The sequence below is a fragment of the Winogradskyella ludwigii genome (genome assembly GCF_013403985.1).
Taxonomy (GTDB): Bacteria; Bacteroidota; Bacteroidia; order Flavobacteriales; family Flavobacteriaceae; genus Winogradskyella; species Winogradskyella ludwigii.
Genome location: NZ_JABFDF010000005.1, coordinates 288357 through 334492 on the forward strand (window position 1 = coordinate 288357; position 46136 = coordinate 334492).

Below are 46136 nucleotides of genomic sequence, written 5' to 3' on the forward strand. Positions count from 1 at the left end.
GTGCAGCCTTTATATTACCTGTAATCCAAGATTACGAATTCCTAGAATTAACGCCAATTTCTATTGAGGTGAATTTAGTTAACGCCTTATCTAAGCAAAACATTCGTGTTAATGTCCCATCGCGTTTTACCATTGGGGTTTCTACAGAACCTGGTATCATGCAAAATGCGGCTGAGCGTTTATTAGGACTAGGACAAAATGAAATCCAAGAACTAGCTCAAGAAATCATTTTTGGTCAATTACGTTTAGTAGTGGCTTCAATGGATATTGAGGAAATTAATAACGATAGAGACAAATTCTTAACCAACATTTCACAATCTGTAGAAACAGAATTAAAGAAAGTAGGGTTAAAACTGATCAACGTAAACATTACGGATATCGTTGACGAGTCTGGCTATATCGAAGCTTTAGGTAAAGAAGCTGCAGCACATGCAATTAACGCAGCACGTAAATCGGTGGCAGAGAAAACCAGAGATGGTTCTATTGGTGAAGCAAACGCAGAACAAGATGAAAGAACACAAGTTGCAGAATTACATGCTAAAGCAAAAATTGGTGAAGCAAATGCTGCACAAAATGAACGTACTCAAATTGCTGCTGCAAATGCACTAGCCAAAATTGGTGAAGCCAATGCAAACCAAAATGAAAGAGTAAAAACAGCAAGTGCTATCGCATTAGCAAAAATTGGTGAAGCAGAATCTTTAAAAGACGAAAGAATTAAAACCTCTGAGGCAAACGCACGCGCTATTGATGGAGAAAACACAGCAAAAATATCAATTGCAGAATCAGATGCTTTAAGAAGAGAAAAAGAAGCAGAAGCTGAAAAAAGAGCTATTACCTCTGAAAAAGTACAAGCTGCAAAAGCTTTAGAAGAAGCGTATGCTGCAGAAAGAGAAGCAGAAGTTGCAAGAGCAGAACGTGTACGCTCAACACAATTAGCAGATATCGTAGTGCCAGCTGAAATTGATAAACAAAAAGCTGAAATAGACGCAGAAGCAGAAGCAGAACGTACTAGAAGACAAGCAAAAGGGGAAGCAGATGCCATCTTATTTAAAGCACAAGCCGAAGCTCAAGGACAGTTTGAAATCTTAACCAAACAAGCAGCTGGTATGGAGCAAATTGTAAAAGCTGCTGGAAACAACAGTAGAGATGCGGTATTATTATTAATTGCAGACAAATTACCAGAATTGGTAAGAATCCAATCAGAAGCCATTAAGAATATTAAGATTGATAAAGTAACCGTTTGGGATAATGGTTCAGGCGGAGAAGATGGAAAATCGTCTACTGCTGGCTTCTTATCGGGCATGTACAAATCTGTACCACCTTTACAAGAAATGTTTAATATGGCGGGTATGGATTTACCGGAGTATTTAAAAGGAAAAGACAAAAAAGAAATTGAAGCAGAAGATGCTAATATTGAAACTGAAGCAACTACAGTTGAAGATGAAAATATTATAGCTGAAGATCCTAAGGTTAAAAAGTCTTAAGACATTTTAAAAACAAGAAAAAGTCCATTTGTAAAAAAATGGACTTTTTTTATTTAAACATTATATATGAACACATTTAAATTTAAAAGAAAAAATTTAGTTTGGCAATACGTACTCGGAACTTTTGCTTTAATTGTTGGACTCATAACCACTATAACTGATATTAAAGGTTTAGTACCTCTATTTATAGGCATCTATTTATTAATACAAGAGGGTATGGAGTTAGATTACAAAAACAATAAATACAGACGTGTTAAATCTTTTTTGGGGATCACTGTTGGAAAATGGCAACCACTTCCAAAAATTGATTATGTCTCTGTCTTTAAAACTACAGAAACCACAACCGTTTGGGCAGCAAGCGCGAGTGCCAATGTATCCAATGCAGTGGTTAAAGTCAATCTATTTTACAACACCAATCAAAAAATAGAAATTTACGATTCTAGAGACGTAGAGGATGCCTTCTCAAAAGCCAAACAAATCGCTTCAGTTTTAAATATAGATATCCTAGACGCCACATCAAGAGACACCAAATGGCTATAATCCAATACCATTTGTCACCCCTACACAACACTGTCATCCCAACGTTACCCTGTCATTCCTGCGAAAGCAGGAATCCACAACCAATAACCAAAACCAACAATCATCCCCACACAACACTTGTCATTCCTGCGTAGGCAGGAACCAATTAAATTCAATACCATTTGTCATTCCTGCGAAGGCAGGAATCCACAAAAACCAAAATCCGCGTAAATCTTCAAGATCTGCGGGAACCACAAAAAACACAAAACCAACAATCATTCCCTACACAACGTTGTCATTCCTGCGAAGGCAGGAACAAACCCCAATTCAACACCAACTGTCATTCCTGCGAAGGCAGGAATCCACAAACCAACAACTTTCCGTAACTTTACCCCATTAAAAAACAATAACCATTGCCACTAAACCTCAAACAAATACCACGTGTTAAAACCATCTCAAAAGCAGATTTCATAACACACTATTTCAAACCACAAAAACCAGTGGTCATAGAAAAACACATCACAGATTGGCCTGCCTATTCCAAATGGAACCTAGACTACATCAAAGAAGTCGCAGGAGATAAAACAGTCCCACTCTACGACGACAGACCCGTACATTTCAAAGACGGCTTCAACCAACCGCACGCCAAAATGAAAATGAGCGATTACGTAGACCTACTAAAAACCCAACCCACCAAATACCGCATTTTCCTCTGGAACATCCTAAAAGAAGTCCCACAACTCCAAAACGATTTCACCTTTCCCGATTTCGGATTAAGACTCATGAAAAAACTACCCATGCTCTTCTTTGGCGGAAAAGACTCACATACCTTTATGCATTACGATATCGATTTGGCAAACATTTTCCACTTCCATTTCCAAGGCAAAAAACAATGCATCCTATTCAACCAAAAGCAAAACAAACACCTCTATAAAGTCCCCTACTCCCTAATTACCAGAGAAGATATAGACTTTAATAAACCTGACCTCACAAAATGGCCAGCCTTAAAAAAGGCCAAAGGGTGGACATGCGAACTTAACCACGGAGAAATCCTATACATGCCAGAAGGCTACTGGCACTACATGCGTTACATAACCCCAGGATTTTCTATGAGCTTACGCGCCATAGCCCGAAATCCCAAAAACATAGCAAAAGCCCTATACAACGTTTTTATAATGCGCAACATAGATAATCTCATGCGACGTATTAAAGGACAAAAATGGATCGACTGGAAAAACAATAAAGCCATAGCTAACACCCATCGTTTCAACTAACTTTCTAACAATTATAAAAATACTATTCGTATATTTGCCCCCATTTAAAAATGAAAAACATGAAGAATATTTTACTTGTAGTAGCATTATTAGCATTTAGTTTTGGTAATGCACAAGCCTTTGAAGGTAAAGGAGATCAAAAGTTTCAAGTCGGTGCCAATATCCAAGATTACGCAACCGGAGTTAATGTAAGTTTCGATCACGGTTTAGGAGAAAACATCTCAGTTGGTGTATCCTCTTCTTACGCTTTAGGTGGTGCTAGCGGTATCGAAGATCTAGACTTCGGAGATCGTTTCGATTTAAAAGCACGTTTTAACGCCAACTTAGGTAACGTTATTAATATCGATGAAAACTTCGATCTATATCCAGGTTTAAACCTTAGCCTTAAAAACTTTGGTGGTCACCTTGGAGCACGTTATTTCTTTACAGAAGGATTCGGAGTATACACAGAAGCCAATTTCCCGTTAGCCAAATACGAAAAAGACAGCATCGATATACACAACCAATTCACATTAAACCTAGGAGCTGTATTTAACCTATAGAACCTAATTACAACACATAATAAAAGCCTTTTCACCTGATAACATCAGCACTGAAAAGGCTTTTTTCATTTTATATAGCAACAGCAACCAAACACCACTTGTCATTCCTGCGAAAGCAGGAATCCACAAAAACCCAACAATCATCCATACATAAAGCAATCATCCTTAAACAACACCATCATCCATAAGCAACACTAGTCAACCCTGCATAACACTCTTCATTCCTGCACTACCTTTTGTCATTCCTGCGAAGGCAGGAATCCACAACCACAATAAAACCAACAATCATCCCCAAACAACGCTGTCACCCCTGCAAAAGCAAAAATCCAAAACCAATAACAAACCTAAATTCACTACCTTCTGTCATTCCTGCGAAGGCAGGAATCCACAAAACCCATAACCACCAACCAAAAAAAATCACCCAAGATACTCCCGCAACTTCTCATAAATCAAACCCGATTCCCAACCACGATACAACAAATAATCAGCCACCTTTTTCTTCTTCTTATAAACATTAGGCTCATTTACCTGAGCAATCCGTTTCTGCACCAATTCATCTAAAGTCTCATAATAATCATCCAAATCAATCTCCTTAAAAGCACTATCAATACTATACTTAGAAACACCCCTAAATTTCAACTCACGCAGCAAACGGTTTTTACCCCATTTTTTAATCCGGAATTTCCCACGAACAAAAGCCTGAGCAAAGCGTTCCTCATTCAAAAAATTATCAGCAATCAACTGCACTATAATCACATCTATAGCCTCAGGAATCATGCGCATATCGCGCAACTTTTGCCGCACCTCTTTATGGCAGCGCTCTTGGTAAGCACAATAATGTTCCAGTTTTTTTTGAGCCTCCGCTACCGTATAGCTTTTACTTAAATCCATAGATTTCAAAAGTACAATAGAATCCCAAAACAAAAGATAGCGCTGCAACATATAATGCAGTCAAAACCCTAAATAAATAACAATCACAAACCACTAAATGTTAAAACATCGAATTTATCACAATGTTAAATTACCGTTTAACCGATTTATCATACACTTAATAGATAAGTTGCAAAAACACAATCTCCTATTGTTAATAAATACATAACTTACAAGACATTAACCGAATCTAATATTAGAATACATTTGTCAGTCACTAACCCTCAACTATCCCTATGGTAAAAAACTACGCACTGTCCCTTATCGCCTTTTTATGTTTTGTTTTGTCTGGGTATGGACAAGAAATTTTTAATGTAGCCGGAGGTGGCACATTTCCAGCAGGATGGACTGACACTGACAACACAGGACTACCTATAGCCCAATCAGGATATTATCTTATAGAACCTGCTAGCACTGGTGATGTAATAGAAACTGCCTCTTATGATTTGAGCGCTAATACTAGTGCTACTTTTGAGGTTGATATAAGATCTTATGGTGCTGGATCACATCGAGCTGTTTTAGTTGAAGTTTCAACAGATGGAGGGACAACCTTTACACAATCGTATACAACACCTAATACAACAACAAGCTACATTACAAGAACAATAAACATTGCAACAGTTTCAGCAAATACGGTCTTAAGATTATCAGTAAATGCAACCTCTGGAAGAGGTATCCGTATGCAAGATTTAATATTAACAGGAATAGGTGCAAGTTCAACAGATACAGAACTAGACTTTGCGTCAGCAACTTATTCTGCAAATGAAGGAGGTAGTTCTATTAATTTATGCGTAGATATCACAAATCCAAGTGCAACACCAACGACGGCACAAGTGGTATTAACGTCGGGCACTGCACCACACTTGTCGTACACTACACAAAACATAACGTTTCCTGCAAGTAGCAGCGCGCAACAATGTGTTACTGTAGCTATTGCAAACAACACCAACTGCAGCGACAGCACCGATTATACCTTTGAAATTCAAAACGTAGCTGGTGGAGATAGTGCCGCAGTAGGTAGTGATGATGAAACGACCTTAAGTATTACTGATGATGATGGTGCCAATGGCGTATTATTTTCCCAAGGTTTTGAAACAAGCGGAGACACTTGGTTATATTCAAATACAAATGGAGCACCTTCTACCATTAATACGGGTACTCCAAGTGATAGAATAAAATCAGGTTCTCGTTCATTTCAACGTACTAATGGCAACGCTACAATTAATCTAGATAACGGTGGTAGTGGTATCGACATTTCAAGCATAACAAATGTATCTTTTAGTCTTTGGAATGCCTCAATATCTGGTTCAACTGGAAATGGAATTGATGGTGGTGACAATTTAAAAGTTTATCTTTCACAAACGTCAACTTTTAGCTCAACACCAGATATTACAATTGTTGGAAATAGTAATGCTAGATTTGGAATGAGTGGAACAGGTGTCGTTAGTACTACAGCTGGAACTCCAATTACTTACACTTATCCTAGTGGAGGTAATTTATCAGGAAATAATGCAAAATCTAATTTAATAGTAGATGTTCCAGACACATGGAATACTTTATTTGTTAAAGTTGTATCATTAAATGATGCTACTAATGAAATATGGGCTATTGACGATATTACTTTAAGCGGTGATTCGTGTTCTACTGTAATTTCAGATACAAATGTTGCATTTAATTCTACCTCATCTACACTAACAGAAGATGGCCTTTTTATAGATGTTTGTGTCGCTATCGCCAACGAATCAGCTACCAATGCCACAACCGTAGACATCACCTTAGATGGAGCCAGTACGGCAACCAACGGAACCGATTACGACGATGGAGCTGGTACTCCTGCGGCAATTAGCTTTCCACAAACACTTACATTCCCTGCAGGAAATACCGCAGATCAGTGTTTTACAATCTTTATTTCTAACGATGATATCGATATAGAGTCTGATGAGACCATTATTTTAAATCTTAGCAACCCAACTGGTGGTAATGCTGCAATTATAGGTGCCAATACCACACACACCGTAACGATAACAGACAACGACTTTTACGATTCTTGTATAAATGCATTAACCATACCTGTAAACAGCACCTGCGTCAATCAATCTTTTACTAATGTAGGAGCTACAGATAGTGGTGTTGCAGATCCTGGTTGTGGTGGCTACCAAGGCGGAGATGTTTGGTTTAAACTTACTGTACCTTCTAGTGGAGCCGTAACCCTTACAACTTCTGAAAATGGAGGTTTTACAGATTCAGGTATGGCATTATACACAGGGTCTTGCGGAAGTTTATCTTTAGTAAGTTGTGATGACGATTCTGGAGAAGATAACATGTCTCAAATTAGTGCATCTGGCCTCACACCTGGCGCTACAGTGTATGTCAGAGTCTGGGAATTCTTTAATAATTCATTTGGCACATTTAACCTCTGTGCATACTCAGCTAGTGAAATAGACGTAGAACGAAATACCTTTACTTCAATCACCAATGGAAATGCAGCTAACACCGGTAACAATACTATTTTTGCCGCTACAGAAGTGGGTACAGCCACACCACCTGTAAAGACTTATTACATTAGAAATGAAGGCTCTGCAGATTTGGATGTACCTAGTATAACCTCTTCTAACGCTACGGAATTTACTATTGTCACTAACCCAACACCTGTAACTTTAGCTCCTGGAGATTTAGTTGCTTTCGAAATAGAATTTAATCCATCCGCTATAGGGACCAGAAACGGTACTATTACTATCGTAAACGATGATGCAGATGAAAACCCTTATACATTCGGAGTGAGCGGAGAAGGTAATTGCGCTGCTGGTAGTATAACTATCAGTCCTTCATCTGGCCCTGTAGGCACAATAGTTACAATTACAGGAACAAACTTGGCAACGGCAACAGCAGCTTTTAATGGTGTATCTGCAACAGTAACTAATATCTCTGCAACAGAAATGCAAGTTACCGTTCCATCGGGTGCTACAAGTGGAACCTTAGAAATTTCAGATAGCTTAGGTTGTCCGGCTTCAACTCCTTTTAATGTTATTAATTCACAAATTTCAAGTTGTGAAGGGAATTCCGGTGTAGTACCAACCGATTTATTTATTAGTGAAATTACGGATGCTACCTTTGGTGGTCTTAGTTACGTAGAATTATATAATGGAACCGGATTAACAATCAATACTGACGATTACTCTATCGAGGTAATTGCTAACGGTGACAATACAGCAGCTGCAATTAACATTTTTGATTTAGAAAATTATGCTATACCTAATGGAAGTACTTATGTGATCGCCTTAGGTAGACAAAATCCACCAACCCCAACTAACGCGTGTACAAGTATAACTGGAGGTTCTGGTGAATTAACGACAACGACTAATGCTCAATTTTCTAGTGGAGGTATTAATAAAAAATCAAATGAACATGATCTAATTAGATTGGTAAAATCAGGAACAACAATAGATGAATTTGGTGTTTATCAAGATAGCGATTGGATGGACTCTACAATCATAACAGGTGATAGAGGTTTTAATTTCAGACGCTCCAACACAGCAACTCAACTTCCAGATCCCACGTTTACCTTAGCAGAACTTAGTAACTGGACCATTATTGACTGGGTTGGAGACGGCGTTTCATCTTGTAGTGGTAATGACTATAGTGACATTGGACTTTTTAGTTATTCAACTGGTTCGCCACCATCCGTAACCCTTCAACCTGCCGATGCAAACTTTGAGTGTGAGTTTGCAGCAAGCTTTACCATTTCAGGTATGGAAGGTTATGACGCAGGAGATGACACACAAGAATTAGCATACCAATGGTACTATAACGCACCAGGAACAGCAACTTGGGTAGAAATTTTAGCAGGAAACTCAGATTACTCAGGACAACAATCTAACATGTTAAGCATTGCCAATACAGAAACTTTAAATAGTTATCAATATTACTGCCAATTAAGAGAAGATACAGCAACGTGTTTTACAGCCTCTAACGCCGTAAAATTAGATGTACGTGTGTCAAGTTGGGACGGTACAAACTGGGATACAGCGACAGGACTAGACAGATATATTGTCATCGATGGCGACTATGATACTGCAGAACTCACTAACGGTGAAACAAGTTTCGAAGCCTGTGGTTGTACAATTACAGCAGGTAATGAATTAATAATTTCTGACAATACTTACGTAAAAGTAAAAAATAATCTAATTGTAGATGGAAGCCTAATTGTTAATTCCTCGGGTTCATTTGTTCAAGTAAATGATGCCGCTACTGTTACAGGAAATGTATTATCAGACAAAACTAAAATAATAGTATTTAAAACAACAGGTTATTTAAATAATCGTCATGAATATGTATACTGGAGCACGCCTGTTACTGGAGAATTAGTTGGAGACGGTTTAGCCGAAGCTAATCCTGGTAGAACCTACGCTTACAGTGGTCAAAACTTTTTAGATAAAACAAGGGAGACTTCTAATGACGGTTCGGCTGTTATAGGACAAGATGATATTGATGATAACGGTGACGATTGGGTCCCTGCATTGGGCCCAGATGTTATGGCAACAGGTTATGGTTATGCTGCAGCTCAGTCTGTTTTAGGTTTATTCCCTGGAAATGCAACCTACACCTTTGAAGGGCCTTTTAACAACGGAATTTATAACATCCCTATCTACAGAAACGATTCGGAAACTAACGATAACAACTGGAACCTCATCGGCAACCCATACCCATCAGCTATAGATGCAGATCTATTCTTAGACGTTAACGCAAGTGAAACAGATCCCATTATAGACGGAGCCATATTCTTCTGGTCGCAAGCAACAGCAGCATCAGCTACTGAAAATGGTAACGAAGGACTTAACTATGCACAAGACGATTATGCCATAATTAATGGATCTGGTGAAACCATGGGAGGAGATCTAGTAATGCCAGATAGAGCAATTCCTTCTGGTCAAGCCTTCTTTGTATCTATGGATAATGGAGCTACCGCTTCAACCGTAAGTACAGATATTAAAAGAACAGACGTGGTATTTAACAATAGCATGAGAGTTACAGGAAGTAACACTCAGTTCTTTAGATCAGGTGCCGCAGATCAGCCTAACAAATTATGGTTAAACTTAACCACAGACAACGGCGTAACAAATCAAACTTTGGTTGCCTACGTTAATGGAGCTACAGATGATTATGATGGTGCGTATTACGATGCTAAAAAGAATATCTCTACGGATATTAACGCCATACTATATTCAGTAATCGAAAATGCTGAGGTTCAAAATTTAGCCATTCAAGGTAAAAACCCAAACAGTTTAACCCTAGACGAAGTCATTCCTTTAGGATTCGTAACAGGAATAGAAGTGCCAACATTATACAGCATTTCAATCTACCAACTAGAAGGAACCTTTATGACGGAAAATGCGGTGTACGTAAAGGATAATGTATTAAACACAACACACAACCTTAAAGATTCAGATTACACATTTACATCTGAGGCTGGCGAGTTCAACAACCGTTTCGAAATTGTATTTGAAACCTTAACACTTTCAATAGAAGACAGTGTTATAGAGGCAACTGATCTTACCATCACAGAATTACAAAATGGTGAAGTTGAATTTAAAGTAGGAAAATCTCAAACCATTACTAATGTAGAACTATTTGATGCCTTAGGAAGACGCATTTATACCTTTAAAGGAAACAGCGCAACCGAGGTTTACAATGTATCTAAATTAAGCCAAGCTGCTTACATCGCTAAAGTGACCTTAGCAAGCGGACAAGTAATCAGTAAAAAAGCATTAAAACAACACTAACCAACCAACCAACCTTATAGGCGCTAAGCATTTGCTTAGAGCCTATAGAACAATCGAAAAAAGCCTCATGAAAATGAGGCTTTTTTTGTGCATACAATACCCTGTTACAACATAAAACAGCACAAACCCTATGACCAAACCAAGCAAAATCCAAGCAAAACCGAAACAAGACCCAAGCCACATCCAAGCCACATCTAAACCAAAGCAAAACCAAAGAAAAAGAGAGGTTCACCCATAGTAACCTCGGGTCTCCTTCGGATATGCGTCGGGTATGCGTCGGGTGAGCTTAAGGCCATATCCAGATAAAAATCAAATAATAAGCAAAATGCACCAGTAACTCCTCCGTAGCTACTCCGTATCTCCTCCGTATGTACTCCGTATGTAAGCCGTATAACACCCAACGACCCTTGACACCTGCTCAAAACCATAGAACCAGCATACCACAAACCAGTAAAAACATGTAAAACATCAAAAATGTAAAGGCTATAGTAGAAACAGAAAGCGACTAAAGGGTATAGGTCAAAGCAAGCACCAAATTCCTACCTGCTGCCGAAATCCCAGAAGAATAAGGTCTATACCGCTGATCTGTTATATTCTCTAAACTTGCCGTAAGACTCAGATGATCATTATACTGATACTGCGTTCTTAAATTTAAAGTAGACCAAGACGGAGCATAAGGATTCCCATCAGCATCCAAAGCATAAATATAATCCTTAGCCGTTTCCGAAGGAGACAATTGGTTAAAAGACAACGTACTATTATACACCATAAAGGCATCAAACAAAAAACGCTTACTGGTCCAAGTCAAATGCGTTCTCCCAAAATTAGGAGCCACATGTCGTGTAGGCTCTTCTACTCCATTATTATCTTCAGTACCACCAATAATATTATACTGCGAACGTAACATTAAAGACTTAGTAAAATGAACATCTATACCAACTTCAAAACCATAAATCCAAGCCTTAGACGCATTTTGTATGGCTTGTATGGTACTTAATTCCCCATCATAATCCAGTTCTGTAGCTCCATTCAACTCATAATCTCGTCGAATCAAAGCATCATCTAAAAAGGTATAATACGTCGCCATATCAATAACCACCTTATCGTTAAAGTTAAGTTTTAAGCCCAACTCCCCACCATAAGCGTACTCAGCATCCAAATCTTTGTTAGGCACCACAACAGCGCCTGGCTCAGAATCAAACACCTTACCAATGTCATCAATATTCGGAGCTCTAAAGGCTGTAGAAGCATTAAGTTTCCATTGAATCATATCACTTGGAGACCAAGTAAAACCAACAGTACCTGTTAAGGCTCCAGTATTCACATCTGCCGTATCAAAAGGAAGGTTTAAAAACACATTATTCTCCGTAAAATCAGCATGAGATAACACTTGGTTATAACGCAAACCAGACTGAAGCACAAAACGACTATTCGGTTTGTATTTTAAACTGGTATAAGCCGCAAAAGATTGCCAAGTCGCTCCATCAGGATAGCGCGTCACAGTAGCAGTCGTGGTTTTTGTGTCTAGATGGTACTGAGAGCCCTCAGAACCTACCGTATTATATAAATATTCTGCACCATAGAAAAGCGTCAGTTTAGGATGAATATGCTTTTCCAAATCAAGATTAAACGAAATAGCATCAACATTCTCCTCGCGTATATCACGTAATTCAGAACCAAAATCTCGATCACTACGGCTCTCTACAAAGTTCTGATAAGCCAACGTGGTCTGTATTTTATCATAGAGATTAGAACGGCTACTCAATTTGGTTAACTGTAAGTTACCCATAAACCATTGTTGCGGCCCATAATTCCATTCGGCAGATCGCAAATGATCACCGCTATAACGCAGCAACCGATCATACCTAGAATACTCTGACGTTCGAGAATAATACAGTCCTAAATCCAAATCCAAATCGTTAGACGGCTCATAACGCACCTTCTGCATCACATTTATTTGATCATAACCTGTAGGTAATTGCACTATAGGATTCGGATTAGTCACCATAACATCCACTCCATTTTCCTGTGTTACATAAGTGGGCCTTAAGTAATCATCAGGACCATGACTCCCCATACGTAAATCGCCAAAGTTGGTATAACTCACACTAGTTAAAAACGCCCAATGCTGGTAACCTAGATTAACATCAAAATGGCCCGTTTTTTCATTGCTCGCCGTCGCAAAACGTGTTAAAGCAGTGGCCTCTATATTCAAATCATCGGTTAGAGACAGTTGTGGTGTCTTTGTATAAAAACTCATAACTCCACCAATAGCATCACTACCATAAACAACAGCTCCAGCTCCTAATGTAACTTCGGTATGATGAATAGAAAACGGATCTATAGAAATTACATTCTGAAGATTACCGCCTCTAAAGATGGCATTATTCATCCGCACTCCATCTACAGTTATTAAAAGTCTATTGGTAGAAAACCCTCTTATCATAGGAGAGCCACCTCCCAATTGGCTTTTTTGGATGTAAATATTCCCGGTATTCTCCAAAACATCGGCACTGGTCTGCGGATTCGCTAAGGCAATATCCTTGGCATTAATACTAACAATGGTTTGCGGAATATCACGTTTATGTTGTTCAAACTTAGAGGCAGAAATAACAATCTGGTTAAGTCCCTCTACCTTAGGAACAAGATAAACCACACCCTTACGGATTGCAATTTCAGACTTCGTAAACTGAACGGTTTCATATAAGAAATCTTTAAAGACAATAAGCCCATCTGCAGTAAAATCATCCAACGAGACTTTACCATACATATCAGTAATTAAAGGCTTGCTTTTATTAAGATGATAGACAGCAACACCTGGAATAGGCGTTTGGGTACCTGCCTCTAATACAGTAACGGTTTGTCCAATAGACCACTGTAAAAAAAGAAATAAAAAGATAATAGTAACAGTATAGCGCTTCAGTTGTACACTCATGAGTATAAAAACGGGTTTATAAAAGTCGCTTAATGAAACACCTCATTAAGCACCTGTAATGATTTAGGCTTTTTAAAACTTCCCAAATGTAATTCAAAATAATGCAACAGCATATGTAAAAAATCTTGTCTTTGGTTTGCTGTAATCTTAACCGCTTTTAAAGCATCAAAACTTGTGCCTAACAACTGTTTTAAGAGTGTTAAATTCTCACCAGAAACCGAATATACACCATGATTCTTCGCCTCAAACACACCAGATTCTAAATTAAAAAAGTCATAATTGTTTTGTAGGTTTTCGGGTAGAAATCCTAAGTAGCGCGTAAGCTTCAACAGAAATAATAAATGAAAGTTTGAAAACTGATCTTCATTATCCAAATACTGAAGCGATGCCGTTATAAAATGAAACAAGTCTTCGTTTTTTTCTTCCTCCTTTAACACATTACTAAGTATCTCTGACAGGAATAATACAATAGAACTTTTATAGATATTAGTATGAAGACTTTTATAAATGTAATTAAACTTAACCTCCTTTATATACTGAAGCGATTGATTGGGCTTGTAATTCTCTTCAATCTGAAGCTGAGACAACACCTGATAATAGACAGTTTTAGATAACCCTTTTTTAGATTTTAGCACACCTCTTAACATATAACTCACCACTCCGCGTTGCTCAGTATAACACTTAACAATAAGGTCGTAGTCTCTATATTTTAATTTGGAAAGAACAATGCTATTATTTTTAGAGAGCATGTATTATCGTACGATTAAAACTTTTAACACCTTAGTCTCAAAAGAATCCAAATCTGAAATTAAGATTAAATACACTCCTGTTCTCACCACAGAATTACCAAGGTTTTTACCATTCCAAATGGCAGTACCACCATCAATAGCAAAATTATAATTGGCACTAGAAGATCTTAAATTAACACTAGATTGCGCCTCGGCAACCAAATTACCTTCTATATCAGTAATTTTAATATTAACACGTTCTGTAAGTCCGCTAACTTTAACTCCTTTATTAATATCATTAAGATCATTAAAACCAAGGATATTATATTCTGGTCGTACCGGATTTGGATACACAAAGGCATCTTTTAAAGTCTCTTCCGTCTTAGAACCACCAGCCTTAAAAGCTAACAAGCCTTTAATAGTAGCAATATAAACAATACCATTATTAGAATCTATAGAGATATCATTAATCCTATTGGAAGGTAAAGGAGAATTATCTTTAGTAAAATGGTAAATAGTAGTTTGACCGTCTGGCGACAAATAAAACACACCAGAATCTACTGTGGCTATCCATTTATTATTAGAGCCATCTACTTTAATATCTGTAATGGTTTCTCCTTCTAATAATTCTTTTGCAATTCCATTTTCTAAGATAATTATAGAACTCAGCGTTGGGTTAACATCATCATAAAACCCAGAGGTATTATAAAGGACTCTTAACCCTGTAAATGTCCCAACCCAAAGTTGATTTCTATTATCTACAGCAATGGCATTAACTCTAGGAAAAGGCAAGCCTTGTTCTGCGCTTTTAATATTTCTAAGTGGAGTATCAGATATCGATTCATTATAAGCATATATACCATTGGTATAAGCACCAATCCATTTGGTACCATTAGCATCTATAGCAATATCAAAATACCCAAATTCATCCCTAATAGCATCTTGAATTATACTTGAAAAATCATAACTATTCCAATTACCAGAACTAGGATCATAAGATTTTAAAGGTTCAAATAACAGCGAAGTCATGGTCCATAAAAGCCCACTAGTATCAAAAGCAGAAGCCGAAACTCTGGTACTTTTAAACGTAGGAAAAGCAGGTATTAATAAGGATTCTAAACCACTATTATTTTCGTTATATAATATAGTAGGCTCAAAGTTATTTATTTCTAAAAGACCATCTTCAAAAGAACTCACAAATACTTGGCCAGTATTAAAAGGATTCACAGCTATTTGAGCAAGGTTTTTGGCTCCAAACACATCCTCAAATGGAATGGACTCCCAAACATCATTACTGTAATAACTTATACCACGACTACGCATAGGATCTGGCACTAAAGCTTCTGTATAATCCCCAAAGCTAGACCAAACAGTACTAGACTCTGCATTAAGCCTAAAAGTTTCATTAAATAACGGACCATTAGGTTTTATTTCAATGTAAGTACCTGAAGATGCTATAGATTTACTTAAAACACCAAAAGTATCGGTACCAATATAAACGGCATCATCTAAAGTAATTGCCGATGAAAAATTAGAATCAAATTCTACCGTTGGTTCAAAGCTACTTACCAATTGTATATTTTCGTTATAGACATAAATAGCATCTTCTGTTGAATAGATAAGCTGTGATCCAGAAACATCTGCATCTAATGGTAAAAGTGGTAATGTTAGTAGTGTGCTTAAAGTTGTACCATTTATTTCATAAAGCACCTTATTATCACGTACAGTATACAATTTATTGCTAATAGTATTCATGGTATAATAATTACCAATTACAATAGTTTCCCATTGCGCAAAATCTATTAAATTAGGATTGCTTAAATCTGCTCTTTTTACTCCATTACCGTCTAAACAAGCGACATAAATTTCATTATTTAAAATTGAAACTTGTTTTACGGTAACCTGAGAACCTCCATTACCTAAAAAATAAGTATCTCCGAATTCTAAACGTTCTAAATCATAAACAGAAACACCATAATCGGTAGATATATATATGAATCCTTCATTTTCATAAAAATGATTAATCCGTTTATTGACTGGTGTAATATTTTGTTTATCTAAAATATCAACGACAGATAACACTGAGTTTTCTGTTTCAGAATACACCTCAACCAATCCTGTTTCGTAACCAATTAGTACGTATTGATACTCTTCACTATAATAAATGGTGGTAATCTGCTCTCCTGAAAGTCCTTCTACTGTAGTAATTGTAGTTAACTCATTGGTTTGTGTATCATATTTAAAAACAGCATTTTGTGCTGCTGCATATATTTTATTTTCACCACTAACCACATCTACTATGTCGTTATAAGAATAATGGCCTTGCCATAACGTTGAAAAATCTTGACTTTGACATGACATGGTAAGACCAAAGACTAGAATGAAAATTTTGAGAACAGTGTTATACATTACTACTAAAAGTTTAGTCAAAGATATTTAATACTAACGAAAATAATGTAATAATCATATATTGAAGTGATTTAAACTTTTATTGAATGACTAAGACTAAATATTTTTTTCTGTAAAGAGGTCTTTTTAACAACCTAAATTATGAAATATTGAAATAAAAAAGCTTCCATGAAAACCATGGAAGCTTAGAATTATTAAGTGCAAAATGAGTTATACAACTCCTTGGGCTAACATAGCATCTGCTACTTTTACAAAGCCAGCAATGTTGGCTCCTTTAATGTAATCTACAGAACCATCTTCATTTTCTCCGTATTCTACACACGAGTCATGAATATCTTCCATAATATCTTTTAATTTGGTATCTACCTCTTCTCTAGACCAACTTAATCGCAATGAATTCTGACTCATTTCTAATCCAGAAGTTGCAACACCACCTGCATTTGAAGCTTTACCAGGAGCAAATAATATTTTTGCTTTTTGAAATTCGTGAACCGCTTCTGGTGTAGAAGGCATATTTGCACCTTCAGACACACAAATACAACCATTTTCTATTAATTGTTTTGCATCCTCTCCATTTAACTCATTTTGAGTCGCACAAGGCAAAGCAATATCACATTTAACAAACCATGGAGTCTTTCCTGCGACATATGTAGCATTAGGATATGCCTCTATATATTCACTTATTCTGCCACGTCTTACGTTTTTAAGTTCCATGACAAATTTTAACTTCTCAGTATCAATACCATCTTCATCTAAAATATAGCCACCAGAATCAGACAATGTAAGGACTGTTGCACCTAACTCTATGGCTTTCTCAGCAGCATATTGAGCGACATTACCAGATCCAGAAATCACAACACGCTTCCCTTCAAAAGAATCATTACCTCTTTGCAACATATTTTGTGCAAAATAGACATTACCATAACCTGTAGCCTCTGGTCTAATTAAAGATCCACCCCAAGATGCTCCTTTACCTGTTAAAACACCTGTGAATGTATTCTTTAATTTTTTATACATTCCAAACATATAACCAATTTCTCTTGCTCCAACACCAATATCTCCAGCAGGAACATCCGTATTATGACCAATATGCCTAAATAATTCCGTCATAAAAGCATGGCAAAAACGCATAATTTCATTATCTGACTTTCCTTTAGGGTCAAAATCAGATCCACCTTTACCACCACCCATTGGTAATGTTGTTAATGAGTTTTTAAACACTTGCTCAAAAGCCAAAAACTTTAAAATACTAGCATTTACACTTGGATGAAAACGCAACCCACCTTTATAAGGTCCAATTGCAGAATTCATTTGTACTCTATAACCTCTATTTACTTGTATTTCGCCTAAGTCATCTACCCAACTTATTCTAAAAGAAATTAATCGTTCTGGCTCGACCATTCTTAATAGAATGTTTTTACCATTATATATATCGTGTTTTGCGATATAAGGAATGACCGTTTCTGCCACTTCTTGAACAGCTTGCAAAAATTCTGGCTCATGGCCATTTCTTTCTCTTACAAGATCTAAAAAAGCTTCAATTTTGTTTTTCATATTTGTTGTTTATTTAGTCCTAAAATATTGATTGATGATCGTTTAAATAAAATCAATCAAGAATAATTTTTAACACAAAATCATTATATATTTGTAATAGTTTAGAAAATTATAATATATTGTGTCGAATATTATTTACCTACAAAAATAAGTGTTTAATTTTTTATTTTCTCAGTTTAATTTTTCGAAAATCAATAGTATTTATTGTATTAAAAAATAACAAAACGTGCATTTTGTCCGTTTTATTTTGTATTTCATCGAGTTTTTATATATTTGCTCGGTAAGCGTATCAATTATAAAGTTACATGACACTAAAAATAAAGAAACTAATTTTTCCGTTTGTATTGCTTTTATCAATGCAATTGAGTTATTCACAATTGGACTTTTCCCACGAGATTGGTGTTATTGCAGGACCTATAGCCTATCAGTCAGATTTCGGAGAACGTTATGATTTTGATACAAATTCTGGTAATACGGGTTTTGGTATTGGTCTTGTATACTATATGAACTTTGATTACTTAGTGAGTTATAAACTATCTAATAGGAATAGCTATTTTAGAGATCATTTTAAAATTCGTGCAGAACTGTCTTGGAATAAAACAAAACTTAATCATTTTGGCGAATGGGTAGATGAAGCCAGAACAAGTACAGCAGCAGACAAATTAAGGGCACATTCTGGTGAGGCTCAGAATTTTAATTTAGGAGCGCAACTAGAGTATTATCCTTATAGTTTAAAACAATATTCTAGAAGAGGACCTGATTGGGCTCCGTTTGCTAGTTTAGGTGTACAATACGTATTTTTTAGCCCAACAGTACAAACTACTTATGGCGATCGAAACATTGATAATGCTAACAATTTTTATCCTTCATGGGAACCTGGATCAATCACATATGAAAAAGGGTCTACGCTATCTTTAGTTGGTAGTATTGGAACGAGATATAAATTAACCGGACTATCAGATTTAATGATAGATCTTAGGTTTCAAAGCTTTTTTGATGATAAAACAGATGGTTTAGACCATCAATTATCATCTAACAAAACGAACGATTGGATGGTGTGGCTAAACTTTGGTTACATAATTTACATCGATTAAAATTATAATTACCGATATATAAAAAAGACCAAATCTTATTGATTTGGTCTTTTTTATTATAACAAGTTGATTCTGTAAATTGACTATCCTATGGCTTGCTTTAAGTCCGCAATTAAATCGGCTTCATCTTCTATACCAACACTCAACCTAATAAGCGAATCTACAATACCTAGTTTATTTCGCTCTTCAACAGGAATACTGACATGCGTCATACTTGCTGGATGTCCTGCTAAAGATTCTACACCACCTAATGATTCTGCTAAAGTAAAAACTTTGAGATTTTCTACTATCTTAATGGCTTCATCGTAATTATCTCCTTTCGTTGTAAACGACAACATACCGCCAAAATCTTTCATTTGTGTTTTTGCAATATCATGATTAGGATGCGTTTTAAGACCTGGCCAATACACCTTATTAATTTTAGGATGATTAACTAAATAGTTTGCCACTACTTTTGCGTTTTCACAATGGCGCTGCATACGCACATGTAACGTTTTAATTCCTCTCAGAGCAAGAAAGGCATCTTGCGGACCACAAATAGCTCCACTTGCATTTTGAATAAAGTACAACCGTTCTGCTAATACTTTATCATTAACAATTAAGGCTCCCATAACTAAATCACTATGACCTCCTAAATATTTTGTTGCGGAGTGCATTACTATATCTGCACCTAAATCTAAAGGCTGTTGCAAATAAGGAGTTGCAAACGTGCTATCAACTGCTAAAAGCACCTTATGCTTTTTGGCAATTTTTGCTGTTGCACTAATATCTATAATATTTAACAGTGGGTTTGTTGGTGTTTCCACCCAAATTAATTTTGTATTAGCATTAATATGGTCTTCTATGCGCTGAACACTATCCATACCAACAAAATGAAATACAATACCAAAATTTTCGAATAGCTTTGTAAATAAACGATACGTTCCTCCATAAAGATCATTCGTAGAAATTACCTCATCACCTGGTTTAAGTAATTTTAAAACGGCATCAATAGCAGCCAATCCCGAACCAAAAGCCAAACCATAAGTTCCATTTTCTAAACTTACAAACGATTTCTCCAAAGCGTAGCGCGTTGGATTACCAGAACGAGCATACTCATAACCTTTGTGACCACCTGGAGTAGATTGCGCAAAAGTTGATGTTTGATAAATTGGAGGCATTACAGAGCCATAAGCAGCATCTGGTTCTTGCCCTCCATGTATTGTTTTTGTATTAAATTTCATAATTCTATTTTAAAATTTACAAACATTATTAGCAACATTCCCTTTTGAGAAAAATACGATTTTTACGATAACAAAACTAAAAGATTATACGTTGTATTGAAAAGTATATAATACCTTTATATCATCTTTAATAAAACAAAAATGACTTTGAAACACATATTCCCCTTTATAATCGTTTTAGTACTTTTTAGTGCTTGTGATGAAGACATCAAACCATTAGAGTTTAAGACCCACAATATTGATACGGCTTATGAAGCCAATATCACTGTTGCTTTTGACGAAGCTGTAAAAAACAAGGAGCTTAGTGAAACCGCGAATAAGACTATAGAAAATGCAATATTAACAACAGTAAATTCATCTGAAAATGCTTCAGATCTTCAAACCATATTAAAAAACTTTAACGACGAATATTTACAATTTACATCTGATTATCCTGAAGACTCAGAACCTGTTTGGGAATTAAGTATTGAAACAGAATTAACTTATCAGTCTGAAGAAATAATCACTATTGCCATTAGTACATACGAGTTTAAAGGTGGTGCCCATGGCAACGATCAAATAAAATTATTAAATCTAGATGCTAAAACTGGGGAAGCATTACATCGTAGTTCTATTATAAATGATATTGATGGCTTTACAACATTAGCAGAATCCCAATTTATGGCCTCTTTAGAAAACAATAAAGACCACTTAAATATTGAAAACTTTTTCTTCGGAAAACCATTTCAATTACCTGAAAATATTGGATTCAGTGAAGAAGGCATCATATTAATTTATAACGTTTATGAAGTCGCTTCTTACGACATGGGTTACACTGAATTTATGATTTCTTTTGAAGAGGCGATGCCTTATCTAAAAAAACATTAATCTGCTTTCTTAGTTAATTTTTTTATAATTGGTCCAACGGTTAAACCTTGACCAACAATAGATACCACAACCACAACATAAGTAATTACTAAGAACAATTCTCTGTGCATTTCTTTAGTAAGACTAAGTGCTAATGCAATAGAAATACCTCCTCTTAATCCTCCCCAAGTCATTATAAGATTTGTTTTCGGGACAAAATCTAATCGTTTTTCGAAAAATTTAATTGGTATAAACAACGATACATAACGGCACATTAATATTATAGGTATCGCTAATAAACCTGCATAGATAAACTTGCCTTCTAAGGATAAGACTAGCATTTCCATACCTATCATTACAAATAAAATAGTATTTAATAAGACATCTATAAGCTCCCAAAATTTATCTACATACAGTTCTGTGGTTTCAGACATGGCTGAATTTCTTACTGTATCATTACCTACAATAAGTCCTGCAGTAACCATTGCTAATGGTGCAGATAAATGAAATTGATGTGCTAACATCGTTCCTCCCATAACTGTTGCAAGTGTTAGAATAACTTCAATTTCATAATTATCAATAGATCTCATTAAACGGTAAGTAATCCATCCTAGAAAAAGACCTAAAACAATGCCACCAATAACCTCTTGCCCAAATAACGTTCCAATATCAGCAAACTCAATAGCTGCATCTGGTTTTGCTGCAATGGCAAAAATGGTTAAAAACACTACAACTCCTACTCCATCATTAAACAACGACTCTCCTACAATTTTGGTTTCCAATTTTTTTGGAGCACCTGCTTTTTTCAAAATACCCAAAACAGCAATAGGATCTGTTGGAGAAATTAAAGCTCCAAATAATAGACAGTAAATAAAATCTACATTCAAATCCATTATCTGTAAGACATAAAACATCGCAATCCCAACTAAAAATGTAGATACTAAAACACCCAAAGTCGCAAAAGCTAAAATTGGCCATCGTTGTACTTTAAGCTGATTAAAATTGGTATGAAGCGCTCCTGCAAATAACAAAAAACTCAACATGATATCCAATAGAACGGTTTCAAAATCTATTAAAGCTATAAATTTTCGTTCTTGGACCAGTAATGTATCATCAAATTGTGCAATACCAACTAAAACTACCGTAAAAACAATAGTAATAACCATTAAGCCAATAGTAATTGGCAATTTTAAAAATCGGACATTGATGTAGCCAAAAAGGGCAGATAGTACAATTAAAATAGTGGCGATTGAGTAATAATCCATAGTATTTATAATGATTTTCTAAGGGCTAAGATATAGCCTAAATGAATACCTTCATGAAAATTATTGAATGCAATAGCTTCTTCAACCTTAGTCAACGTACTGGTCGTAGAAACGGTATATTCCGTATACGTTTTAAAAACTCCTGTATTGAAATCTTCTTTTGTTTTTTCAATAGGAGAGAATAATAAAGCTTTAATTTGGTCAACTTCAGCTTGAGACACGTCTCTTTCTGTTTTTGTGCCTTTTCGATAATCATCTACCATAGCATCAGAAACAACCATTGGTAAACCAGAGAGTTTATAAACCAATAATTGTTGGGTAACAATGGTATGTGCAATATTCCAGATGATATTATTATTAAATCCTTCAGGCACTTTATTTAAGTCTTCTAAACTGTGATTATCAATAAAACGTTCTAATAATTTTCTGTTTTTTATAGCAACTTCAAATGCCCAATCCATATTCATATATTTTTGATAAATGTAATTAAAATTACTTTTAAATACGGTTTCTTTGTAGTCTCAAAATTAAACGGTTTTTGTTATGAATAAATTATACTACCTAAGCAGTTGTAATACCTGTACTCGAATAATTAAAGAACTTAATTTACCTGAAACATTTGTGCTTCAAGATATAAAGACAGAACCTATTACAGCATCTCAAATAGAAGAAATGAGAGATCTTACGGATAGTTATGAAAGTTTATTTAGCAAACGTGCTCAACTTTATAAAAAGCTTGGCTTAAAAGACAAATCTCTTACTGAAGAGGATTATAAAAACTATATTTTAGAACATTACACGTTTCTAAAACGTCCCGTTATTATTTATAACGAACAAATCTTTATTGGTAATTCTAAAAAAACGGTTGACGCTGCAAAATTAGCGATTGATGAAAAGTAGAGGTTTTGCCATTTTTGCACTCCTTATGGTCCAAATTTTATATGGACTAAATTACACCTTTGCAAAAGCGGTAATGAATGACAATTTTGTACCACCTTTTGCGCTAACCGTTTTAAGAGTTGGAGGTGCTGTGATTTTGTTTTGGATATTAAGTCTGTTTATTCCCAAAGAAAAGGTAGAGCGTAAAGATTATTTTAAGTTTTTTGTAGCTGCAATTTTTGGAGTGTCTACAAACATGCTTTTCTTTTTAAAAGGCATAGAATTAACCACACCTATTCATGCCGCTGCAATTATGACCATAATTCCGGTTATAATTTTAATTTTATCATCTATCTTTTTAAAAGAAAAGATTACTAATTTAAAAATTTCTGGTGTCGCTTTAGCTTTTTCTGGCGCCTTAGTATTAACACTCTTTGGAAATTCTGATCGATCTGGAGATCATGTTATTTTAGGTAACACTTATATTTTTTTGAATGCCATTTTTTACAGTGTTTATATTATTTTAATAAAAAAACTAACCACCAAATACCATCCACTTACCTTTATAAAATGGCTATTCCTTTTTGGTTTTTTTATGGTATTACCATTTGGATATAGTGAATTACAAGACGTACAATGGCACTCCTTTACACCTTATGTTTCGTATGCCTTAATTTTTATTGTTATTGGAGCCACCTTTGGCACATATCTACTTAACCCAATCGCTTTAAACAAACTAAAAGCTTCAACGGTTGGTGTTTTTATTTATTTGCAACCCGTAATTGCAGGTCTTTTTGCTGTTCTCATGGGAGCAGACTCTATAGATACATTAAAAATAATTGCCATGATTCTTATATTTTCTGGTGTATATTTAGTCTCTCTTAAATCTAAAAAAATATAATTTGCCTTTAAAATCAGAAGTTTTTACAACTGTAGATGCTATTCCAAAACGGTATTGGGATAGTGTAAACTGTTGTACAAATATTTACTATTCACCTGAATTTTTAAGAGCTTTCGAACTTGCCAATACAGATATTGAATTCAACTACATCTTCATTTTAAAAAACAATGAAGCAGTCGCTTTTGCCAATACACAAATTGTAACTATTGGCATAAAAACAATTACCAAGAACATAAGCATGTCTAATAAAATTAGACATATCGTAAATAATATGTTCTGCAATAATCATATTAAAGTCTTATTCTGTGGTAATGTCTTTTTAAGTGGAGAATATGGTACGTTTCTTAAAGATGGTGAGCCAAAAGTAGAAACGTTTAATGCGATTGCAGAAGGTGTAAAAAGACTCTCAAAAAACACTAAAAAACTCAGCGCTATTTTTATTAAAGATTTTGAATATGAATCGCTTCCTATTACAAACCAGCTAGAGTCTTTTGATTACACAGCCATGGAAGTTGAGCCTAATATGATTATTAGCTTAAAACCTGAATGGCTTTCTTTTAATGATTATAAAAACGCATTAAAATCTAAATATAGAGTAAAAGCGAACAAAGCAGATTCAAAAAGTAAGCTTCTAGAAGCAAAGTGTTTTGACGAAAAAGATATAGAGATACACAAACATCAATTACAGGAACTATATCAAAATACGATTTCTAATGCCGATTTTAATGCACAAATATTAAACCTAGACACTTATATAAACCTTAAGAAAGCATTTAAAGATGCGTTTATAGTAAAAGGTTATTTTCTTGAGAATAAATTCGTCGGTTTTTTATCCGCTATGAAAAATGACACACATCTCGATGCGCATTTTATTGGCATTGATTATTCTAAAAACAAGGAATTTGCCATCTATCCAAGAATTTTAAACGATTATGTAAGACTTGGTATTGAAACAAAATCGAATCAGATTAATCTTGGACGAACCGCCTCTGAAATTAAAAGCACACTTGGCGCTGAACCCAAAGCACTAACGTGTTATTGTAAACATAAGCGCTATTTACCTAATCAAGTTTTAAAACCGTTTATAAAAAACGTACACATAAAATCTTTTAAGCAACATTCGGTTTTTAAGTAGTAAACTAGATTTTCATTGGTTTTGGTCGCACACCATGCTTACGTGTATCTTCTTTGGTAAGCACTTTAAAGCTTTCAGATTTAGGGAATTTATCTGCTATTTCTAATAGTGGTACTGGTAAACCTGTTAATTTTCTTGCCTTTAAATCTATCCAACCACCTTGCATTTCGCAATACGCTAAATTTTCACCTTTATGATTATAAAAATTATGCTCAAACATAAACAACATACCATCTTCACTTAAACCCGACACCTCAATGGTTACAGTAATTGGAGTCCCAAGAAAAGACTCTTTAAAATAAAACATGTGTTCATAAAAAACTACAGGACCAACGTTATGTTTCATGATTTCAGGCATAGTAAAACCTTTCTCAGTAAAGAAAGCCATCCTAGCATGACTCATAAAATTAGTATATGCTGAATTTGCTAAGTGGCCATTTGCATCAACATCGCTCCAACGAATTTCAAATTCTTTTTTGTACATCGTAAATTTTTATAGTTCTAATGTAAAGTTAAGAAAACATAGTATGCAAGCATAATAGTTTGTAAAAAGATTATTAAGTCTATAAAACCATTCAATTTTGTACCTTTACGCAACCATACTCAATAAATTTTAAAAGGATTAATAATAAATTTGAATTTCATTTCCTCAAAAAGACATAAAAAATAAAAGCATAGCAACGTTACGCTCTTATTTTATATTGAAAAATTAAGGAAATAGAAACGAGTTTAATCAATCTTTTTAAAGTTTTTGTAGTATAAAATAGCATTATCTTAATGATACAATCCATGACAGGTTATGGGAAATCTGTACTACAGCTCCCAACGAAAAAAATCTCTATAGAATTAAAATCTCTAAATAGTAAAAGCTTAGACCTTAACGCTCGCATGCCATCAATGTATCGTGCAAAAGAATTAGGTATCCGAAAGTTACTTGCTAAAAGCTTGGTTAGAGGAAAAGTAGATTTTTCGCTTTTTGTAGAAATCACAGGAGAAGATACGAGTTCTAAAATTAACAAAACAGCTGTAAGAGAATACATTAAGCAACTTAAAGAAGTTGTAGATGGTGACACTACTGAACTTCTAAAAATGGCTATTCGAATGCCAGATGCCATAACTACAGAACGTGATGATATTGATGAGAATGAATGGCTACTTATAAGTGAAGAAATTAATGAAGCTGTTACTAAGATCGTTGAATCTCGTAAGGACGAAGGAGCGACATTAAATCAAGATTTTATAGACCGAATTGCAACCTTAAGACGTTTGCTTGAGGAAGTGATAGTTATGGATCCTGAACGTATTGAAGGAGTTAGAGCACGATTAGAAAAAGGCATTGCCGATATTAAGGAAAAAGTAGACGAAAACCGTTTTGAACAAGAACTCGTTTATTACATTGAAAAATTTGATATTACTGAAGAAAAGGTACGTTTAGATAATCATTTAGATTATTTCATTACAACCTTAGATTCAGAAGAATCTAATGGAAAAAAACTCGGTTTTATTTCTCAAGAAATTGGACGAGAAATAAATACTATCGGTTCAAAATCTAACTATGCTCCTATGCAAAAGTTAGTCGTTCAGATGAAAGATGAACTCGAAAAAATTAAAGAACAATTATTAAATGTACTTTAATAAGTACAACATATTCAGTAAAAAGTAAATCGTAATCGTGTCAGAAATCAAAAACGAAGTCCAAGGTAAACTAATTGTGTTCTCAGCACCTTCTGGTTCTGGAAAAACAACATTAGTTCGTCATTTATTACAACAGCCAGACCTTAATTTAGAATTTTCTATCTCAGCAACATCGCGTGAAAAACGTGGAAATGAAGTTAACGGAAAAGACTACTATTATTTGTCTCTTAAAGAGTTTAAAAACCGAATTAAAAATGACGAATTCCTAGAATGGGAAGAAGTCTACAGAGATAATTTCTATGGCACTTTAAAAACTGAAATAGAACGCATTTGGGCAAAAGGCAAACATGTAATTTTTGATATTGATGTTTCTGGCGGACTTAGAATAAAACGAAAATTCCCAGAGCAAACTATAGCCATTTTTGTAAAACCGCCAGATTTAAACGAACTTGTTAGACGTTTAAAAGAGCGCGGAGAGGAAAGTGAAGATAAAATAAGTATGCGTGTTTCAAAAGCACCTGCAGAACTAGCAACAGCACCACTTTTTGATGTAATTGTAGTTAACTCTGATTTAGATGAAGCTAAGAAAAATGCTTATAAATTGGTTTCAGATTTTATAAAAGAATAGACACTGAAACAAATTCAGCACAAAATGAAAATAGGCTTATATTTTGGCACATTTAATCCCATTCATGTTGGTCACTTAACAATTGCTAACCACTTAGCAGAGCACAGCGATTTAGACCAAGTATGGTTTGTAGTAACTCCTTTGAGTCCTTTTAAAAAGAAAAGCAGTTTGTTAGATAATTACCAACGCTTAGAGATGGTACATTTAGCAACTAAAGATTACGATAAACTAAGACCTAGCGATATAGAATTTAGCTTAAAACAACCCAATTATACGATTGACACATTGACCTATCTTTTTGAAAAACATCCAGATTATGATTTTTCATTAATTATGGGTGAAGACAATTTAAAAAGTTTGCACAAGTGGAAAAACTATGAGCTCATTTTAGAAAATCATAGTATTTATGTCTATCCAAGACTATCAGAAGGCTCCATAGACACACAATTTAACGATCATCCTAAAATTGTAAAAGTTGATGCTCCAATTATGCAACTCTCATCAACATTTATTAGAAACGAAATTAAAGACCGAAAAAATGTACGTCCAATGTTGCCTGAAAATGTTTGGCAATTTTTAGATGAAATGAATTTTTATCGTTAAAATTTCATCAGAAGCAAGATTTTAAAAATGGTAAAAAGCATTTTCTAAATGCGTAATTTCCTCAGTGGTTTTATTTTTTAAAACAGCAATAATATCAAATCGAGTTTCTAAATCAATATCATTTTCTGTGATAAAAGCATCCATAGCTTTGACCAATAATTTAATTTTACTTGGAGTTACAAAATCTTGTGGATCTCCAAAAAAATCAGAATTTCTGGTTTTTACTTCAACACAAATCATGATATTATCTTTTTTAGCTATGATATCAATTTCTGCTTTTTGAAAGACATAGTTGCACACAACAATTTTATAGCCTTTTGCTTGAAGATAATCTGCAGCTAATTTTTCTCCTAACTTACCTAGTTCGTTGTGCTCTGCCATATCGTTCTTACAAAAGCAGGAATTTTATCCTACCATCTTTAATATTATTTGTATGATAATTTACTTTCGTTTTTTTCAACCTTCAAATTAACAACTTTACCTAAAACCAAAGCGCGATTATCTTTCTCGTGACCTGCTGGCATATTAAACGCAATGGGAAAATCGTAATCCTCTAAAGCATCAAGAATTAATTGCTCTACTGAAGTTCCCCAAAGTGTGGTATTTGTTCGCATTCTAGACATATCGCCCACGACCAATCCATTTAAATTATCAAAATAACCAGCACGTTTCATACTTTGTAACATACGATCTATGTGGTATTTGTATTCGCCAATTTCTTCAATAAAAAGGATTTTTCCCGTTGTATCAATACTGGTATCAGATCCTAACATCGTGTGCAACATAGTAAGATTTCCACCAACTAATTCACCTGACGCCTCACCTATTTCATTATATTTAGAACCTTCTAGGATGTAATTTTCAGGATTTCCAAAAATTGCAGATTTAAATGTAGATACCGCTTCTTTAACATCTCCAATATCTTTGGTTAAACTCACACACATTAAAGCGTGTAATGATTGGAACCCTTCATTATGTACTTGATTATGCAAAGCTGTAATATCAGAATAACCGATAATCCATTTAGGATTTTTCCTGAATTTTATATAATTCAATTTATCTAAAACCCTTACTGTTCCATAGCCACCTCTTGCACACCAAATGGCACTAATCTTAGGATCGTCCATGGCGTTTTGCAAATCAGCACAGCGCTCTTCATCTGTACCTGCAAAATGATTAGATTTACTAAAAACGTTCTTTCCAACAACAGCGTATAATCCCCAACTTTTTAGTAAATCTACAGCTTGTTGTACCTCGCGTTCTCTATGTTTTAAAATTCCTGAAGGTGCAACAATAGCAATTGTATCTCCTGCTTTTAGGTATGGTGGTTGTATTAATTCTGAAACGTTATCAGTCTTATTTTGGGCATTAATATCATTATTTACAGTCATAAAAAGCATTAAAATTAGATATAGAACGTGCTGTTTCAAAATCATAAGATAGTTTTTGTAAATATAAAAAGTAAAAATTGAAGCCTCTAAAAATTGAATACTTAATAGGTCTTAGACATTTTTGTACAAAAAAACGACTGCCTTAAGGTTAAGACAGTCGTTTTTTATAACGTGTTAAAGATTTTAAAATTCTATTTTTAGAATTTTCTTTTCTTTTTTAAATTAGTTGTAGATGATCTATCTAATTCAGAAGAATAATCAAAAGATAATAAACTTCCTCTGTAATAACCTGAAAAAGAAGTACCATTAGATACTGTTCCTTCAAATTCAAATTCATAAGTTGAACCATCTTCTAATACTGTAAAAGTTCCTGAATCAATGTCAAAACTAGTATATTCATCTGAAGAACTTTCAACAAAAATATTAGCATAAACAAATGAACCTGCTTCAATATTATCACCTAATGTATAAACACCTTCTTCTAAATCACCAGAATTAGATGTGAAAAGTTCAAAATAAATACCAGTATAAGTATCATCAACTGCTTCAGTCTCACCATTAATAGTAGAAATATCAGAGGTTACTAAAACAATATCAAAATTGTAAACCCCATCTGAGTATTCCCCGTAATCCTCTATAGTTCCTGATTCTAATTGGTATTCTGCATCACCAAAAATTAATACACTATCAGATGAAGCACTAGACCCTCCATCTCCATCGTCATCACTTCCACAAGAGAAAGAAATTAAGCTCATTGACACTAGTAATACAAGTAATTTTAAATTTTTCATTTTTATTGATTTGATTGGTTAAGAGCACAATGTAATTAATTTTATAAATTTTCAAAAAAAATATGTTAATTTTTCGATAAAGCGTTTCTACATTTCATTACAATTCACACCACAAAATGTTTACTTTTGCAGCTTACTAAAAGTATTACTATGTCAAAAAGATATACCATAACAGCAGCACTACCATATACTAATGGACCAATTCATATTGGTCATTTAGCAGGCGTTTATGTGCCAGCAGATATTTACGCACGTTATTTAAGATTAACAGGAAATGATGTTGCTTTTATCTGTGGTAGCGATGAACATGGTGTACCAATTACCATAAAAGCAAAAAAAGAAGGGGTTACACCTCAAGATATTGTAGATAAATATCATGCAATTATCAAGGAATCGTTTGTGGATTTCGGAATTACTTTTGATAACTACTCGCGTACAACTGCAAAAATTCATCACGATACAGCTCAAGAGTTTTTTAAAACCCTTTACGATAAAAATGAATTTGTAGAAGAAGTTACAGAACAACTTTATGATGCAGAAGCGAATCAGTTTTTAGCCGATCGTTTTGTTACAGGGACGTGTCCTAAATGTGGTAACGAAGAAGCTTATGGTGATCAATGTGAGAATTGCGGATCGAGTTTAAATGCTACAGATTTAATAAATCCTAAATCTGCGATTACAGGCAACGTACCAACATTAAAAGAAACAAAACACTGGTTTTTACCATTAAACAAACACGAAGACTTTTTACGCGAATGGATCTTAAAAGGCCATAAAAAAGATTGGAAACCCAACGTTTACGGTCAAGTAAAATCTTGGATAGACGATGGTTTACGTCCAAGAGCCGTGACTAGAGATTTAGATTGGGGAATTCCGGTACCTGTGGAAGGTGGTGAAGGCAAAGTACTTTACGTTTGGTTTGATGCACCTATTGGTTACATCTCATCTACTAAAGAATGGGCTGCACGCGAAGGTAAAAACTGGGAAGATTACTGGAAAGACGACAACACAAAACTGGTTCATTTTATAGGAAAAGATAACATTGTATTTCACTGTATTATTTTTCCATCGATGTTAAAAGCTGAAGGCTCTTATATTTTACCAGAAAATGTACCAGCTAATGAGTTTTTAAATTTAGAAGGCAAAAAGTTATCGACCTCAAAAAACTGGGCTGTTTGGTTACCAGACTATTTAGTAGATTTCCCAAATCAGCAAGATGTGTTACGTTATGCTTTAACGGCTAATGCACCAGAATCTAAGGATAACGATTTTACATGGAAAGATTTCCAGGCCAGAAATAATAATGAATTGGTTGCTATCTTCGGAAACTTTATTAATCGTGTGGTGGTTTTAACCAACAAGTATTACGATGGAATAATTCCTGAACCTTCAGATTTTGCAACTATTGACGAAGAAACTTTAGCGGCTGTAAAAGCTTATCCTGCTGTAATTTCTAGCTCTATTGAACGTTACCGTTTTAGAGAAGCGAGTCAAGAATTGATGAATTTAGCACGACTTGGAAATAAGTATTTAGCTGATGAAGAACCTTGGAAAACGATTAAAACAGATGAAGCACGTACCAAAACAGTGATGTTTGTGGCTTTACAAATAGCATCAGCTTTAGCTGTTTTATCTGAACCGTTTTTACCATTTACCTCAACCAAATTAAAAGGTATATTAAACTCTAATGATAATGGTTGGGAAGATATTTTAACCAAAGACATTCTAATTTCTGCAAACCATAAAATCAGCAAAGGCGAATTATTATTTTCTAAAATTGAAGATTCAGAAATTCAAAAACAACTAGACAAATTGGAAGCTAGCAAAAAAGCCAACGAAGCAGCAAATAAAGTAACGGAGCCTCAAAAAGAAGAAATTACGTTTGATGATTTTACTAAATTAGATTTACGTGTTGGTACGATTCTCGAAGCCGAAAAAATGCCTAAAACCAAAAAACTTTTAGTCTTAAAAGTAGATACAGGTATTGATACACGTACCATTGTTTCTGGTATTGCAGAAAGTTTTAAACCAGAAGACATTATAGGAAAACGCGTAACTGTATTAGTAAATTTAGCACCAAGAGCTTTACGAGGAGTTGAGAGTCAAGGGATGATTTTAATGACAGAAGACGAAGGTGGTAATCTGGTTTTTGTAAATCCTGATGTTGATGGTGTAAATAATGGACTTCAAATAAGCTAAGTCATTATAGATAAAAGTAATATTAAAGGTTCCACTTTGTAATTAACACAAAATGGAACCTTTTTTTATACTTTCATTCTGGCTAATGCATCAACAATTTATGCTTTTGAAATAATGTACCCTTTGTTGTTTGAGTAATTTTGATTCGAAATAATACTCAATACAATGAAAAATATAGCACTCATACTTATTACTTTTTGCTTTTTAGCTTGTGGATCTTCTAAAACCGTGAGAGAATCTAAAAAGACAATTAAAGGAGATTGGATATTAACGTCCATAAAATCTTCAGCAATTGGAGATTTAAAAATCACACTTCTTAGCGATGCCCAAAAAGCTTGCTTCGAAAATAGTACGTGGCAATTTATACCTAATAACAATACAGGACACTATACGCTTTCAGGATTAAATTGTGAGGCAGAGCAACGCTACTTCGCATTCACAATAGATGACGTTAACGAAGATACAGACTTGTATAATTTCCTATTAAAACCTACAGACGAGAAAGGGAAATCTGAAACCAATTCCGGATTTAGATTAGAACTTACTTCACTTACAGAAAGCACCATGCAGTGGCAACAAATTGTGACTTTAGATGGAAAGCCCATCACCATTAACATGAACTTTTCAAAAATTTAAACAAACATGAAAAAAACATTCAATTATAAAACAAATTTAGCCGTAACCTTATCATTGCTTTTGGTATTGATGGCGAGTTGTAAGGCTGTAGATAATGCTAATAACAAACAAAAAGGAGCTGCTATTGGTGCTGCTGGTGGAGCGTTACTTGGTGCTATCATCGGAAACAATATCGGTAAGAGCGGCAAAGGAGAATTAGGTGCTGTTATTGGAGGTGTTGTTGGTGGAGGAGCTGGTGTACTTATTGGAAATAAAATGGATAAGCAAGCGCAAGATATAGAACAAGAAATCCCTGGAGCTATTGTAGAGCGTGTAGATGATGGCATCGTCATTACCTTTGACGAGCAAAGTGGTGTTTATTTTGATACCGAGAAATATAACATTAATACCAAGTCTCAAGAATCATTAAATAAACTAGCTGCCGTGTTTTTAGAATATCCAGATACTAATATTTTAGTTGTTGGGCATACAGATAGCTCAGGAAACGATGCTTACAACATGACGTTGTCTAAAAATAGAGCTGAAGCCGTGACTAATTATTTATCTGGCAAAGGTTTAAGCAATGGTAGATTTACAACCCATTGGTTTGGAGAAGAACAACCAACAAATGACAACAGCACAGCAGAAGGGCGTTCTAAAAACAGGCGCGTAAATATTGCTATCGTTCCTAATGAAGCTATGATTAAGGATGCAGAAAAAGAAGCAGGAACAAATGAATAACTTTTGTTAAATTATTCGGCAATTTCAGCCGAGTTAAATATCTTACAGACCTTATACTTAAAAACGTATAAGGTCTTTTTTTATGATGATAGATTACATAGTTCAATTTACCCAACTACCTAAAAACAGTATAATAAGCACCGTTCAATTATTGAATGAAGATTGTACAATTCCCTTTATTTCGCGCTACAGGAAAGAAGCTACAGGAAATTTAGACGAAGTACAAATTGGAAATATCGTCAAATACAAAGAGCAGTTTGAAACTTTAGAAAAACGAAAAACCGCTATTTTAAAAGCTTTAGAAGAACAAGATGTTTTAACCGAAGACTTAAAACAAAAGATTGAAAACACTCAAGATACAACAACCCTTGAAGACATTTATTTACCCTTCAAGAAGAAACGAAAAACAAAAGCAGAAACCGCTCGTAAAAATGGCTTAGAACCTTTGGCTAAAATCATAATGAGCCAAAATGCTAATAATATCGAATCTATCGCACTTAAATATGTTAAAGGAGATGTTACATCTATTGAAGACGCTTTAGAAGGAGCTAGACATATTATTGCCGAATGGATTAATGAACGGACTGATATCAGAAATAATCTTCGGAATGAGTTAAAACGTCATGCTCAAATTTCGACCAAAGTAATTAAGTCTAAATCTACAGACGAAAAAGCCCAAAAATTCCGAGACTATTTTGATTGGTCTGAATCTTTATCACGAATTCCTTCACATAGATTATTAGCCATTTTAAGAGCCGAAAGCGAAGGCTTTATCCGTGTGAAAATAGAAGTTGATGCTGTTAGAGTTTTAGAACGTATTGAAAATAGAATCATAAAAAGCCAAAATGCTTGCGCAGACCAAATAGAATTAGCGATTTCAGACGCTTATAAACGTTTATTGTTTCCGTCGTTAAGTAATGAAGCCTTGAGTAATACCAAAGAAAAAGCAGACGAATCTGCCATAACTGTTTTTGCAAAAAACTTAAAACAATTGTTATTAGGCTCACCTATTGGCGAAAAACGCGTTTTAGCCATCGATCCTGGTTTTAGAAGTGGTTGTAAAATCGTGTGTTTAGATGCTCAAGGTGCTTTAAAACACAATGAAAACATCTATCCACATGCCCCAAAAAATGATAGTATTGGAGCTATAAAAAAGATTTCTTCTTTAGTCGAAGCTTATAAAATTGAAGCGATTGCGATTGGAAACGGAACAGCCTCTCGAGAGACCGAAGCTTTGATTCGTAAAATTCAATTTAAAAACGAGATTCAAGTTTTTGTAGTGAGTGAAGCTGGAGCGAGTATTTATTCAGCTTCAACAATTGCACGTGAAGAATTCCCAGATTATGATGTTACAGTTAGAGGTTCGGTTTCTATTGGTAGACGTTTACAAGATCCGTTAGCCGAATTAGTAAAGATTGATGCTAAATCTATTGGTGTTGGTCAATATCAGCATGACGTGGACCAAACAAAACTTCAAAAACAATTGGATACCGTTGTTGAGAATTGTGTGAATGCGGTTGGTGTAAATGTCAATTCGGCCAGTAAGCCTTTATTGAGTTACGTTTCTGGAATAGGCCCAAAATTGGCTGAAAACATTTTTGAGTATAGAACAAAACATGGTGTTTTTAAGTCGCGAAAAGATATTATGAAAGTGCCACGTTTAGGCGGCAAAGCTTTTGAACAAGCTGCGGCATTCTTGAGAATAAAAGAGGCTAAAAATCCCTTGGATGATTCTGCAGTACATCCAGAAAGCTATGCTATTGTAAAACAAATGGCCAAAGATGAAGGTGTTTCGCTTCAAGAATTGATTGGAAATAAAACTGTTCTTCAAAAAATAGATTTAAAAAAATATGTTTCTAACCACGTAGGTTTATTAACTCTTGAAGACATCATTAAAGAACTCGAGAAACCCGGTTTAGACATTAGAGAAACAGCCAAGGTATTCTCGTTTAACCAAAATATAAAAACCATTACCGATTTACACGAAGGACAGTTGCTTCCAGGAATCGTTAATAACATCACTAATTTTGGTTGTTTTGTAGATGTAGGTATTAAAGAAAGTGGACTGATTCATGTTTCAAATTTATCGGATAGCTTTGTAAAAGATGTTAATGAACATGTTAGTTTACACCAACAAATTATTGTAAAGGTTTTAGAAGTTGATGTTGCTCGGAAACGAATTCAATTGAAATTACATAAATAAAATACGATATCTAAGATGTGATTTCTTCTATCTATTAATCTCACTACCTTAATTAATTATATTTTTTCACTGACAGACACCATACTCATAGATTTTTAATAAATATTACAAAGTAGAGTTACTAACGCTATTCAGTTTAACAACTTTTATTTTTTTTAAAAATGTTAGTAAATCAGAATTAATAGACTAAGTACATTATATTTATAACCTATATGTAGAACGAACAACTATAATATGACAACAAACAATCCGCTAAAACATATTGAAACTAAAAACGTATTTCTTTTTTGTTTCTCATTATTCTTTTATCTAAATATAAATGGCCAAACACAAACTAGCAATGCTACAAGAGTCCATATAGATTGGGATGTTTGTCAATATCATCCAGCTCCTGCAACCGGAAAAACAACGATTAATGTACCAGATTATATTCTTGAAAAAACAGCAAGAGGTGGTAATTGCTCTACTTTCTTTGTCAGTTATACAGGTTTTACTCCTGAGGCTGAAGCTGCCTTTCAATTTGCTGTAGACATTTGGTCAAACCTCATTGAATCTTCTGTCCCAATACGTGTTTCTGCTGAATTTGGACCACTTGACGATGGAGTATTAGGAGGTGCTGGACCAGCTGGTTTTGTTACCAATATTCCGGGCTTCCCTGCTGATGTTGCTTTTGCAGCTGCTCTTGGAGAACACCTTTTAGGTGAAGACTCTGATGGTCCTTTTGGGACTACTAACGATATTAACGCCACTTTTAGCAGTACGGCAAATTTTTATTTTGGCACAGATGGTAATACTCCGAGTTCTCAAGTAGATTTTGTTTCTGTTGTATTGCATGAATTAGGACATGGGTTAGGAATGCTTGGATTTGGAAGAACTGACAATTCAGATAATCCTACCCAAGGTATTCTTAGAAATGTTGGCTTTATCAGTGCTTGGGATCAATTTATAGAAAATGGATCACCAACAGCAATCACAGATTTTACTGACCCATCTGCTGAATTACTTTCAGAAATAACAGGAAATAATTTGTTTAGCAATGGCCTAATTGCTACAGCACAAAACGGAGGAACAAAACCTTCTACTTATGCTCCATCAACTTATAGCCAAGGTTCTAGCTACAGTCACTGGGACGAAGGCACATATCCTCCTGGTAATGCAAATTCTTTGATGACTCCTTCTATTGGTCCCGGAGAAGCTATACATGATCCAGGGTTAGTAACACTTGGTTTTATGGAAGACATGGGTTGGAATGTTTGTGGAGGAACGCTCTCTGTCTCTAATTTCAATTTAAACACTATTAAAGTAAGTCCAAACCCATTTAAATCTTCAATTACCATACAATTAGATGCTAACAGTAATGATGATGACCTTAATGTAAGTATTACGGATATGAATGGTAGACAAATACTAAACATAAATAAAAGTACTAATGATGGTAAACTTACAATCTCTAATTTAGGTCAATTAGAAAACGCGCTATATTTCGTTAAAATCACAAATACAAATACAGGCTTTAATACGACTAAAAAGTTAGTTAAGAATTAATCTGTTTTTTTTACATATTATTAAAAGAGAGCAGCCTAATTGGTCGCTCTTTTTTTAAATGGTATCTTTTTAATCCTTCAGTTAAAAATCTAACTAAATAATTTTCTTTTTTGTAATTTTTCTGTTTCTAATAAGACTTAGTGACTATGACTCACAATTTTAAAGAATTTTCTACAAACGCTATTTTCAACATTGGAAATGAAACCGATTTACTCCAGTTTAAAAAAGCAAAGCAATGTGAGTTTTATACTTTTATTTGGGCAAAATCAGAAGCTATAGCTATTATTATTGATAGCGTTCCATTTACCATTCAACCACATAGTATATTGGCTTTAACACCAATTCAATATTTACAATATATTGATGGTAATGACGCTACTGTTTATCAGTTTAATCAAGAGTTTTACTGTATTAAAGATCACGATCAAGAAGTAAGTTGTGTAGGTATTTTGTTTTTTGGAAATACTAATATCCCTATTATACATTTAGATGCTTCAGAACAATTAAAATTTGAAACACTTCATGATGTTTTTATAGATGAGTTAGAAACAAAAGATAATATACAAGCCGAAATGCTTAGAATGTTAATGTCTCGATTTATTATAAAAAGCACCCGCTTATTAAAAGCTAAAGAAGGCATTGTTGAAACCCCTAAAAGTTCTAAAGTAGATTTACTACGTGAATTTAATTTTTTAGTAGAGCAGCATTTTAAAACAGAACACAGTGTTTCTTTTTATGCTGAAAAATTGTTTAAATCTCCAAAGACCTTATCTAATAATTTTGCCAAACTAAATAGAAGTCCATTACAAATTATACATCAGCGTATTGTTTTAGAAGCACAACGCTTATTAAGCTACACTGACAAAACAGCTAAAGAGATTGCTTACGACATTGGCTTTGAAGATGCCTCTCACTTAAGTCGTTTATTTAAAAAACACACCACATTATCTCCATCAGACTACAAAAAACGCCTAAACACCTCAAGTTAGGAAAAATTGACAAGCCTTAGGGCAAATTCTTCATTTTAAAACCTCTACTTCCGTTGCATCTTTGCATTGTAATATTAAAACAATAACAAGATGAAACTAAAAAACAAATCCATTTTCAATCTCATAGAGATATTCATAAACAGTCCAAAGAAAATAATAAGTACTATTAACACAGAATCTCACTGTGCTCAAAAACACCTTCACGATTATTATTGTGATGCAGAAAAACCATTTGTAAGCACTAATTAAATACAAGGGAAAAAATGACATGCTTTAGGGCATAACAAGCATTCTATTGTACTGTGATATAACGCAACTTTGTACCAACAAAAAAACTTAAATAAATAGTAATACCATCTGAATACATTTCAGAATAAAAATTTAAAATCATGACTACATTTAATATTCCTTCAAGAGAAGACGTAAGCAGTAACAACCAAGCTATTTTCGATAACTTAAATAAAGCTTTAGGGTTTGTACCAAACTTATATGCCACTTATGCACATAGTGATACGGCTTTAGAAAACTACTTAAACTTTGCTAATGCAAAAACATCTTTATCTGCTAAAGAAAAAGAAGTTGTAAACCTTGCTGTTAGCCAAGTAAACGATTGTCTTTATTGTCTTTCTGCACATACTGCAATAGGAAAAATGAACGGCTTTACAGATGCGCAAATCTTAGAGTTAAGAGCTGGATTTTCTACTGTAAACGACAAATTAGACGCTTTAGCAAAATTGGCTAAAAACATTACTGAGAATAGAGGAAAAACAGATGAAACCGTTTTAGAAAACTTTTTTAACGCTGGTTACACAAAAGGAAATTTAATAGATACTATTTCTTTAGTTGGAGATAAAACCATCTCTAACTATGTACATAGCACCACTCAAGTTCCTGTAGATTTCCCAGTAGCACAACCTTTAGAATCACAAACCATATAACCTTAATAATAATATTTAAAACAATAAAAAGATGAAAAAAATAGTAGCAATTATCGTATTCGCATTAACCTTTACATTAACAGGAAATGCACAAGACAAAATGAAAACTAAAGCAGCCGTTGTGTCTTTAGAACAAACCACAGGTGAGTTTACTCAGAAGACATTAACTTTAGAAGAAGGAGATTATATTTTTGAAATTGCCAATAAAAATGTTGGTCACCAAGTAGGATTTGTATTGGTTCCTAAAGGAGCAGATGCTTCTAAACCAGAAAACCATATTAAAACGGCTTACGTTACAAAAGCTGTAGAAAACAATACAAAAGAAACCTCTAAAGTAACAACCTTAACAAAAGGAGAGTATGTTTATTTTTGCCCATTAAACCCTACACCTCAATATACTTTAATTGTAAAGTAAATTGTTAAATAACATTTAGTGTTAAATAGAAAAGAGCAATCCGTTGGATTGCTCTTTTTCGTATTTATAAATTACATTACAATTACTTTCCTAGCATTAAAAGCTCACTACAAACCACTTCTGTAGTGTAACGCTTTATGCCATCTTTATCTTGCCAAGAGCGCGATGTTAACTTCCCTTCTATGGCAACTTCTTTGCCTTTGGTAATAAACTTCTCAATAATCTGAGCTGTTTTTCCCCAAGCTACAATATTATGCCATTGAGTATCTGTTATCTTTTCTCCTTGTGCATTTTTATAACTATCGTTAGTGGCGATAGAAAATTTTGCTAAGATTTTTCCGGATTCAAAATTGGTGATTTCTGGGTCTTGTCCTAAGTTACCAATCAACTGTACTTTGTTTTTAAGTGTGTTCATAATTTCTAATTTTAATGGTTAAACAGTTAATACTATTGAACCTTCATCGATTCAACACTGCAAAGATGTGGCTGCCTCCAAATACTATTCGGTAGTTAACTGCTTACATACACTTGTAATCGTTTGTAAACGCTTAAACTAATATAAAATGGCGTTATAACTATGTTTCTAGATTGTATTTCAAATCATAGGTTTATTGTGTATATTTATGTGTTAGCACCAATTAAAAACAAACATCCGTGAAAAAAAGAATATTCAGATACTTAAAACACATTATAGTAACGCTTCTAATAGTAATACCTTTATTTGTAATAATCGGATTTTTATCTGGTAATACACTAAAACATAGTCGAAACGATTTAGCTGATAATTGGAACGATGAAGGACCTTATGTATTTTTTAAAAATGATAGTTTATTAAGTATCAATTACATAAAAGGCGACAGAAAAAATGGATTTGAATTAGAAACAAAAACTTCTAAAGTAGATTCTTCAGTAGATTTGAAATGCTACTACCCATTAGATTCAACAAGTTTTAATTTCGTAGCGAACACAAATTTTGAAGTACCAGCATCTATCTATTCTGATTCTCTAAAGATTCTTGCGATATCTGATATTGAGAGTAATTATAAAACTTTTCGTAATTTTCTAATTAATAGTGCTGTAATTGACCAAGAACTAAACTGGACTTTTGGAAAAAATCATTTGGTACTTGTTGGAGACTTTATTGACCGTAGTTATTTTACTACCCAAGTATTATGGTTTATTTATAAGTTAGAACAAGATGCGAAATCAAAAGGCGGTAATGTTCATTATATTTTAGGCAACCACGAGATAATGAATATGCAAGGAGACCATAGCTACTCAAAGTCAAAATATAATCACGTAGCTTCCATTTTAGGTAAAAAGCAATTTGAATTTTATGATAAAAACTCTTTTATAGGTCGTTGGTTGAAAAGCAAAAATACAATTGAGCTTATAAACGGGAATTTATTTGTTCACGGAGGTATTAGTCCTAAATTAGAAAATACTGAATTGAATATTGACGAACTAAATCAATTAATTAGAGAGAATTATTACAAACCATATTTCCCAAAGAAAAATGGAGAGAAAACTCAAGAACTACTAACTTCTTCAATAACATCACCTTATTGGTATAGAGGATATTTTAAAAATGATTTATCACAGGAAGAAATTGATATAGGGCTTAACAAATTCAATGCAAAAGCAGTTATTGTTGGACACACAATTCAATCAAAAGTCAATAGAACTTACAATGGAAAAGTGATTGGAATTGATGTCAAGCATCCTCAAGATTATTACGAATATTTTCCAACAATTACATCAGAAGGTCTTTTAATTAAAAATGGAAAATATTACCGTGTTTTTGAGAATGGAGAAACAGAAGAAATGAAATAACTGGTGCTAACAACGTATATAATTTATTGCTAGTTCTAGTTTACTTACGAAAATCCTCGCGGATTTTCTATTCGGTTTGTATTTGCTACATTAGGTGCTTAAAACACGCAACAAACCATATACAAGACCGTTGTAACCAATACGAGAAAAATAATTAGCATTTTATTTTTTATACATCGAACTTCAATGTATGTTTGCATTCTAACATATTATAAATGGAAAAATTATCAAAAGAACTGATTGGTGCATCTTCAACACCAATTATATTGTCTATTCTCAAGAAAAACGAATCTTACGGTTATGAAATAATCCAAAGCATCAAAGAAATATCAGGCGGAAAAATAGAATTTGGAGAAGGAACTCTATACCCAGTTCTACATAAGCTAGAAAAGAAAGGCTTTATCGAGTCATCTTGGAAAATTGCAGAATCTGGAAGAAAAAGAAAATACTACAACATCAGCAATGAAGGAGAAAAAGAACTAAAGACAGAAAAACAAAATTGGAATACAATTAATCAAATAATAACAAAAATATGGAAAATAGAACCGAATTTAATTTAGAAAATAATGTCCAAATATGGAAATCAATTCTAACTAAAAAAAACAATTTGACTAAATCAAATATAATTGAACTTGAAAATCACTTACTTGATTTAATTGATGATTTGGAGTCTAAAGGCCTAAATAAAGAAGAGTCTTTTACAATTGCTAGAAAAAGAATTGGAAAAATTGATGATATTTGTTTAGAGTTCGATAAAGTAAATAATAATTTTTCGTTTATTAATCAATCAATTCCTTATTTAAAAGGTGCTTTGATTTATATCGCATTTATAATTTTGAGCAAATTATTTTTTGTTATAACTCTGCTTCTATCTCTAAAATTCAGTATTGATAACACTACATTTGACATTATTTCTATAGTGTTAATACTTTTTACTACTATTTCTTTTTTTAGTATAATATATCTTAATTTAAAACGTGGAAAACAATTTTTAAGTAAATTAATCACATCAAAAGTATTAGTTACATTAATTATTATAATATCTATAATTATGTTAAGATTTAGCGCTCAAATACCTCTTCCTGGAATAGATATTTCTGAACTAGGGAACCCTATTCCAAATATTTATACTATGGAAACTAATTTTGCGATTTATAAAATATTGAGTGGATTTATAATATTAACAACTTCAATATTCTTCTTTTGGAGAAACAAAAAATATAATAAATTAAAGCTTATGAAATAAGTACTGGTTACAACACCGTGTATAATTAATTGCTATGTTCTTCCCTACTTGCGAATATTCCTGCGGAATATTCACGGGTTCGTAAAAGTTTACTAATTTAGTTGCTAAACCACGCAACTAACCATAAACAACAACGTTGTAGCCAATTTGAGAAACGATAAATAACAGAAATATGAGTTTAGATAAAATTCCGCAATTTAACTTTCCGAAAATAGAGCCTATGATTCCAAATTTGCCCATTATTAATAAAGAAGAACCATATCTAGCTGGAGCTTACTATGAAAGACTTGCTAAATATATAATTGAGTTTGAAAAGGATTTGACAGATTCTGAAGAGGTCGGAGCAAAACTTGTGTCATTTGGAGAGTCTATAATAATACACGTAGAGGATTTGGGATATTGGAATCCAAGATTGATTTGCTTTTACGGAACAGATAGTAAAGGACAAAAAGTCCAACTTATTCAACACGTAAATCAGATAAGTATACTTCTGATTAAATTAAAACGGATTCCAGAAAGAACGAGAATTGGTTATAAACTATCTCAAGAATTGGATGAACTTAAAAATAAAGAAGAATAAAAACTGACGAAAAATGAGCATTGAAGTTCCATTTATAATTCTGATTCTTGCGATTCCGACTTATTTTTTATGCAAATGGATTTTAAAAAAACTGAACGTTGGAAATGAAAAAAACAGAAAATTTGTTGCACTAATTCCAACTATATTTTTGAGTCCAATAATTTATGTCGGATTAATTTATTTATGGATATTTTCGATTTCATATTATCCATCAAACGATTTTGATGCACAAGAATGGAAGACAAATATTGCGGAAAGATATAAAATGTCAGAGGACATTATTGAGAGTGAAATGTTAATCGGAAAAACAAAACAAGAAATAACCGAATTGTTAGGACAAGATTTTTATTCATATAGTGAAAACCATATTGCGTATGAACTTGGCTTTGTCCCTGGACTTTTTAATATTGACCCAGACGTTTTGGATATTTATTTTGAAAACGGAAAAGTAACCAAAGTGGAACAACACGAAACTTAACTGAAATAAAAACTGGCTACAACACCGTATATAATTTATTGCTAGTTCTAGCCTACTTACGAAAATCCTCGCGGATTTTCTATTCGGTTTTTATTTGCTAAATTACTTGCTTAACCACGCAACAAACCATATACAACAACGTTGCCAGTAATTTAAAAAACAGCGGAAACCTATTTTAATTTGAACAAATAGCAACAAGTTTAACCCAAATTGAATTAAAAAGGAAAATAGAATTTAAACGAAAAATGACTTTAAAAAATAAGATATTACTCAACAAATTCCTTTTACCTTCAATATTCTTGATAATTCTAATAATCTATGTGTTGAAAAACTCTTTAGAATTCGGATTCATAATTTATTACCTAATCTTATGGATAATAGTTTCTTTAATCATTATTTATAAATCGAAAAACCATTTGATTGAATATAATACTGAACAGAATAAATTGAAAATTAAATACTACGCAGGAATTAATAAAACGACTGAAAAAATAATCCAAATAGATAAAATAGTTAAAACTAAACTGGATACGAGGATTTTTGATTTTGGTTTTGACTTGTTGTCAATTAAATATATAGATGACCAAGAATTGTACAACCTTTTAGATTTGAGGATTAGAAATAAAAAAGATTGGATAAAAATATTATCTTTAATCGAAGTAAATGTTGACATTGAAAAAGACAATATGAAATAAAAACTACTGGCAACACCGTATATAATTTATTGCTAGTTCTAGCCTACTTACGAAAATCCTCTCGGATTTTCTATTCGGTTTTTATTTGTTAACTTAGTTGCTAAATCACGCAACTAACCACACACAAAACCGGTTGGCACCAATTTGAAAAAAACCATAAACTATGAAAAGAATATTTTTACTATTATTAGCTATTACAATATTTTATTCTTGTAAAAATTCAGAAAAAAAAACAGCCGAAAATCAATCTGAAACAAAAATTGAGAAAAAATTGTTTGCAGAAACAGAAAGTAACATAAAAAAATATAGAGAAGATTCTCAAAAGTATTGGGACAAAAATGATAGTGAGAATGCCTTAAAATATGGAGATTCAATTAAAGCACTTATTTTGAATAGTTATATCAAAGATTATGAATTCAAAACAGTTGATAGTACTAATTACAATACTTCTAAAAGAAAAAAACCTCTTTTCCTGCAAGTCACTGCATCTTGGTGTGCACCTTGTAAATTTGAAGTTCCAGCATTAAATAAAATAGTTGAAAAATATAATGATAAAGTAGATTTTGTACTTCTATTTTGGGATACTCAATCGGAATTAGAAAAACTTGCACCAGACTACAATGAAAATATTATTTTAATTCCATCTCAAGAAAAACAATCTGAAGCAACTACTATTGACATTTCTGGATTTAGACACATTATGGGATTTCCGACAAATTATTTAATTACGACGGATAATGAAATAATTAATTTCTCTCAAGGAGCAAAGATTCCAACTACTTTTACAGACCAAAACGGAAAAGAAATTACAATTACAAAAGAAGATGCTGACAAAGGAAATTACGAAAGACTTGAAACGGAAATTAAAGAACTGATAGAAAAAACTGGTGCTAACACCGTGTATAATTAATTGCTTTGTTCTAGCCTACTTGCGAATATTCCTGCGGAATATTCACAGGTTAGTAAAAGTTTGCTAACTTAGTTGGTGAACCACGCAACTAACCATACACAACAACGTTGTGTGTAATGTAAAAAATGAACTTTCCTGAAATAGGTTGACTAAAAATTAAACCATTAATTATAGTCACTTATGAAAACACAAAATGAACACTG

42 protein-coding genes (1 of these 42 only partly in view) are annotated in these 46136 nt (G+C 33.7%); 29 read left to right on the forward strand and 13 right to left on the reverse strand.

The annotated features are described in order from the left end of the window. From HM981_RS13605 to HM981_RS13620, 4 genes are all read left to right on the forward strand, one after another. Positions 1–1484, forward strand: partial view of a flotillin family protein gene (locus tag HM981_RS13605; RefSeq protein WP_179339353.1) — the 3' portion only. It extends 193 nt beyond the left edge of the window; the window shows 1484 of its 1677 coding nt (coding positions 194–1677); its start codon lies beyond the left edge, outside the window; the stop codon is at positions 1482–1484. Positions 1485–1550: 66 nt separating this feature from the next. Next, positions 1551–2024, forward strand: a complete 474-nt coding sequence (locus HM981_RS13610; protein WP_179339354.1) for a hypothetical protein — start codon at positions 1551–1553, stop codon at positions 2022–2024. Between the two features lie 392 nt (positions 2025–2416). Continuing rightward, complete coding sequence (locus tag HM981_RS13615) at positions 2417–3277, forward strand: cupin-like domain-containing protein (protein ID WP_179339355.1); 861 nt, start codon at positions 2417–2419, stop codon at positions 3275–3277. A gap of 59 nt (positions 3278–3336) precedes the next feature. Continuing rightward, complete coding sequence (locus HM981_RS13620) at positions 3337–3819, forward strand: DUF6646 family protein (protein ID WP_179339356.1); 483 nt, start codon at positions 3337–3339, stop codon at positions 3817–3819. A gap of 417 nt (positions 3820–4236) precedes the next feature. Here the strand turns inward: HM981_RS13620 and HM981_RS13625 are convergent, their stop codons facing one another. Next, positions 4237–4710, reverse strand: coding sequence for a regulatory protein RecX (locus HM981_RS13625; RefSeq protein WP_179339357.1), 474 nt, complete (start codon positions 4708–4710; stop codon positions 4237–4239). A gap of 275 nt (positions 4711–4985) precedes the next feature. Between HM981_RS13625 and HM981_RS13630 the strand changes: the two genes are divergently transcribed. Further along, positions 4986–10529: a choice-of-anchor D domain-containing protein gene (locus HM981_RS13630; RefSeq protein ID WP_179339358.1), complete on the forward strand. Its 5544-nt coding sequence runs from the start codon at positions 4986–4988 to the stop codon at positions 10527–10529. 505 nt (positions 10530–11034) lie between these two features. Here the strand turns inward: HM981_RS13630 and HM981_RS13635 are convergent. The 4 genes from HM981_RS13635 to gdhA all read right to left on the reverse strand — a co-directional run bounded on the left by HM981_RS13635 (position 11035) and on the right by gdhA (position 18155). Beyond that, entirely contained in the window at positions 11035–13464 is a 2430-nt protein-coding gene (locus tag HM981_RS13635) for a TonB-dependent receptor plug domain-containing protein (RefSeq protein WP_179339359.1), read from the reverse strand. Between the two features lie 29 nt (positions 13465–13493). Further along, complete coding sequence (recO, locus tag HM981_RS13640) at positions 13494–14213, reverse strand: DNA repair protein RecO (RefSeq protein ID WP_179339360.1); 720 nt, start codon at positions 14211–14213, stop codon at positions 13494–13496. Positions 14214–14216: 3 nt separating this feature from the next. After that, complete coding sequence (gene porZ, locus HM981_RS13645; RefSeq protein ID WP_179339361.1) at positions 14217–16601, reverse strand: type IX secretion system anionic LPS delivery protein PorZ; 2385 nt, start codon at positions 16599–16601, stop codon at positions 14217–14219. A 210-nt stretch (positions 16602–16811) separates the two neighbouring features. Beyond that, positions 16812–18155 carry an NADP-specific glutamate dehydrogenase gene (gene gdhA / locus HM981_RS13650; protein WP_179339362.1) on the reverse strand — a complete coding sequence of 448 codons (1344 nt, stop codon included), beginning with the start codon at positions 18153–18155 and terminating at the stop codon, positions 16812–16814. A gap of 305 nt (positions 18156–18460) precedes the next feature. On the opposite strand from gdhA, the gene HM981_RS13655 reads away from it, so the two are divergent. Beyond that, the gene (locus HM981_RS13655) at positions 18461–19249 is read left to right on the forward strand and encodes a THC0290_0291 family protein (RefSeq protein WP_179339363.1); all 789 of its coding nucleotides are present in this window, start codon (positions 18461–18463) and stop codon (positions 19247–19249) included. An 83-nt stretch (positions 19250–19332) separates the two neighbouring features. Here HM981_RS13655 and HM981_RS13660 read toward each other — a convergent pair whose 3' ends face one another. Continuing rightward, entirely contained in the window at positions 19333–20472 is a 1140-nt protein-coding gene (locus HM981_RS13660; protein WP_179339364.1) for a cystathionine gamma-synthase, read from the reverse strand. A 147-nt stretch (positions 20473–20619) separates the two neighbouring features. Between HM981_RS13660 and HM981_RS13665 the strand changes: the two genes are divergently transcribed. Further along, positions 20620–21339 carry a DUF3298 and DUF4163 domain-containing protein gene (locus tag HM981_RS13665; protein ID WP_179339365.1) on the forward strand — a complete coding sequence of 240 codons (720 nt, stop codon included), beginning with the start codon at positions 20620–20622 and terminating at the stop codon, positions 21337–21339. On the opposite strand, the gene HM981_RS13670 is transcribed toward HM981_RS13665, so the two are convergent. Continuing rightward, a complete protein-coding gene (locus tag HM981_RS13670; protein ID WP_179339366.1) occupies positions 21336–22583 on the reverse strand; it encodes a cation:proton antiporter in 1248 nt (415 codons plus the stop codon). The two genes, HM981_RS13665 and HM981_RS13670, sit on opposite strands and share 4 nt — an antisense overlap. Positions 22584–22588: 5 nt before the next feature. Continuing rightward, positions 22589–23044: a DinB family protein gene (locus HM981_RS13675; RefSeq protein WP_179339367.1), complete on the reverse strand. Its 456-nt coding sequence runs from the start codon at positions 23042–23044 to the stop codon at positions 22589–22591. Positions 23045–23126: 82 nt separating this feature from the next. Between HM981_RS13675 and HM981_RS13680 the strand changes: the two genes are divergently transcribed. From HM981_RS13680 to HM981_RS13690, 3 genes are read left to right on the forward strand one after another with little or no spacing between them, the layout of a single operon-like run. Further along, positions 23127–23483 (forward strand): arsenate reductase family protein, encoded by a 357-nt coding sequence (locus tag HM981_RS13680; RefSeq protein ID WP_179339368.1) that lies wholly within the window; start codon positions 23127–23129, stop codon positions 23481–23483. Continuing rightward, entirely contained in the window at positions 23473–24363 is an 891-nt protein-coding gene (locus HM981_RS13685; RefSeq protein WP_179339369.1) for a DMT family transporter, read from the forward strand. Before HM981_RS13680 ends, HM981_RS13685 begins: the two co-directional genes overlap by 11 nt. Before the next feature lies 1 nt (position 24364). Continuing rightward, complete coding sequence (locus HM981_RS13690) at positions 24365–25498, forward strand: hypothetical protein (RefSeq protein WP_179339370.1); 1134 nt, start codon at positions 24365–24367, stop codon at positions 25496–25498. Between the two features lie 4 nt (positions 25499–25502). Here HM981_RS13690 and HM981_RS13695 read toward each other — a convergent pair whose 3' ends face one another. Further along, positions 25503–25982, reverse strand: a complete 480-nt coding sequence (locus HM981_RS13695) for an acyl-CoA thioesterase (RefSeq protein ID WP_179339371.1) — start codon at positions 25980–25982, stop codon at positions 25503–25505. A 293-nt stretch (positions 25983–26275) separates the two neighbouring features. Here HM981_RS13695 and HM981_RS13700 point away from each other — a divergent pair, with 293 nt between their 5' ends. The 3 genes from HM981_RS13700 to nadD are packed head-to-tail and all read left to right on the forward strand — an operon-like array spanning position 26276 to position 28364. After that, a complete protein-coding gene (locus HM981_RS13700) occupies positions 26276–27133 on the forward strand; it encodes a YicC/YloC family endoribonuclease (protein ID WP_179339372.1) in 858 nt (285 codons plus the stop codon). 37 nt (positions 27134–27170) lie between these two features. Continuing rightward, positions 27171–27761: a guanylate kinase gene (gmk, locus tag HM981_RS13705; RefSeq protein WP_179339373.1), complete on the forward strand. Its 591-nt coding sequence runs from the start codon at positions 27171–27173 to the stop codon at positions 27759–27761. Positions 27762–27785: 24 nt separating this feature from the next. Next, a complete protein-coding gene (gene nadD / locus HM981_RS13710) occupies positions 27786–28364 on the forward strand; it encodes a nicotinate (nicotinamide) nucleotide adenylyltransferase (RefSeq protein ID WP_179339374.1) in 579 nt (192 codons plus the stop codon). Between the two features lie 21 nt (positions 28365–28385). Here nadD and HM981_RS13715 read toward each other — a convergent pair whose 3' ends face one another. The 3 genes from HM981_RS13715 to HM981_RS13725 all read right to left on the reverse strand — a co-directional run bounded on the left by HM981_RS13715 (position 28386) and on the right by HM981_RS13725 (position 30546). After that, entirely contained in the window at positions 28386–28745 is a 360-nt protein-coding gene (locus tag HM981_RS13715; protein WP_179339375.1) for a YraN family protein, read from the reverse strand. 44 nt (positions 28746–28789) lie between these two features. Beyond that, positions 28790–29755 (reverse strand): S66 peptidase family protein, encoded by a 966-nt coding sequence (locus HM981_RS13720; RefSeq protein WP_246286265.1) that lies wholly within the window; start codon positions 29753–29755, stop codon positions 28790–28792. Between the two features lie 197 nt (positions 29756–29952). Then, positions 29953–30546 (reverse strand): hypothetical protein, encoded by a 594-nt coding sequence (locus HM981_RS13725; protein WP_179339377.1) that lies wholly within the window; start codon positions 30544–30546, stop codon positions 29953–29955. Between the two features lie 150 nt (positions 30547–30696). Here HM981_RS13725 and metG point away from each other — a divergent pair, with 150 nt between their 5' ends. The 9 genes from metG (at position 30697) to HM981_RS13770 (ending at position 40191) form a co-directional block, all read left to right on the forward strand. Continuing rightward, positions 30697–32745: a methionine--tRNA ligase gene (gene metG, locus HM981_RS13730; protein WP_179339378.1), complete on the forward strand. Its 2049-nt coding sequence runs from the start codon at positions 30697–30699 to the stop codon at positions 32743–32745. A 165-nt stretch (positions 32746–32910) separates the two neighbouring features. Continuing rightward, positions 32911–33381, forward strand: a complete 471-nt coding sequence (locus HM981_RS13735; RefSeq protein WP_179339379.1) for a lipocalin family protein — start codon at positions 32911–32913, stop codon at positions 33379–33381. A gap of 6 nt (positions 33382–33387) precedes the next feature. Next, positions 33388–34101 (forward strand): OmpA family protein, encoded by a 714-nt coding sequence (locus HM981_RS13740; RefSeq protein WP_179339380.1) that lies wholly within the window; start codon positions 33388–33390, stop codon positions 34099–34101. A gap of 85 nt (positions 34102–34186) precedes the next feature. Next, positions 34187–36304, forward strand: coding sequence for a Tex family protein (locus tag HM981_RS13745; RefSeq protein WP_179339399.1), 2118 nt, complete (start codon positions 34187–34189; stop codon positions 36302–36304). A 234-nt stretch (positions 36305–36538) separates the two neighbouring features. Beyond that, a complete protein-coding gene (locus tag HM981_RS13750) occupies positions 36539–37849 on the forward strand; it encodes a T9SS type A sorting domain-containing protein (RefSeq protein ID WP_179339381.1) in 1311 nt (436 codons plus the stop codon). Positions 37850–37995: 146 nt separating this feature from the next. Then, a complete protein-coding gene (locus tag HM981_RS13755; protein WP_179339382.1) occupies positions 37996–38838 on the forward strand; it encodes a helix-turn-helix domain-containing protein in 843 nt (280 codons plus the stop codon). Between the two features lie 90 nt (positions 38839–38928). Beyond that, a complete protein-coding gene (locus tag HM981_RS13760) occupies positions 38929–39087 on the forward strand; it encodes a hypothetical protein (protein ID WP_179339383.1) in 159 nt (52 codons plus the stop codon). Between the two features lie 140 nt (positions 39088–39227). Further along, the gene (locus HM981_RS13765) at positions 39228–39776 is read left to right on the forward strand and encodes a carboxymuconolactone decarboxylase family protein (RefSeq protein WP_179339384.1); all 549 of its coding nucleotides are present in this window, start codon (positions 39228–39230) and stop codon (positions 39774–39776) included. Positions 39777–39807: 31 nt separating this feature from the next. Beyond that, on the forward strand, positions 39808–40191 hold the full coding sequence (locus HM981_RS13770; protein ID WP_179339385.1) for a cupredoxin domain-containing protein: 384 nt from the start codon (positions 39808–39810) through the stop codon (positions 40189–40191). A gap of 82 nt (positions 40192–40273) precedes the next feature. On the opposite strand, the gene HM981_RS13775 is transcribed toward HM981_RS13770, so the two are convergent. Further along, on the reverse strand, positions 40274–40606 hold the full coding sequence (locus HM981_RS13775) for a single-stranded DNA-binding protein (protein WP_179339386.1): 333 nt from the start codon (positions 40604–40606) through the stop codon (positions 40274–40276). A 239-nt stretch (positions 40607–40845) separates the two neighbouring features. On the opposite strand from HM981_RS13775, the gene HM981_RS13780 reads away from it, so the two are divergent. The 7 genes from HM981_RS13780 (at position 40846) to HM981_RS13810 (ending at position 45933) form a co-directional block, all read left to right on the forward strand. After that, on the forward strand, positions 40846–42024 hold the full coding sequence (locus HM981_RS13780) for a metallophosphoesterase (protein ID WP_179339387.1): 1179 nt from the start codon (positions 40846–40848) through the stop codon (positions 42022–42024). Between the two features lie 215 nt (positions 42025–42239). Next, positions 42240–42584 (forward strand): PadR family transcriptional regulator, encoded by a 345-nt coding sequence (locus HM981_RS13785; protein WP_179339388.1) that lies wholly within the window; start codon positions 42240–42242, stop codon positions 42582–42584. Beyond that, entirely contained in the window at positions 42557–43270 is a 714-nt protein-coding gene (locus HM981_RS13790; protein ID WP_179339389.1) for a hypothetical protein, read from the forward strand. The genes HM981_RS13785 and HM981_RS13790 overlap by 28 nt, the downstream gene beginning before the upstream one ends. 172 nt (positions 43271–43442) lie before the next feature. Continuing rightward, entirely contained in the window at positions 43443–43850 is a 408-nt protein-coding gene (locus HM981_RS13795) for a DUF6173 family protein (RefSeq protein ID WP_179339390.1), read from the forward strand. A 13-nt stretch (positions 43851–43863) separates the two neighbouring features. Then, a complete protein-coding gene (locus HM981_RS13800; protein WP_179339391.1) occupies positions 43864–44328 on the forward strand; it encodes a hypothetical protein in 465 nt (154 codons plus the stop codon). Positions 44329–44774: 446 nt separating this feature from the next. Continuing rightward, positions 44775–45023, forward strand: coding sequence for a hypothetical protein (locus tag HM981_RS13805; RefSeq protein WP_179339392.1), 249 nt, complete (start codon positions 44775–44777; stop codon positions 45021–45023). A gap of 163 nt (positions 45024–45186) precedes the next feature. Further along, positions 45187–45933, forward strand: a complete 747-nt coding sequence (locus HM981_RS13810) for a TlpA family protein disulfide reductase (protein ID WP_179339393.1) — start codon at positions 45187–45189, stop codon at positions 45931–45933. Positions 45934–46136: the final 203 nt, after the last annotated feature.

Coding starts and splice junctions, on each gene's coding strand:
- HM981_RS13720 (WP_246286265.1), bottom strand. CDS start 29,755: ATGACTGTAAATAATGATATTAATGCCCAAAATAAGACTGATAACGTT.
- HM981_RS13675 (WP_179339367.1), bottom strand. CDS start 23,044: ATGGATTGGGCATTTGAAGTTGCTATAAAAAACAGAAAATTATTAGAA.
- recO (WP_179339360.1), bottom strand. CDS start 14,213: ATGCTCTCTAAAAATAATAGCATTGTTCTTTCCAAATTAAAATATAGA.
- metG (WP_179339378.1), top strand. CDS start 30,697: ATGTCAAAAAGATATACCATAACAGCAGCACTACCATATACTAATGGA.
- HM981_RS13715 (WP_179339375.1), bottom strand. CDS start 28,745: ATGGCAGAGCACAACGAACTAGGTAAGTTAGGAGAAAAATTAGCTGCA.
- porZ (WP_179339361.1), bottom strand. CDS start 16,601: ATGTATAACACTGTTCTCAAAATTTTCATTCTAGTCTTTGGTCTTACC.
- HM981_RS13630 (WP_179339358.1), top strand. CDS start 4,986: ATGGTAAAAAACTACGCACTGTCCCTTATCGCCTTTTTATGTTTTGTT.
- HM981_RS13790 (WP_179339389.1), top strand. CDS start 42,557: ATGGAAAATAGAACCGAATTTAATTTAGAAAATAATGTCCAAATATGG.
- HM981_RS13660 (WP_179339364.1), bottom strand. CDS start 20,472: ATGAAATTTAATACAAAAACAATACATGGAGGGCAAGAACCAGATGCT.
- HM981_RS13755 (WP_179339382.1), top strand. CDS start 37,996: ATGACTCACAATTTTAAAGAATTTTCTACAAACGCTATTTTCAACATT.
- HM981_RS13810 (WP_179339393.1), top strand. CDS start 45,187: ATGAAAAGAATATTTTTACTATTATTAGCTATTACAATATTTTATTCT.
- HM981_RS13770 (WP_179339385.1), top strand. CDS start 39,808: ATGAAAAAAATAGTAGCAATTATCGTATTCGCATTAACCTTTACATTA.
- HM981_RS13700 (WP_179339372.1), top strand. CDS start 26,276: ATGATACAATCCATGACAGGTTATGGGAAATCTGTACTACAGCTCCCA.
- HM981_RS13695 (WP_179339371.1), bottom strand. CDS start 25,982: ATGTACAAAAAAGAATTTGAAATTCGTTGGAGCGATGTTGATGCAAAT.
- HM981_RS13625 (WP_179339357.1), bottom strand. CDS start 4,710: ATGGATTTAAGTAAAAGCTATACGGTAGCGGAGGCTCAAAAAAAACTG.
- gdhA (WP_179339362.1), bottom strand. CDS start 18,155: ATGAAAAACAAAATTGAAGCTTTTTTAGATCTTGTAAGAGAAAGAAAT.
- HM981_RS13745 (WP_179339399.1), top strand. CDS start 34,187: ATGATAGATTACATAGTTCAATTTACCCAACTACCTAAAAACAGTATA.
- HM981_RS13620 (WP_179339356.1), top strand. CDS start 3,337: ATGAAGAATATTTTACTTGTAGTAGCATTATTAGCATTTAGTTTTGGT.
- HM981_RS13740 (WP_179339380.1), top strand. CDS start 33,388: ATGAAAAAAACATTCAATTATAAAACAAATTTAGCCGTAACCTTATCA.
- HM981_RS13750 (WP_179339381.1), top strand. CDS start 36,539: ATGACAACAAACAATCCGCTAAAACATATTGAAACTAAAAACGTATTT.
- HM981_RS13785 (WP_179339388.1), top strand. CDS start 42,240: ATGGAAAAATTATCAAAAGAACTGATTGGTGCATCTTCAACACCAATT.
- HM981_RS13725 (WP_179339377.1), bottom strand. CDS start 30,546: ATGAAAAATTTAAAATTACTTGTATTACTAGTGTCAATGAGCTTAATT.
- HM981_RS13685 (WP_179339369.1), top strand. CDS start 23,473: ATGAAAAGTAGAGGTTTTGCCATTTTTGCACTCCTTATGGTCCAAATT.
- HM981_RS13775 (WP_179339386.1), bottom strand. CDS start 40,606: ATGAACACACTTAAAAACAAAGTACAGTTGATTGGTAACTTAGGACAA.
- nadD (WP_179339374.1), top strand. CDS start 27,786: ATGAAAATAGGCTTATATTTTGGCACATTTAATCCCATTCATGTTGGT.
- HM981_RS13610 (WP_179339354.1), top strand. CDS start 1,551: ATGAACACATTTAAATTTAAAAGAAAAAATTTAGTTTGGCAATACGTA.
- HM981_RS13795 (WP_179339390.1), top strand. CDS start 43,443: ATGAGTTTAGATAAAATTCCGCAATTTAACTTTCCGAAAATAGAGCCT.
- HM981_RS13635 (WP_179339359.1), bottom strand. CDS start 13,464: ATGAGTGTACAACTGAAGCGCTATACTGTTACTATTATCTTTTTATTT.
- HM981_RS13765 (WP_179339384.1), top strand. CDS start 39,228: ATGACTACATTTAATATTCCTTCAAGAGAAGACGTAAGCAGTAACAAC.
- HM981_RS13655 (WP_179339363.1), top strand. CDS start 18,461: ATGACACTAAAAATAAAGAAACTAATTTTTCCGTTTGTATTGCTTTTA.
- HM981_RS13670 (WP_179339366.1), bottom strand. CDS start 22,583: ATGGATTATTACTCAATCGCCACTATTTTAATTGTACTATCTGCCCTT.
- HM981_RS13760 (WP_179339383.1), top strand. CDS start 38,929: ATGAAACTAAAAAACAAATCCATTTTCAATCTCATAGAGATATTCATA.
- HM981_RS13735 (WP_179339379.1), top strand. CDS start 32,911: ATGAAAAATATAGCACTCATACTTATTACTTTTTGCTTTTTAGCTTGT.
- HM981_RS13800 (WP_179339391.1), top strand. CDS start 43,864: ATGAGCATTGAAGTTCCATTTATAATTCTGATTCTTGCGATTCCGACT.
- HM981_RS13680 (WP_179339368.1), top strand. CDS start 23,127: ATGAATAAATTATACTACCTAAGCAGTTGTAATACCTGTACTCGAATA.